Origin of the sequence: Catenulispora sp. GP43 (assembly GCF_041260665.1) — a bacterium.
Classification (GTDB): Bacteria; Actinomycetota; Actinomycetes; order Streptomycetales; family Catenulisporaceae; genus Catenulispora.
Window position 1 is genome coordinate 56,727 of record NZ_JBGCCT010000011.1, and the last position, 57,671, is coordinate 114,397.

The window sequence follows — 57,671 nt, forward strand, 5'->3', positions numbered from 1 at the left end:
CTCGAACAGGCCTTCCGGCAGCCGTCCCGTGAACCATCCTCGTGTCTTCTCGATCAGCTCTTCGCGTGTAGCCATGTATCTACGATTACACGATTACAACGACTAGGACAGGTCGTCGGGCGCACGAAAGAGGGCCGGACGTTCGCCATCAGCGAACGCCCGGCCCTGTCCCCCTGGTCCCCCCAGGGAGGTCTGCGAGACCTGTGTCGATCAGTGCGCACTCACCGCGCGCGGTTCACCGCAATCCCCAGTCCTTTCACGAGCCAGCGCGGGTACCGGTTCACGTCCACACAACGTGATGCCGTTGACCCTCGCGCGAAGACTTCTCCCAGCGACCGTCCCTCTTGTGAAGTTCTCTCTATGACCGTCGAAGTGCCGATTTATCGAAGTGCCGATTTGTCGACGCGGCGGACGTCGCACCGTCCACATCGTCCCCACTCGTCGCGCCGTCGCGCTGTGCCGAACCGGGCCACACCCCGGTACCGCACGGCATGAGTGGTCTTGCGGCATCGTTCTGAACGCGTTCATCGGCTCCGGCCTGCCTGTCCGGCGCCGGGCTCCAATGTAGGCGCGGAGCGGCAGAAGCCTGATCCGTCAGGCGACGTAGAAATGCGCACCGAAGTGGCTACGGCTTTCGCCCTACGACGTACGCTCACCCCTGGATCCACTCACCGCGGCCGCCGGCGGGCACCGCACCTGTAACACGGGCACCGGGCCCGGCGTCGGTACGGGTGGAATGTTCGACGAGGGAAGCGCGGTGGCCATGCCGAAGCACGATGAAGAGTTCTTGGAGTTCGCTTCAGCGCGGACCCCGCACCTGTTCCGTACCGCGTATCTGATGAGCGGCGACTGGCATCAGGCCGAGGACCTCGTCCAGGAGACGCTGGGCAAGGTGTACGCGGTCTGGGGGCGCAAGCGGCGCATCGAGAACCCGGACGCCTATGCGCAGACGGTACTGACGCGGACGTTCATCTCGGCGCGCAGGAAGAAGAGCTCGCGGGAGCTTCCGTCCTCCACGCTGCCCGAGGCCGAATTCCACGAGGCGGACACGTCCCTGCGCGTGACCCTGCTGGAGGGCCTGGCGGCCCTGCCGGCGAAGGATCGCGCCGTGCTGGTCTTGCGGTTCTGGGAGGACCGCAGTGTCGAGGAGGTGGCGCACATCATGGGCGCCAGCTCGGGCGCGGTACGCACCCGCACCAACCGGGCCCTGGCCCGGCTGCGCGGGGCACTCGGGGATCTGCTTCCGGAACTCGCCCTCACCTGAACACCTCCACCCTGTGGATCCGACGAAGAAGGAAGCTGACATGCCCGAAAACCTCAACAGCGCGATGCGCGGCGCGACGGAGAACCTGCACCCGAACATCGGCAAGCTCACCGCCGGCGGCATCGAGCGGGGCGTGCGCAAGCGCCGCACCCGCCGCATCTCGCAGATCGCCGGCGCGGCGGCCAGCGTGACGGCGGTCTTCGGCGTGGTGGCGATGGTCGGCGCCCCCGGCCACGGCGGCTCGGCGAACGTCTCGGCGGCCTCCGGCAAGGGCCAGGGCCAAGCGGCCGCGGCCGCGGCCGTGCAGTCCTCGCAGCCTTCCAACGCCAGCACCGAGGCCGCCCCCGGCCCGGGCAAGACGACCGCGGCAACGGTGAGCGGCGGCGACATGGTGAACTGGCTGGAGCAGACGCTGCAGCCGTACCACTTCACCGACGAGAAGGTCCTGTACAAGGCGGGGACGGACGAGACGGCCGGCCCCTACGCCACGCTCCAGCTCACCTACCCCGCCGGCACCGGCAGCATCTCGCTGGACGTCGCGCGCTCGCCCTGGAGCGCCCAGCACATCAATGGCACCGTGCCCTACATCACCGTGTCGACGCTGAAGGACGGCTCGCACCTGATGGTGTTCGACGGCCCGGAGTGGCCGGCCGGCAACGGCGACCCCTCGGCGAAGCGGGTCGAGGTCTCCTGGTACCGCAACGACGGCACCATGGTCGACATCCAGGTCCTCAACGAGGCCACGGAGAAGGGCTCCACCACCGCCACCGCGCCCGGACTGACCGTGGACCAGGCGACGAAGGTGGTGCAGTCGCCGCTGTGGGACAAGGCGATCGCCTCGGTGCTGGCCCAGCCGGCGCCGGGCCCCAAGGGCGCGCCGAACACCGACAAGGCGCAGGACCTGCAGCAGAAGGCCGTCGGCGGTTCGGGGGCCGGCGCCCCATCTAGCCCAGCTCAGTCGCCAGTGAAGTGACCTCTGTCGTAGGGGCCTGACATACGAAGCCCCGGCAGACGTAGGCGGCCGGTTCACCGTTGATGGTGGGCCGGTCGCTGAGCAGTTCGGGGAGGGTTGTGTGGTCGTGGTCGGAGGACGCCGGCGCGTCCTTCGCCGCGGCGGACGGCGGAGTCACCGCGATGACCAGGCCGGGGGCGGTGCTGCGCAGGGCCGTCAGGTGGAGCTCGCGGAACGCCTGGGAGCTCCCCTCGCCGCCGTCCCGCTCCACACCGTCCAGCTCCACACCGTCCCACTCCCCGACGATCGCCACCTCGCGCGGCCCGTCCGCCAGCGCCTCGGCGACCGCCAGCCCCCACCCCGCGAACCTCGGCGCCTTCTCCGCCAGCGCACCGGTGAACTGCAACGCCTGCTCCGCGGCCTCGCGATGACGCCCCGAACCGGTGAGCGCGGCATAGGTGAGCAGCGCGCCGGCCGCCGCGGACGTACCGCCGGGCGTCGCGTTGTCGGTGGGATCGGCCGGCCGGAAGATGAGCGCCTCGGCGTCGCCGGCGGTGTCGTAGAAGAGGCCTGACTCGTCGCGGAACTCGTCGAGGACGACGTCCAGCAGCCGGCCCGCGAACCCGAACCAGCGCGGCTCGCCGGTCACCGCGTAGAGCGCCAGCAGGCCCTCGGCGACGTCAGCGTAGTCCTCCAGGACGCCCGGATTCTGCGCCCCGGCGACGCCATCGCGCGAGGTGCGCGTCAGGCGCGCGGTCTTGTCGTCCCAGTGGACGCGCTCGAGCATCGCAGCAGTCTGACGCGCTGCGGCCACGAGCTCCGAACGCCCGGTCAAAGCCCCGGCCTCGGCCAACGCCGCGACCGCGAGACCGTTCCACGCCGCCACGGCCTTGTCGTCGCGTCCGGGAGCGGTGCGCTGCTCGCGCCGGGCTTCGAACAGGCGGCTGCGGACACTCTGGAAGCGCTCGGCGTCGGCCTCATCAGGGTCCTGCAGGAGTTGGAGGACGGACAGGCCGTGCTCGAAGGTGCCTTCGGGCGTCACGGCGAACAGCGCGGCGGCCCAGGCGGCGTCCTGCGCACCGAGGACGGCTTCGAGCTGTTCGGCATCCCAGGCGTAGAACTTGCCCTCGACCCCGTCGGTGTCGGCGTCCAGCGACGAGGCGAACCCGCCGTCGCCGTCCAGCCACAGCTCACGCAGCATCCAGTCGGCGGTCTCATTGACGACGCGCAGCGCGAGCGCGTCCCCGGTGGCGCGCCACAGATGAAGGTAGACACGGAGCAGCAAAGCGTTGTCGTACAACATCTTCTCGAAGTGCGGAACAACCCACGCGGCATCCACGGAGTACCGCGCGAACCCCCCACCGAGCTGGTCGTACATCCCGCCGCGAGCCATCGCCTCGCACGTCTGCCGCACCATGTCCAACGCCCCGGCCCCGGCAGCCCCCATGCGCGCATGATGCCGCAGCAACTGCTCCAACGTCATGGACGGCGGAAACTTCGGCGCACCCCCGAACCCACCCCGCTCACCATCGAACTCCCGCCCCAACACCCCGACGGCAGCAACCAAAGCCCCCGCATCCGGCACCCCCTCCGCACCGGCAACGACCCGCGCATTGTGCGCCAACTCGGCAACCAGCCCATCCCCGGCCCGCAGCACATCCTCCCGGATGTCCCCCCAAGCCCGGCCCACGGCGATCAGCAACTGCTGGAACGAGGGCAACCCATGCCGAGGCGCCGGCGGGTAGTAGGTCCCAGCCTGGAACGGCTTCCCGTCAGGCGTGGCGAACACCGTCATCGGCCACCCACCACCACCGGTCATGGCCTGCGTCGCCGCCATGTAGACGGCATCGACGTCCGGCCGCTCCTCGCGGTCGACCTTCACACAGACGTACTTCTCGTTCATGAGGGCGGCGATCGCTTCGTCCTCGAAGCTTTCGTGCGCCATGACGTGGCACCAGTGGCAGGCGGCGTAGCCGATCGACAGCAAGATCGGCACGTCTCTACGTCGCGCCTCCTCGAACACTTCTTCTCCCCACGGCCACCAGTCGACCGGATTGTCGGCGTGCTGGAGCAGGTAAGGGGAGGTCGCGTTGGCCAGTCGGTTCACGGTCCCAGCCTCCCACACACAGGCGGGACGGGACGCGATTCGGGGTCGCGCCCCCTCTCGGACGCCGACGTGCCGACTCATGGGCCATGACGTGCCGAGTGGCAGCCGACCACTGACGCGATCGCGGCCGTTGGGGAGATCGGAGGTCCGACGATTCTGGGAAAACATTCCGGCGGTTCTGGGATTTTTAGGCCGCGAAAGTGCTAGCTTGAGTCGCGCAGACCACCGATCCGAGGAGTACCGTGGCCGAGCAGCGACTTATCGCCCGTCACCTTCAGCCAGTCCTTGCGGAATTGCTCGCCGACGAACCGGTGGTGGTTCTGACCGGGGCGCGCACCGTCGGCAAAAGCACGCTCCTGGCCGCCTGTGCCGAAGCCGAAGGGGTTCAGATCCTGGATCTCGACGATCTCCCAACCCGACGCGCTGTCGCGGCGGACCTCGACCTGTTCGTCGGGGCCGACCATCCGGCACCTGTCTGCATCGACGAGTTCCAGCATGTCCCACAGCTTCTCGACGCCATCAAGGCCGAGCTGAACAAGGACCTGCGTGCGGGGCGGTTCATTCTGACTGGATCCACGCGGTACGACTCCCTCCCGACCGCCGGCCAGTCGTTGACCGGTCGAGCCCACGTCGTCACCATGTGGCCGCTGTCCCAAGGCGAGATCAACGGCGTAAGGGAGACCGCCCTCGACGGGCTGATCAGCGATCCTGCGTCACTCGTGGTCAGCGATCCGGCCACGACCACGCGGAACGACTACGAGCGCGTCATTCTCGCCGGCGGATTCCCGCTGGCACTGGCGCGCGTTCCTGGACGTTCTCGCGACCGCTGGTTCCGTGATTTCGTGACCCTGGTCGTCGAACGTGACGTACTCGAGATCCGCAAGGTCCGGCAACGCCAAGTACTTCCCCAGGTACTGCGTCGGCTGGCCGACCAAACCGGCCAAGTGATCAACGTCGCGAACATCGCCGATGCCGTCGGCCTGGATGCCACGACCGTCAAAGATTACCTGGGGCTGTTGGAAGCGGTCTTCCTCATCCATCGTCTCGAACCATTCACGCGCTCGGCTGCAAACCGTGCGATCCGCAGCGCGAAAGCTCACATCGTCGACACTGGGCTCGCCGCCCACGTCATCGGTCTCACCTCGCAGAAACTGTCAGGTCGGATGCCCGCAGCCCTGACACAGTTCGGCCACCTCGTCGAGACATTCGCCGTGAACGAGTTGATGAAGCAGGCAGGATGGGCGGACCAGGAGGTCGCGTTCTCCCACTTCCGTACGCGCGACCACCAAGAAGTCGACCTAGTCATCGAGACCGCCGCGGGCTCCGTCGCCGCAATCGAGGTCAAAGCATCCGGCACCGTGACGGGAAACGACTTCGCCGGACTGCGGCTGCTACGGGACAAGCTCGGCAGCGCGTTCGTCGGCGGAGCGGTCGTGAACCTCGGTCTACGGTCGTATACGTACGAGGACCGCCTACACGTTCTTCCACTCGAACGCATCTGGACGCCGGTCACGTGATGACACGGCGTGGGTTGACTAGTGTCCTTAGCGCATCAGGTGACACCAGTGGCAGGCGGCGTAGCCGATGGAAATCAGAACGGGAACATCGCGGCGCCGTGCCTCTTCGAAGGCCTCCTCGCTCCACGGCCACCAGTCGACCGGGTTGTCGGCGTGCTGGAGCAGGTAGGGGGAGGTCGCGCTGGCGAGGCGGTTCATAGCTTCATCCTTGCACGGCCTTCGGCAGATCTCCTGACGAAGACGCCCGCCTCGTTGCATGCTGTATAGGGAGGTGGGCTATGCGCTATGACACTGCTGTTCGACGGCTGCGCAGCATCGCCGAGGACTGTGACAAGTTCACCACGCTGCTCGACGGCGCGGCAGGGCTGCTGGGTGCATACGCCTACGGTGCGGTGCTCGACCATCCGGATCGCGACTTGGACTTGGTGAACCTCGCGCTGGTGATGGATCTGGCTGCAGAGGAGCTTCCTTGGGGCGTGGAACCCCCGGAGTGCACCTCGCTCGCCAACCTGCTCAGGCTGGACAAGGCCCCGATTCTACGGCGGTGGCGCCCAGGGGACCGGCCGGTCGCGAATCACGAGATCCGTAGGCCGATGCCGATCTGGAACAGGGACGGGGTGCAGTCTGCTGCGTTGGACGCTCTGACCGAGAAGCGGGCGGAACCGTTCCGGCTCACGGACCCCGATGACGACACCAGGGCCGAGCAGATGGCGCGGGAACTCGCCACATCCTCCGCACACCTGCGTGTAGTACGTGATCGTTACTGGGAGGACTCGAACTGGCGGCGTTCTCACCGTCGCGATGGCCGCCACCCCGAGGATCATCTCTGGCAGGCGGTCGACGGTTATCTCGAACTGATCGATGCATCGGCATCGACTCACTCCCAGATGCGACTGTTCCGACCGGCACGACACGGTGGCGTCAACGGCGTCGGCACCAGGAGCAAGCGAGAACTCGACGCACTGGTCGAGGAAGCGATCGTCGACGCACACGACGAGCACGAGCAGACGACCGGCTTCGCCGTAATGATCGGCGACAATGTGGACTTGCCGTTCGAGACGGTCGTCCTCGGCGTCGAAGTGACTGTGGTCGGGGTCGAGGAGGCGGACGGACCGGGCATTTCAGCGATTTGCCGTCGCGGCAAACAGCAGCAACGCATCGGGATTCTGGATCTACCGATGCCGTCGCCACCGCCGGCCGGGGCGGAGTGGATCGACGCCTATCGTCACTGGCTCACAGGGGCGTAGCCGGTGAGCGAGTACCAGTATTACGAGTTCCTGGCCCTGGACCAACCACTGACGGACGAACAGTACGAGCAGGTGCGGGCGTTGTCGACGCGGGCCGAGATAACCCGGACTAGGTTCGTCAACGAGTACCAGTGGGGCGACTTCCGGGGAAATCCATCTGCACTGATGGATCTGTGCTATGACGCGCACCTGTACTTCGCGAACTGGGGCACACGGATCCTGATGCTCCGCTTGCCGCTGTCGCTACTCGACATCGAGACGACCGCCGAGTACTGCAATGACGAAACCTTCAGCTCTCGCCGCAGCGACGAGAACATCGTGCTGGAGTTCCACAGCGAAGACGAGGGCGGCGAAGGCTGGGAGGAAGGGTGGCCCTCGCTGGCCTCCCTCATCGGCATTCGAGCCGAATTGGCTGCAGGAGACCTGCGCGCGCTCTACCTGGCCTGGCTGGCCGGCGTCTGGTTCGACGGTGCCGAGGCCGACGCCGACGACGCCTTGGAGCCTCCCGTTCCAGCTGGTCTGGGACAGCTCACTGCGTCTCAGCGCGCACTAGCGGACTTGCTCCGGGTGGACCGAGACATGCTGGATGCTGCGTCTTCGGCTTCAGACCGGATCGCCGAGGCGAGCCACGTCGGCCTGGACGCGGCCGTGGATTCCTGGATCAGAGGTCTCACGACAAAACAGAAAGACGAGGCCCTTCGCCGCCTGCTGTCCGACGACCACCCAAAGACCCGAGCCGAGATGCTGCGAGCGGCCAGGCCACGAAATTTCGGAGTCTCAGCGGCTCCGCGCACCCTGGCATCGCTCGTAGCGGCGGCTTCCGAGCGGGCAGCCTTGCGCGAGTCGGCACGCCAGCAGGAGCTGGATCGGCAGCGGGCTCTGCGTGAGGAAGAGGCTCGGCACCAATGGGAAAGCCGGCTTGCCTTGCTCTCCGACCGTGGCGAACGTCCGTGGGCCGACGTGGCGGACCTGATCGCCGCCAAGAAGCCGACCTCGTACGACTCCGCTGTCCGCCTGCTTACTGATCTCGCGGAGCTCAGTCGCCGCCGCGGCACCTCGGCACGGTTCGCGGAGCGTCTCGCCGAGTTGCGGTCCACACATCAGCGCAAGCCGAGTCTGATCGAGCGGCTGGACGCGGCCGACCTGCCGTGACCGCCGACGAAGCCGTTACTCAGCGCGATGGGCGTAGGCCCTGACGTGCGGGGCCGAGCCCGATAGTTTGACGCAATGATTGCGTCAAACTATCATTGATGCATGCTCTACCCGACACCCAAGCTCGACGCCGACGACCAGCGCGTACTCGGTGAGATCGACCGCGCCAGGGAGAGCTTGAAACACCAAGTAGCCGCCTCGCCGTCGAAATGGACCGCTGGATTGCGGAAGTTCCTCACAGCCGACGCCGTGGCGGCATCGAATTCCATCGAAGGCTTCAAAGTTTCGACGATTGACGTCGAAGATCTGCTCGACGGCGAACGCGACGTTGACGTCACCGACGTGAACCGCCAGGAGACACTCGCCTACCAGCAGATGATGACGTACGTCCAAACGCTGCATGATTCGAGTGACTTCAGCTATAGCAAGGGCCTGCTCAACGGGCTGCACTGGATGCTGCAGGGCCACCGGCACGGCAATCGGAAGCCGGCCGGACAGTGGCGTCGCGGACCCGTCTATGTCACTGATGCTCGCGACCCCAGCATTGCTGCGTACACAGCTCCGGACGCGGCCGATGTCCCCGGCCTCATGGATGAACTCATCGACTGGCTGAACGGTGACGACCGAAGCCACCCCCTCGTACGTGCGGCAATGGCACACCTGGATCTGGTGTCCATCCATCCCTGGGCCGACGGCAACGGGCGTATGTCACGGTCACTGCAGACGCTCATGATCGCGCGCGAAGGCGTTCTTGCCCCCGAGTTCTCGTCCATCGAGGCATGGTTGGGACGGCCTGGCAATACCTGGGAGTACTACCGTGAGCTTGCACGCCGCGGTGCCGAGTACCTTCCGGATCAGGACGTTTCTAGTTGGGTCCGCTTCAGTCTCACGGCATACCACCAGCAAGCTCAAACGGTGCAAGGCCGGCTCGACCGTTCGGGGCGAGTGTGGACCGAGTTGTCAGACTTCGCAGCGAGCACGAGCCGCGACGATCGGATCGTGTCCGCCCTCCATGACGTCGCGATGGCTGGCCGAGTTCGTCGTTCTCGCTATGAGCACGCCGAAAATCTCAGCATGCAGCAGGCCCAGCGTGATCTGCGCGATCTCGTCACAGCTGAAGTACTCGAACCCGTCGGCCGCACACGCGCCCGCTACTACACAGCGGGCGCGCGGTTCCCCGAGCAAGCGCTTCACATCGCACGCACGCCCATGACCCTGTCATATCCGTATTCCCAGTGACCGCCGTACACCCGAGGCAGCCGGCGAGAACCCGCCAAACCGACTAGTGCACTTAACGCACCAGGTGACACCAATGGCAGGCGGCGTAACCGATGGAGATGAGGAGGGGACGTCCCGGCGGCGGGCCTCGGCGAAGGCTTCCTCGCCCCAGGGGTACCAGTCGACGGGGTTGTCGGCGTGCTGGAGGAGGTAGGGGGAGGTGGCGTCCGCGAGCCGGTTCATGGCTCCATCCTTTCACGTTCAGTAACCGCTGCCTGCGCAAGCTCGGCACTACTCAGTCCGCCGGCAATCCCCATTCGTCCAGCCCGGAGTAGATGACCGCCTTCAAAGCTGCTGGGCGTCCCCACACCTCGGCTTCGCCCCGATAGACCGCAACGAGCGAGTCGGCGCCGCGCCACCACGTGTCACTAAGGCCCCGGACTTCGGCGATCTCCTCGAAACCGTCGAGATCCAGGTCATCAACCGCGATTCCCCGGACGACCTTGACCGTGTCCGCACGAATCGACGCGTGGTGAGCCAAGGCGATCGACTCGATCCACCCTTCGATCGAGGCGTGCAACGGTACCCACGATCCGCCGTAGAGACCGAACTCGTCACCAGGTCCGATCACGAACGAACGGAACGGCCGTTCGCTGCACTCCCGCCTCAAAGCACCAGCCGACGCCGGGCTCCGAAGTCGGTACGTCGGCGCTGAGATAGCGGGGCCCTCCGTCATACGCGGGCGACGGCGGTAACGTCAGCCCGCCCCAATGCGCCTCGAACCGGACAACGCGATCGATATGCTCTCCGGGGATCCCGGCAGTCAGCCAGCGATCACGGTGATCATCCAGTGGCAAGGGATCCAAACGGACTCCATGGCTTCGCACGAACGATGCAGCTCGATGCGTAAGCCCTTCCGGCACTTGGCGGATGACGCGCTCTATCAGCCCACTCCTACGCGATGGAAATCGGAACCGTGGCGAGGCGGTTCATAGCTTCATCCTCGGACGGCCGCCTGTCGAGTTCCCGATATCGCGGCGGCCGCTCCGCCCGGTGCCGTCCGAAGCGGTCAGCGCGTCAAGTGCCGCTCCAGGGCGTCGAGGATGAGTTCCAGGCCGAAGTCGAACTCGTCGCCGTAGTCGTAGCCGGGTTTGAGGACGTGTTCCGTGGCCATCTCGACCAGGTTCGGGTACTCGCCCGGCGGGAACTGGGCCAGGAAAGCCTCGACGGCGCCGGCCACGTCTGGGGGGCCGACCGGGAGTGCGGCTTCCTCCAGAGCGAAGCCGTAGATGTAGCTGTCCATCATCGAGTAGGCGTGTGCGGCCAGCACGATCGAGAAGCCGCCGCGGCGTAGGGTGCCGACCACCGCGTCGTGATGACGCAGGGTGGCGGCGCCTGGGTTGCGCCTCGACTCCATCAGCGGGGTCGCCCATGGGTGGCGGCGTAGTACGGCGCGGGCGGAGTGGGCCCGTTCGCGGAGTGCCGAGCGCCAGTCGGTGTCCTCCGGGGGTAGGCCGATCTCGTTGAAGACGATGTCGATGACTCCGTCGATGATCGCCTCCTTGTTCGCCACGTGGTGGTACAGCGACATCGGCTTCACGCCCAGCTCGGTGGCGACGGACCGGATCGTCAGCGCCGAGATGCCGCCGGCGTCCGCGACGGCGATCGCCGCCTCGAACAGTTTCTCCCTGCTCAGGCGGGATCGTCTGGCCTGCGCGGCGTCGGCCATCTCAGCTCCCGCTCGGACGATGGCGGTTGACAAGGACGCCGGCCAGCGTACCGTACTAAGTACGTCGTACTAAGTAAGGTTGGAGTTGCCGAGATGCGCGCGATCGTCCAGAACGGGTACGGCTCAGCCCTCGACGTCCTCAGGCCGGCCGAGATCGATCGGCCCCCGATCAAGCCCGACGAGGTGCTCATCCGGGTACGGGCCGCCGGCCTCGACCGCGGGACGTGGCTCTTCACGGCCGGGCAGCCTTACGCCGTCCGCCTGGGCCTGGGACTGCGCGGCCCGCGCGGCCGGGTCGCCGGCATGGACGTGGCCGGCACGGTCGTCGCCGTAGGCGCCGCGGTGACCAGGTTCGCCGTCGACGACGAAGTGTTCGGCGTCGGCCGGGGCTCCTTCGCCGAATACACGGCCGCCAAGCAGACCAGACTCGCTCACAAACCGGCGGGACTGGGATTCGAGCAGGCGGCGGTCATCGCGGTCTCCGGGGTCACAGCGCTCCAAAGCCTGCGCGACGTCGGACGCCTCCGCGCCGGTCAGCACGTGCTCGTCATCGGCGCGTCCGGTGGAGTGGGCAGCTACGCGGTGCAACTCGCCAGAGCCTTCGGCGCAGAGGTCACGGGGGTGTGCAGTACCGAGAAGACGGATTTCGTCCGATCACTCGGCGCGGACCATGTCATCGACTATCAGCGGACTGACTTCGTCGACAGCGGCCGCCGGTACGACCTCATCGTGGACATCGGCGGCGACAGCAGCTTGTCGCGGCTGCGCAGAGCGCTCACTCCGCGCGGCACGCTGGTGATCGTCGGCGGCGCAGTCGCCGGAAAGTGGCTGGGCCTCGGCCGCCAGACAAGAGCACTGACACTGTCTCCGTTCGTACGCCAGCGCCTCACCACGTTCATCGCCAAGCAGCGACACAGCGACATGGAGACGCTCGCCGAACTCATCGAGGCAGGCCGGGTGACGCCCGCCGTCGAAGCCACGTACGCGCTGGCCGATACGCCCAAGGCCGTGGCACGCCTGGCGGCGGGAGAGGTCAGAGGAAAGATCGCCATATCTGTCGGACCGAGCCAGACCGACGATCGCGAGTGAACAGCGACTCGAACACGTCTTCGAAAAACCCCTAGCCATATCAGACCTCTGCGAATAGCGTGGATCCGCAACGACAGGTCGAAGCGTCACGCCGCCGCCGCTCGGGTCGGATCCGCCCCGCAGGCCGGCGCGGCGAACGCACCACTCGCACGGAAGGTATCGAGTCTGTCTTGGGTATCCGATTCAAGTCCGCAGGAGCCCTCAGCGCCGCCACCGCGGCCGTCCTCTTCACCGCATTGGCCGGCCCCGCCGTGGCCGCCACCGGTCCGACGAGCGCCGCCGCGCTCCCGTTGACCGGGTTCTCCTCCATCGTCGCCGACTCCGCCCATCACCAGGTCTTCGTCTCCGGGGCCGGGTCCGATCCGGTCGCGGTCGCCGACTTCGCCGGCCGGCCGGTCAGTACGCTCTCCTCGCTCGACGGCGCGACCGCGCTGGCGCTGTCGCGAGGTGACGGCATCCTCTACGCCGCGATCGGCGGGACCGACGAGATCGCCGCGGTCAACACCTCCACGTTGCAGGAGGTGGCCCTCTACTTCACCGGAACCGGCCACGATGCGCGGCATCTGGCCGTCGTCGGCCACGACGTCTGGTTCAGCTACGGCGCTTCGGGCCAGTCCGGGATCGGGGTGCTCGATCCCACGGCCCTCACCGTCGCCACGACCGCCGAGTCGACGTTCTACAACGCACCCGTCCTCGCCGCGTCGCCCAGCGCGCCCAACGTTCTGGTGGCCGGCGACGGCGGCATGAGCCCGTCCGTCATCGAGTCCTTCGACGTCTCGACCGGTGCGCCCGTGCCCGTCGCGAAGTCCGACCCCTGGTCGCAGTCGGACGGCTGCGAGAACCTCTCGCAGTTGGCCGTCACCGCCGACGGCGCCGACGTGGTCTCGGCGTGCGGCGCGCCGTACCACGGCAGCGAGCTCACCCTCAGCGGCATGAGCGAGAACGCCACCTACCAGACCGGCGCGTACCCGGGCTCCGTAGCCGTCGCACCCGCGAACGGCACCATCGCCTTCGGTACTTATGCCACGAGCCCGTCGGTCTACCTGTTCCGGCCCGGAACCTCGAATCCGACCGGCACCTACCAACTCAGCGGCTTCGGGGTCTACGGCCTGGCCTGGAACCAGTCCGGATCCGAGTTGTTCGCCGTCTCGACCCCGTCGACGCCTTCGTCGTCCACACCGACCTTGAACGTCATCAGCATCTCCTAAGACGCCGGCTGGAGCCAAGGGCCGCATGCGTGACGGCGAAAAGCCGTCGCGCGTGCGGCCTCCTTCTTATCAGAGTTCGTCGTAGATGGCGGCCAGCGTCCGCAGCACTTCGGTCGCGACGTCCAAGGCGGCCGGGTCATGGTGTGCGAGCGCGGTGTCCAGGGCCTGGTTGAGGACCGCTTGCCGCTCGTCGTGGCGTTGCCGGCCGGTAGCGGTGAGGACGACCAGGACCGACCTCTTGTCGCCGACGGGGCGTTCGCGGGTGACGTATCCGGCCGCGGCCAGGCCGTTGACCAGTTGGGTGGTCGCGGCTCCGGTGGTCTCGGTGGCCGCGGCCAGTTGGCTGATCGACTGCGGGCCGGCCTCGGCGAGGACGCGGAGGGCTCGTGCGTGGGTGAGGGAGAGGGCCCCGGGGGTGCGAGTGGCGCGGCCGCGCAGGCGGGAGTCGGCGGCGCTGAGGCTGTAGGCGGCGCGGGCGAGACGGTCGAGGGCCTGGTCACGAGCTTGGCTGCGAGCGTGGCCGCGAGCCTGGCCGCGGGCTTGGCCGGGCGCCTGGCCGCGATCCTGGCCGCGATCCTGATCGCGAGCGTCATCACTGGGTTGCTGCTCCGGCATGAGGCGGCCTTCCGGGTACGAGGTGCGGCGAGTTGACACCGAGCTTAACCTAAGTACTTAATGATTAAGTACTTAGGCTCTTCGCCGAGTGCCGACACCGAGAGGACAACCGTCATGACCATTCGCTCGACCGGACAGACCTGGGCTCTGGACATCGCCCTCGCCCAGGGCGGCTTCGACGCCCTGCACCCGCAGGCCAAGGGCACCCTGGAGCAGCTCGGCCACGACCACACCGACTTCGACAAGGTCTTCGACCTGGTGCGCAGCGGAGCCATGCTGCCCAAGGCCTGGGCCACCGTGGCCGGGCAGGCCGAGGCGCGCGCCGCCCACCACGAGCGGGGCGGTTTCGCCCAGACCGCCGCCGACCTGTACGTGCGCGCCGCGGTGATGTGGGGCCGGGCCCAGTACTCGATCTTCGATGCCGCCGACCCGCGCAAGCTCGCCTTCCGCGTGCACGCCAACCACTGCGTGGCCCGCCTGGGGGCGCTGCGCGACGGCCGCGTGCGCCGGGTGGCGCTGGACTTCGAGGGCGGCCAGATCTTCGGCCTGCTGCACCTGCCGGCCGGCGAGGTCCAGGGTGCCCCGGCGGTGATCCTCGGGCCGGGGATGGACATGATCAAGGAGGACTACATCTACGCCGCCGAGCGGTACTACACCTCACGCGGGATCGTGGCGCTGTCCATCGAGGGCCCGGGGCAGGGCGAGACCAGGGCCAACGGGCTCACCGTCGACCTGTCCAACTACGAGCGGGCGATCAGCCGCTACATCGACCATCTGGTCTCGCTGCCGGAGGTCGACCCGGGCAGGATCGGCATGTTCGGCATCTCGATGAGCGGCTACTGGGGCTCCCGGGCCGCCGCCGCCGACCGCCGGCTCGCCGCGCTGGCCGCCTTCGAGGCCGTCACCGGCGACTTCACCACCATCTTCGAGCGCGCCCAGCCCACGTTCAAGAACAACTACATGTACATGGCGGGCTACTCCGACGAGGACGCCTTCGACCGCGACCTGGCCGCCCGCATGCCGCTCGGCGACCTCGTCGAGCGGATCGCCTGCCCGGTCCTGTACGGCATCGGCGAGTTCGACGAACTCACCCAGCTGGAGCAGGCCCTGGCCTCCTACGAGCGGATCCGCGCGCCGAAGGAGATGCGGGTCTACGAGAACGAATTCCATCCGCTGGGAGGCGCCGCCGCCGAGGTCTTCCGCTACGGCGCGGAATGGCTCGAGCGGGCCCTGAACGGCGAGTTCCGCGAGCCGGGGCGCGACGTGCGGCACTACGTCCACAGCGACGGCGGGGTCACCGACGGCACGGCCTATCCCACATGGTGGCTCGGGGGCGTGCCCACCGAACTCGTGGGCAGCCGGCAGGGCTGACCTCACGAAGGCCGCTGTTGAGGCCGCTGCTGAGGCCACTGTTACGGAATCCGGCCGGGCTCCTCATACGGAACCCGGCCGAACTCATACACAGCCAGCGCGCACAGGCCAAGTCGGTGACGCTGTCGCGCTCGGACCTGTTCGCGGACGCCCTCGGCGGCTCCGCCCTCAGCGCCCACGAGAACGGGCCGCTGCTGATCACGGACACGAACTCGCTGCCGGCCACGACGCTCGCCGAGATCAAGCGGATCCTGCCCGCCGGGGGAACCGTCTACCTGCTGGGCGGAGGCAAGGCGATCTCGCCCGCCGTCGCCTCCAAGCTGTCCGGACTCGGCTACCACCTCCAGCGCATCGCCGGGGACAACCGCTACGCCACGTCGATCGCCATCGCCGACACGATCGACCCGAATCCGCAGACGGTTCTGGTGGCCACCGGCGGCAACATCCCCGACGCGCTGTCGGCCGGCGCGGTCGCCGGTGGCCACGACCACACGGTCGTGGTGCTGACCGACGACCAGGTGATGCCCCCGGCGACCGCCAGCTATCAGGTTGTGCACGAGGGCTGAGCAGGTATCGGGGCTGGGCCTTTCATCGGGGCCGAACCTTCATCGGCGCTGATGCTGTTATCAGCACTCAGCGTCGTTCGCAGCAGCACCGCTCGATCGCGTCGGCAGGCATCATCCTGGCGGCGGTCGGCGGTGCCGACTGCTTTCCCAACGCGGGACCACCCTCAGCTCTGCTGCCCTTGTGCGCTCGCCTCGAGCGTCGCGCGCAGCGCGGCCAGCGTCGCGCCCATCCTCGCCAGGTCCGCCTCCGGCACCGTCGCCGTCAGCGCGGCGAGTTCGTGCTCGACGACGGGTCGGCAAGCGGCCAGCGTCTTCTCGCCCTCGGGTGTGAGGCGCAGCACCGACGAGCGGCGGTCCTGGGGGTGCGGGACGCGTACGCACCAGCCCGCGGCCACCACGCGGTCCACGGCCTTGCTGACGGCGCCTACGGTGATCGCCACGTCGGCGACGATGTCGAGGACGCGGCAGCCGGGGATGCGGTCGATGATCTCCAGGAACTCGTACTGGCCGAGGCTGACGCCCCGCTCGTCGCGCAGGCGCGCGCTCAGCGCGTTGTAGAGGCGGGTCTCGACGCGGACGAGGTCGGTGAAGATCGGTGTGACGCGGCTCACAGGTCCTCCGATAGATTCCAAGGAATCCTCTTCCCTGGAATGTGGTTAGCTGGAGACAGATGGATTCCAAGGAATCCATTCTCGCATCCGACCCCAGGTCCGAACCACGGAGGCCCGACCATGTCCCGTCAGCAGCGTGAAGTCATCGATGCCCTCCTCCGCTCCGCCCCGCGCAGCGAGACCCCGCCCACCGTCGAGGAGCAGCGCAGCGGGTTCGCGGGGGCCATCGGCGGGCCCGCACCGCAGGGTGTCGCCACCCGGCGGACCGTGCTCGGCGGCCGGCCGGCCCTGGAGCTGACGCCGGAGGGCGCGTCCGAGCGCGGCCACCTGCTCTACCTGCACGGTGGCGGCTACGTCATCGGCTCCCCGGACACCCATGCCAGGCTCGTCGGCGAACTGGCGCGCCGTGCCGGGCTCCGGACGACGTCGGTCGACTACCGGCTGGCGCCCGAGCACCCGTTCCCCGCGGCCGTCGAGGACGGGCTCGCCGCCTACCGCGAGTTGCTGGAGGCGGACATCGACCCTCGCGACATCGTCATAGGCGGGGACTCGGCCGGTGGCGGCCTGGCGCTCGCCACGCTGCTCGCCGCCCGCGACGCCGGGCTGCCGCAGCCGGCCGGCGCGGTCGTCTTCTCGCCCTGGACCGACCTCACCCTGAGCGGCGCGAGCATCCACGGCAAGCAGGATGCCGATCCCATCTTCATCGAGGCCGACCTCCGCGCTTACGCAGACCTCTACATCGGCGCGGGAGACCGTTCGCAGCCGCTGGTCAGTCCGTTGTTCGCCGACCTCGCCGGGCTCCCGCCGCTGCTGATCCAGGTCGGCGCGAACGAGCTCCTGCTCGACGACGCGATCCGGCTGGCCGGCCGGGCGGGCGCCGACGACGTCGAGGTCACGCTGGAGGTCGGGCGCGAGCTGCCGCACGTCTTCCAGCACCACTTCGGTCACCTCGACGAGGCGGACGAAGCCCTCGACCGCGCCGCGCGCTTCCTGAGTGCGCAGCTGCACGCCGCGCGAACTGCCGTCGCCGTCGCCTAACTAGCTTTCTAGACTGGTGTCCATCTATTCTGGACACACGTCTAGAAAGGTGGACCCGTGCAGACGACAGCGAACGTGCTCATCGCCCTGGTCGCAGCCCTCCACGCCTACTTCCTGGTCCTGGAGATGTTCCTGTGGCAGAAGAAGCCAGGCCGCGACCTCTCCGGCTTCGACGCCGACATGGCCCGCGCCACCGCACCGCTGGCCGCGAACCAGGGCCTGTACAACGGTTTCCTCGCGGCCGGCCTCGTGTGGGGCCTGGTCGCGGACGACCCCACCGCCTTCGCCGCGAAGGTGTTCTTCTCAAGCTGCGTCGTCATCGCGGGCCTCTACGGCGCGGCGACGGCGAACCGCCGCATCCTGCTGGCACAGGCCCTGCCCGGGGCACTGGCGCTGGCGGCGGTACTGTTGGCGCGATGAGCGGTGTCCAGGACCCCCGCGCCGCGCGCACCCGGAGCCGCCTGCGGACGGCGCTGCTCGAGGCGTGTGCCGAGCAGCCGCTGAGCGAGGTCAGCGTCGCCGAGGTGGCGCAGCGCGCGGGAGTGGGACGCGCGACGTTCTACCTCCACTACACCGGGCTGGAGGAACTCGCCGTCGATGCCTGCGCGGACGTGGTGCGCGAAGCGGTCGAGGCACTGCACGCCTGGCGTGGAATCCCGGATCCGGCCGCACCGCCGCCACCGCTCGAGACCTTCTTCGAGGGGCTGGAGCAGCATCGCACGGTCTACACGGCACTGCTGACGCCAGGCGGAGGCGGCCCGCTGGGGCTGGTGCTGCACCGGGACCTCAGGGAACGAAGTCGCACGGAGCGGGAGTTGGCCGGAGCGCCCGACGCGGAGCTGGTCGCGGCGGCGGTGGCCGGCACGTTCACGGGGGTGCTCGCCGACTGGCTGCACGGTCTGGTGCCCGGTACGGCGACGGAGGTCGCGGGGCGGGTGTGGCGGTTGCTGATCGCGCTGCACAGTGTGCGGTTGGGCTGAGGCTGGTCGCTGCGCTCACTTCGGCATCAGGCCACACCTGGGCCCGCATGGCCAGCAACGCTGAACCGACGATGCCCGTGAGCCTGCGCCGAGACATGGCACCGGCCGGAGGGCCGCGCATCGATCGAGCACGGCCTGCCGGCTTTGGTCTCTTCTGAGCATTTGGTCATGGAATCAGGGTATTCAGCACCTCTGACATCCGAAGCGCCGCCCGCACAACCATCGTGCGGACGGCGCCTGCCATTCCATCGAACCGATCAACGGCCTACCCGTCCGCCGCAGCACTGGCCGGCGAGCAGGCCGCGCGCCTCAGTGCTTTCCGGCGCGGCGGTGCCGACTGCTCCAGGCGATCGCGCCGCCGGTGCTGAGCAGCAGCATGCTGATCAGCACCAGTTCCGGCAGCGAGTCCGCCACACCGGTGTGCGCCAGGCCGCCCGAGCTCGACGACGAGGCCGTCGAGAGCGGGGTGGTCGGCGTGGTCGGGGTGGTGGGCGGAGTCGTCGGCGGCTTGCTCGTCGGGGGTGTCGTCGTGGGCGGGGTGGAGCTCGGCGGCGGGGTCGGCGCCGGGATGTAGACGCCCGCGTCGATCGTGTGGTCGACGCCGCCGGGTTTGGCCGGGGCGGTGACCGGGGCCGAACCGTCGCAGAGCTCGCCGGTGGTCGGGGGGACCACGTTGGAGTCGTGGACGCGGTCGGTGCCGACCAGCGGGAGCGTGAAGCGCAGCGCGCTCGCCGGTGGCTGGCCGGGGACGTTGTCCGTCTTGGCCGTGCACACGTCGAACTGCACCGTGTACTTCGCGCCCGGGGTGAGCTGGTACTTCGCGCCGACGCCGCCGAAGTAGTACTCGCCGGCCGCGTCCGTCGTGGTGGTGGCGACCTGCTTGCCGCCGGCGTCCAGCAAGTTCACCGTGGCGCCGGCGAGCGGGACCTCGTTGGTGCTGTGCGCGTCCTGGACGCCGTTGTGGTCGCCGTCGAACCAGACGTAGTTGCCGATCTGGATCGGGGCGTTGGCGGCGGTGTAGGCGATGTCGCCGAGGCCGCCGGCCTTGCCGAAGGCGTTGTCGTTCGGGCCGACGAACTGGTAGCCGTTCGCCGGGTCGTTCTGGCCGGGGCCGATGCCGGTGGTCACGTCGTAGTAGCCGAAACCGTCCGAGCTGACCTGCAGGGCCGGGTCGAGCTCGGTGCTGACCACCCACTGCTGCTGCGGGACGTAGGCCACCGAACCCTGGGAGGCATCCTCGTGTTCTCCCTGACCCGTGTGGTTCGGGTCGAAGAAGTCGCCGGGGAAGTACTGGACTACGCCGGCGGGCTTGTGCCCGTCGTTGGCGTAGGTGGCGTGGTTGGGGCAGTCGCCGGTGCCCTCCCAGTCGTAGGCGCCGTTCGGCGCGGAGCAGGCCATGTCGATGGCGCCGCCGGACATGCCCTGTTCCGGAGTGTTGTTCCCCGGCCGCGGGTCCAGACCGCCGGCGCCGATGACGTCCATGAACCGGTCGCGGAACCCGACGATCATCGAGCCGTCGCGGGTGAAGGCCAGGCTGGCCAACTCCGGCTGCGGATCGATGTACACGTTGTTGTAGCCCATGCGCTGGTCCCACGTCGCCAGGCTGGTGTTCCACGGATTCCAGTGGTCGGACAACGCGGTGTGGACCCCGTTGATGACCTCACCGCGCTGGTAGTCCAGCCCCTGGGTCAGCACCTTGGTGAAGGTGGAACCGTCGTACGCGTACACGACGGCCTTGAGGTCACCGCGCTGCTGGGTGCTCTCCGCGTCGCAGACTCCGCCCACGTACAGCTTGGCGTCGTGTGCGGCGACCGCGAACGGGCGCCAGTCGGTCGGCGCCGCGCATCCCGGATCCGGGATCGGCACCGTCGCCTCCGGGTCCGAGGCTGTGGCCCCGGTCGCGTCGAAGCTCACCAGGGAACGCGTCAGCAGGTTCACCGCGTACAGCGTTTTGCCGTCCTCGGACAGCGCGATACCGCCGACGCTCTCCTCGCCCGGCGCGTTCGTGAACAGCGGGTCCTTGCGCATGTCGACGGCGCCGTGATCGGTCACCGCGGCAGCGGGGACGGTCGCGAACAGCTTCGGCGCGGACGAGCCGTCGGTCGGCGTGGTGTAGATCGCGCCGCCGCCATCAGGACCGTAGACGGTGTAGCGCTTTGCAAAAGCGCTTTGGAAGATGCGGTTCTGATACCTGTCGTACGCCAGGCCCCACGTCGTGCCGACCTCGCCTTGCGTGTTGAGCACCGTGGGGCAGTTCGTCGGCGGGGTACAGGTCCCCCGCGCGGCGGGATCGACCGCCACCAGCGCGCGGCCGTTGGGGTCGCCCGGGGTGCCGCTCGTCGACACGGCGGGCGTCTGCACCGGGGCGTAGTACTTGTGATCCGGCGTCGTGTAGTCCGCCGGGTTCCACACTCCGGTGATCACCGAGGCCTTCTTGCCCCCGGTGAGGTCCACGTACGTGGTGAAACTGTCGAAGTGGTCGGCCTGCGTCGATGCCGGCGCGGCCTGTAAGTAGCCGTTGTACGGCGCCGGGATGGTGACATCGACGCGGTACCGGCCGCCGGTGAGGACCGTCGAGGCCGTCATGACGAACTTGCCGGTCGCGTCGGTCACCCCCTGGACCTCGTGGCCCGCCGCGTCCGTGACGCCGACGTCCATGCCTTGCTGGGGGGTGTCCATGGTGGCGTTGATGATGCCCGTGCCGAAGAAGTCCCGCAGCACCTGGACGGTCAGCGCGCCGTCGGCGCCGGCGGCCGAAGCCGCAGGCGCCACGCTCGCAATCGCTCCGGTCGCGCCACCCACCGTCAACAGAGTCGCCAGGCCCACCCGGCCCAGCCGTCCGGCTCTCCCGCCGGGTGGCCGTGCCCGTTTTCTACCGGCTTCGCTCATGCCCGATATCCTTTTTTCTCCAGACCAGACACGCCGGTCCGTGGGTTCCCCAAGCCTTGGCCGAGGTGCTGCGCGCCGGGGGCGAGGGTGCCACTGAACCGCCGCAGTGAATCAGAGCATTGTATCGCTCGGCCCCTGAAAAGACCTTACGAACAGGTGTTTCAGACGAACCGGACACCGGCTCGGCGCGGCGCCCCGTAAGGTACGAGCCATGCCGAAAGCACGCTGGTTCATCGCAGGGTCCTGTGTCGTCGCGATCGCGGCGGCCGGCGTCGTGGTGGCGGCCGCCACGAGCGGATCCGGAGGCGGCGGCGGAGCAAGGGCCCTGACCTCGGACGAGGCGAACCGCCTGGCGATCACCCGGTTCCGCAACTACGAGACCGGCGGCCGCGCGGTGACCATCACGGTGCCCGGCACAGCCGGCGACCTGGTCGTCACCGGCTCGATCGACTACCGCGCCAAGCTCGGCTACGGCGTGGTGCACGGTACGGGGCGGGACACCTCCAGCGACGGGCTGATCGAGTGGAGCGCTACATCAGTGCTCGTCGATCCGATGCCCAACACACCGGCAACCGCGCCCGCGACACCGCCGGGCACCGGTTGGTACAGCCGGCGGCTGCAACAGACCGGCAGTTCGCTGGACAGTTCCCTGGCCATCGCGCTCAACCTGGGCAGCGATCGGCCGGACAACGCGCAGCTGCTGCCGCAGAACGGCGCGATGTGGGCCGGGCACGATCAGGTGGGCGGCCGGCAGGTCGACATCATGACCGGCCCGGCAGCGCAGGGTACGGCCGGGACGGCGACGACGGCCGGAACCGTGCGCTACTGGATCGATGCGGACGGGACCATGTATCGGGTGCAGGCCGGGCTGGCCTCGGAGGATCAGCCTGCTGTCATCGAGTTCGACACGCAGAAGTACATGGCGGTGCCGCCGACACCGACAGCTGCGCAGGGCTGACCGCCGCGACCAATCCTCACGACGTCTGCACCAGCGCCGTACCCGCCAGCAAATCCGCCGTCGGCACCTGAACCCCACCGGTGTCCGGCACCGCCGGAGTCGCCGGCACGACCGTGGCCGGCGCCCCCGCGGCGTTCGGGAACTGCGGCTGCACCGGCGGGGCGGCCACGTCGGTGAACGGGATCCCGCCCGGCGGCTTCGGCGCGTTCCACGTGCCCGACGGGGACGGGGTCTGGTGGGCGGCGGGGCAGGCGGTGGCGGCCGTGCCGAGGTCGGCGGGGGCCGTGTGCAGGGCCTGGCCGCGCAGGCAGTTTCCCTGTCCCGTGGTCGCGGTCGGGAAGGTCCAGCCGACGTCCACTCCGTTGGCCGCGAAGGTGTCGTCCAGGATCTGGTTGTCGTTCGGTGGGATGTCCTGGGTCGCGGTGATCACCAGGCCGGCGTCGGTGTTGCCGGTGACGCGGTTGTGCAGGAACTGGTTCGCGCTGCCGCCGTCGATGCCGATGCCGATGCCCCAGCCGCCGTCGGCCTGTTCGGGTGTCGCAGGCTGCTGATTGGCCGCGACCAGGTTGCCGGCGACCGTCGCGCCCTGCTGGGGCAGCAGCTTCTCCTGGTGGTCGGAGTCCGTGGTCAGGCCCACGCGGTTGCCGACCAGCCGGTTGCCGACGACGTACATGTCGCCGCTGGCGTTCGTGCCCTCGTAGCCGACGGCGTTCAGCTCGGCGATGTTGTCCCGGACCACGATGTGGCACGGCTTGCACTGCCCCACGTAGATGCCCGAGTCCGCGCCGCCCGAGGTGTATGAGTGCTCGATGGCCCCGTTCTGCGCCGAGAACGCGTAGATGCCGTAGAGGCCGTTGCGGGTCGCCGTGACGTAGGACACCAGGAAGGAATTCAGGAACGTGACCGGCTCGTTGCCCGTGTCGTAGTCGCCGCCGGACTCCGAGCGGCCGGCCGCGGCCTGCGCCGAGCCGGTCACCAGGACGCCGTTCTGGGTGTTGTCCTCCACCGTCAGGTTCTCCACCGCCACGCCGGGCGCGGTGACCACGACGCCGTCGGCCTGTTGCAGCTGCCCGTCGATGACGACCTTGTCCCGCGATTCGCCGCGCAGCGTGATCTGCGGCGTCTTGATCCGCACCATCTCGTGGTAGGTGCCCGGGGCGACCAACACGAGATCGCCGGGCTTGGCCAGAGCGACCGCGTCGGAGATGGTGGGGGCGTCGGCCGGTACGTGGATCGTGACGTGGGTCCCGGACGGACGCTTGCCCGCCGTCGACGAGTGGCCGGAACCGCCGCTGGCACAGCCGGCCAGCGCTACCGTCAGGACGCCGAGCACGGCGCACACGCGAGAACTCAAATGTGGCACGGCCCAGTTTGGCACGATAAGGCGATTCAGGACTCGGATTCACCCAACCGCCGGACGGTGTGGCAGTCTCTACGATGTGCGCCGAGCCGACCCGCAACCGTCCCGCCGCGCGTTCCTCGGAACCGCTGGAACCGCCGGAGCCGTGATGGCCGTCGGCGGGGTCGCGGGGTGCGATGCGCATTCCACGCAGGCCTCGGCAGCCCAGTCGCCGCACGACGCGGCCGCCGCAGCCGCTGGCACAGCGACGACCACCGTCGCCGCCGCCAACACACCGGTACCGCCGACGGGGCGCTACCAAGCCGGCATCACCACTCCCCAACCAGCGCAGCCCAATCTCCTGGCCCTGGTCGCAGACCTCGATGACAAGGCAGCGCCCGGACCGCTCCTCGCCGAACTCGGCCAGACCGTCCTCGCGCTCACCGCGGGGACCGAACCGCGAATGCTGGGCCTGGCCCCGGGCGATCTGACCATCACGATCGGGGTGGGGCCCCGGCTCGTGCAGAAGGCACCCGGCGCCCAAGCGGCCGGCGCCGCGCTGCCGGGGACGACCGACCTCCCGCAGTTCTCCCGCGAACAGATCGCCCCGCAGGCGCGCGGCGGAGACCTGCTGATCCAGCTGTGCGCCAGCGACGCGCTGGTCCTGCCGGTCGCCGCCGCCGCGCTGCTGGACCAGGCCGGGACGCGCCTCGCCGAACGCTGGCGCCAGTCCGCGCGGCGCGGCCCGAACACCCCGGTCGGGCCGGGACGGACCGCGCCGCGGAACCTGCTCGGCTTCCTCGACGGCATCGTGGGGCCGGCCACGACCGCCGAGCAGCAGGGCGACCTGTGGCTGGCCGGTCCGGCTCCGGTCGCCGGGGGCACCATCGCCGTGGTCCGGCGGATGGAGCTCGATCTGCGGAGCTTCGCCGCGCTGTCCGTTCCGCAGCAGGAGGCGGTCTTCGGCCGGCGCCGGGACAGCGGCGTCCCGTTGTCCGGCGGCAGCATCGCCACGAACCCGGACCTCGGCGCCAAGACCCCGGACGGCCGCTACCTCATCCCCGCCGACGCCCACGCCCGCCGCGCGCACGCGAACGTGGTCGGGGTCGGCCTGATGCAGCGGCGCTCGTACAGCATCGACGATCCGCGTCCCGGGCTGCTGTTCATCAGCTTCCAGAACGACCTGCACACCTTCACCGCCACGCTCACGCACATGGACGACTCCGACGCGCTCCTGGCGTTCACCACGACCACGGCGAGCGCGACGTTCCTGATCCTGCCCGGCTTCGATCAGCAGCATCCGTTGGGATCGACGTTGTTCGGCTGAGGCTCTCGGCTGAGCCTCACATCCCCGGCACCAGCACCGCCCGGCCGGCCACGCGACCGGCGGCAACGGCCGCCATCGCCTCGGCGGCCGCCTCCAGCGGGAAGGTCTCCGTACCGAGCGTCACACGGCCGGCGGCCGCCAGCGCCATCAGCTCACTGAGTTCGGCATGCGTCCCGATCTGGTTGCCGAGGATTGTCAGCTCCCTGTTGATCATGTCGAGGTGCTCGATGCGGACCCCGCCGCCGTAGCCGACGATCGAGTACACCGCGCCCTTGGCGAGCATGCGCAGCGCCTGCTCCGGGACCGCGCCCTCGCCGACCAGGTCGAGCACCGCCTGCGCGCCGCGTCCGCCAGTCAGGTCCAAGACGGCGTCCGCCGCCGACTCGGCAGGCAACGCGATGACGTCGTCCGCGCCGAGGTCGCGGGCAGTCCGGGCGCGCGCCTCGTCCGGCTCGACCACCACCACGCGGGCGGGCGTCAGGATCTTCAGCAGCTGCACCGCGATCTGCCCGACGCCGCCCGACCCGAGACAGACCACTGTCGCACCCAGGTCCGCGAACGGCGCCAGCCGCCGCACCGCGTGCATCGCCGTGAGCCCGGCGTCGGCGAACGGCGCCAGCCGGGCCGGCGAGGCATCGGGCGCCAGCTTCACCAACGCCCGCGCCGAAGTGCGCATCAGCTCCGCGTAGCCGCCAGGCCGACCGTCGACGCCTGGGAAGCGCCACGTCGCGCAGTGCATGTCCGCACCGCGTCGGCAGGCATCGCAGAACCCGCATGTGACCGCCGGGTGCACGATCACCGGGTCGCCGACCGCCAGGTGCGACACCCCCGCGCCGACGGCCGCGACCCAGCCCGCGTTCTCGTGGCCCAGCGTCAACGGGAGTCGCTGCGCGAACGCCGCCTCCAGGGCGCCCTCGACGATGTGCAAGTCGGTGCGGCAGATGCCGGCGCCCGCGATGCGGACGACCACGTCCTGCGGATCCTCGATGACCGGTTCCGGCACGTCCACGACCGAGACCGGCTGCCCGAACCCGACTACCTGTACCGCGCGCATCGCCTCATCCTTCCCGCACCAGGTGCACCATCGTGCTCATCGGGTCTCCGCCGCCGAGGGCCATCGGCAGTCCTCGGCTCAGCAGCACCGCGCCGTGGTGCACGATCCCGCTCCCCACGTCGCGGTATCGGCCGGCGGCATCGACACCGCGCAGCACGATCGGCCGTTCCATATGTGCGAACCGTCGCTCGCGCCGATAAACGAAGACCACGGCTTCGGAGCGGTCCGCGGTCACGTACTCGACTCCGCTCAGGTCCCCGGAAGCGTTGCCATGCGCGTACCGCACTCCGTGCTGCACGACAGGACGGATCCGCTTGTAGGCGCTGACCATCTCGCGCGCCGTCGCCAGCTCCGCCTCACTCCACTCCGCGAGGTCGCCGCCGATCCCCAATACGCCGGCCATCGCCACGTGGAACCGGAACTCCAGCGGGATGCGGCGGCCGGTGTGCGGGTTCGGCGAGTCGGTCACCCACGCCGACATCACGCGCGCCGGATACACCTGCGCGAACCCCTCCTGGATCGCGAGCCGGTCCAGCGCGTCGGTGTTGTCCGAGGTCCACACCTGGTCGACCCGGGCCAGCATCCCGGCGTCGAGCCGGCCCCCGCCGCCGCTGCACGACTCGATCCGCAGCGCCGGGTGGTCGGCGCGCAGCTTGTCCAGCAAGGCGTACAGGTTCTCCACATACCGCCGCCAGACGAGATCGCCTCCGCCCTCGCCGGCCTCCGGCCACCCGACCTCCGTGAACGGCCGGTTCATGTCCCACTTCAGGAAGCCGATGTCGTTCTCGGCGACCAGCTGGTCCAGCCGGCCGTGCACCCAGGAGGCCACATCGGGCCGCGCCAGGTTCAGCACCAGCTGGTTCCGGTGTTCGCTGCGCTGCCGGAAGGGCTGGTGCAGGACCCAGTCGGGATGCTCGCGGTACAGATCGGAGTCCGGATTCACCATCTCCGGCTCGACCCACAGCCCGAAGTCCATGCCCAGTTCTCGGACGCCCTTGACCAGCGGGGTGAGGCCGTCGGGGAAGCGGTCCGGATTGGGCCACCAGTCCCCCAGGCCCGCGCGGTCGGAGGTCCGGGCGCCGAACCAGCCGTCGTCCATGACGAACAGTTCGACGCCGAGGTCCGCCGCCTGCCTGGCCAGTGCCAGCTGTCCATCGAGGGAGACGTCGAACCCCGTCGCCTCCCACGAGTTGTAGACCACCGGACGCAGCTCCTCCGGATGCGGCAGGACGTGGTCCAGCACGTACGCGTGCCAGGCCTGCGAAGCCGCGTCGAAGCCGCCGTCGGTCCAGATACCGGCGCTGACCGGCGTGGTCAGGACCTCGCCGGGGGCCAGCGACCACACGGCGCCGTCCGGCCCGGAGCCCGCGGCCACCACGGCACGGTCGGCCGAGGTCCGTTCGACGGTGATCTGCCAGCTGCCGCTCCAGGCGAGGGCGCAGCCGAAGACCTGGCCGTGGGTCGCGCCCGCGGTGCCGTCGTCGATCATCACCCACGGGTTGGCGTGGTGGCCGGTGATGCCGCGGCGGCTGGTGAGGAGCGTCTCGCCGAACGGCGGCGACGACCGGTGCAGCCGGGTTTCGGCGGCCCAGCGGCCCCGGACCTGGCTCAGGCGATAGTCGGGCAACGGCGGCAGGGTCCACGAAGCGGCGTCGGCTCGCAGGATACTGATGGCCTGCGCGCCGGCCGATCCGGTGTGCCGCACCGCGAGCCGCCGCTCGATCACCGGACTACCCCTGCGAACCCGGTGACGGCTTTCCACAGCCAGTGGATAGTGGCGGTCGGCGAAGCCCAGGACGAGCTCCGCGGTGTCCTCGCCGGGGTTCTCAATCAGAGCGCTGACGAAGTCCAACTCCAGGTCGCGGGTTCCGTCGGCGAAGCGCACGGCCAGTTGGGCGTGGCCGAACTGGAAGGCCGCACCGGCCGCGAGTTCCAGCGGTCCCTCGACGTCCTCCTCGAAGGGCCAGGCGCCGCCATGACCCACCGCGCCGAACCCGGGTGCGGACACCCCGGCCGGGACCGGCGCCGCGACCCCGACCAGCGCCGCGGCCTGCTCCAGCTCGAGCCCTCGTCCCCAGTGCGCCGACAGCAGCCGGTCGCGGCCGTCCAGCCGCAGCACCGCGCACGAGCCGCCGGCGGTGACCAGCCAGGCCCGGGCCCCGGGAATCGACCGAATGAGCGTCATCATTCCCTTTCAGCCCTTGACCGCGCCGCCGGTCAGGCCCTTGACGAAGTGTTTCTGCAACAGGAAGTAGAAGACGACCACCGGCAGCGCCGCCAGGAACATCAGCCCGAACAGCTGCCCGTAGTTCGACTGGTGCTCGCCGAGCGCCCGGTAGACGCCGACGGTGACGGTCGTCCCGCCGACCGGCCCGAGGATGATCAGCGGATCCAGGAAATCGTTCCAGATCCACACGCCGAGGAAGATCAGCACGCTGGCGGTGGCCGGACGCAGCAGCGGGAAGACCACCGTCCAGAACGTCCGCCAGCGCCCGGCCCCGTCCAGCGCGGCGGCCTCCTCCAGCTCGATCGGGATCGAGCGGATGAACCCGGCGAACACGAACACGCCGAAGGGGATGTAGTAGCCGACGTTGAACGCGACCATGCCGGTCAGCGTCGTCATCAGATGCGTCAGCCGCAGGATCCGCACCACCGGCACCAGGATCACCTGCGGCGGGATCATCAGCCCGGCCAGCAGGACCAGCAGGGTCACGCGGGCGGACCGGCTGGGCGTCCGGGCCAGGTAGTGGCCGAGCATCGCCGACAGCACCGCGAGCACCACGATCGACACGGTCGTGATCTCGACGCTGTTGAGCAGGCCGTCCCAGTAGAGGTTGTCGGGGCGGTCCAACGCGGCCTTGAGGTTGTCCAGGGTCGGCGGCCACGGGACGGAGGCCGGCGAGCCGGTGATGTGGTCGCCGGGCTTGAAGACGTTCACCACGACCAGGTAGAGCGGCACCGCGAAGACCGCGGTGACGATCAACGCGACCAGGGGACGGACCCACGGCGCGCGCGACTCGTCACGCCGGCCGGACTGGACTCGCGCCGCCCGCTCTGTCTTCTCGACCACCGCCGTCACAGCTCCACCTCCCGTCGTTGCAGCAGCCGCAGCGCCACGCTCGACACCACCGCGACGATGATCAGCATCAGCACCGCCATCGCCGAGGCCATCCCGGTCTTGTTCTCGGTGAACCCGGTCTGGATGACGCCGTACGCGACCGTCGCCGTGGTCCCGGTCCCCGGGCCGCCGTGCGTGATCACCTGCACGTAGTCGTAGGTCTTGAAGCCGGTGATCAGCAGCATCACGGTGTTGATGGTCAGGGCCGGCGCCAGCATCGGCCAGGTGACCCGGCGGAACCGGGTCCACCGGCCGGCGCCGTCGATCGCGGCAGCCTCCAGAAGCTCGTCCGGTACCCCTTGCAGCCCCGCGAGGTAGACGACGGTGCAGAACCCGAGCAGCTGCCAGCTCGCGATCGATCCCACCGAATACAGCGCGATCGACGGATCGGACAGCCACCCCGGCGGATGCTTCACCCCCATCGAGCCGAGCACGGTGTCCAGCAGTCCGCCGTCGGTCAGCATGGCCTGCCAGACCACTGACACGACCACGGAACTGAGCACCACCGGCACGAAGAACACGGTCCGCAGCGCGCGGTAGAGCCGGCCGTTCCGGTTCAGCAGCACCGCGATCGCCAGGCCCGCGACGTTCGGCACGATCACGACGATCAGCGTGAGGACCGTGGTGACCCGCAGCTGCGTGCGGAAGTCCGGGTCGCCGAGCAGCTTCACGTAGTTGTGCAGCCCGGTGAACTTCGTGTTGGGCAGGAACGCGTCCGCGTTCGTGAAGCTGTAGCCGACGCTCAGCACCAACGGCGCGAACACGAAGCACGCGTAGAACAGGAGCCCCGGCGCGCCGAACCCGAGGAAGTACCCCAGGTTCGAGCGCCGGATTCGTGCGGATTTCCGAACGGGTCGCCGGGTACCCGGCAGCGAGCCTTGCAGCGATGTCATGGGGTGGCCTTGTACGTGGTGCCCGCCGTGGTGGCGAAGGTGGCCCGACCACCGGAGACGGTGACGGGGACGGAGGACCCGTTCGCGGTGACGGTCGCCGTTCCGGTGCTCCACGGCAGGACCAGCGTCGCGGTGCCGCCGGCCTGGCTCGTGAGCCCCACAGAGGCCACCGTGCCGCCGCTGATGGCGCTACTGACCAGGAAAGCGCCCTTGGCCAACAGGGTGAACGACGCGTTCCGCGCCGCCGGCCAGCACGGGAAGACCCGGATCGCCCCGGCCTCGCTCTGCATCAGCATGGAGTTCAGCGTCTCGATCGATCCGGAGGTCTCGATGCCGCCGCCGCCCTGGAAGTCGGTGTCGTTGCTGGAGCGCCACAGGTGCGCGATCGAGGCCTTGAACTTCTGGAAGAGATCCTCTGCGGGCCAGCCGACGCGGGCCGCGATGGTGAACTCCTTGGGGAAGCCGTTGTTGGAGTTGCCTCCCGACGTCACGCCCCAGGAGTTCATCTGAGTCAGGGAGTTGATCGCGTACTGGAGCAGGTTGGCGTCCCCGCCGATCGAGCACTGCTCGCCCGGGAAGATCACGCCTTCCATGTTGATCGGCTGGTTCCCCGGCTCGAACTTGTCCGGCAGGCTCGGGTTGTTGATGACCTCGGCGGTGTAGAAGACCGTGACGCCGTTGTAGGTCCCGGTCGGGTAGGCGCTGAGCTTGGTCAGGAAGTCCTGCCAGGTACTGTGCAGGTTCGCGTCCACGCCGAGGACCGCCGAGGTCTCCAACAGAGTGTTGACGACCTTGCGCGCGAACCCGAGGTCCAGGTTCGGGTTCGTGTCGTCGCCGCCCTCGTGGGCCGACGAGTGCTCGAACACCCAGCGCTTGCCGTCCCACACCGCGAAGTCCCGCCAGAAGGCATCCAGCTCCTTCAGCAGCGGATACAGCTGGTTCTGGAGGTAGGCGGCATCCCGGGTGTACTCCCAGTGCCAGATCAGCGGCAACACCGCGAAGGTGGCGTTCGACTTCTGGTCGGCGGGAAGCTTGGTGTAGTTCTTGCTGGACGCGACCGGGACGGTGGCAGGAGCGGTCTCGTACATGTGGAACGGTGCCAGGCTGCGCTGGAACGCCGTGCCCTGATACCCGGCGCTGTGCATCGCGTTCCGCTGCCACGGAACCTCGTTGTAGATCATGCGGCGGTAGGGCTCGGAGGCGTCGGCGTGGTTCGAGGAGAAGGCGCCGTAGTACAGGGCTTCCTCGTTGTAGTTCAGGAAGTACCGGCCGCCCCAGCTGGGGGTGTCGTTGGTGAGCCACTGGCCCCACAGCGACGGCGGGTTGGGCGCGCCGGTCCGGGTCGCGCTGCCGAGCACGTACTGCGCGTTGAAGTAGTAGGACTCCAGCTGCGAGTCGCCGACCACCACGTTGGAGCGGGTCCAGAAGTCCTGCCAGAACGCGGCATGCGTGCTCGCGGCGCTGCTGATCCATGCGGCGTTGATGGCGTTGGACGCGCTGACCGCCTGGTCGCGCAGCTGGGTCGGGGTCGGCGCGGTGGTCGGGTCGGAGACGTCCTGGGCATGCGAGCGGACGGCCGTCACCAGCGTCGCCGTCGCCCCTCCGGCCAGCGTGAAGGTGCCGGTGGCAGAGGTCTGCGACGAGGTCTTCGAGCTGCTGACCTTGGTGAACTTCGCGCCGACGAGCTGTGTCGCGGAGGCGGCGGTGGCCTGCATGCTGACGTTGCCGTTGCCGGAGGTGTTGTTCTGACGGGTCAGCCACAGCTGGGTACCGTTGAGTGCGCCCGCGCCGGCCGGGAACGCCGTGTCCACCGGGAGGACCGCCGTCGCCGTCAGGGTGACGGAGGAGCTGCCGGTCTTCGACGACAGCTGGGTGATCAGGACACTGTCGTTGTCGGCGGTCCAGGACTTCAGCGTGATGGTGGCGTTCGAGAGCGCGAGCACCGTGGTGACGGCGGCCCCGGCCAGGTCGGTGGTCATCGAGTAGCCGCTGGAGGCCGCGCTCGCGCCGGACGCCGCGACCGTCAGCGTCCCGATCGGCAGGATCGAGGGCTGCCACGTCACCGGGCTCGCGGTCTTGCGGTCGCTGCCCCAGAAGTCGCTCTTGCCGAGGGCGAAGGTCTGCTGGGTGGCGGAGGAATCGCCGACCACCACGCCGAGGTCGCCGTTGCCCAGCAGCATGCCCGGCGTGTACTTGTTCGTGACGACGCCGGAGATCGGCTTGGCGACGTGCGGGTTCACGGCGGCGAGCTGGGCCTGGACGGCCGGCCAGCTGATGCCGGCGACGGCCCCGACTCCGGTGGCGTCCGCAGCGCCCGCAGCGCCCGCAGCGCCCGCCGTTCCGGCGCCGGCCCCCACGAGAACCGCGCCGGCCCCGGCCGCCGCCGCGCCCAGCAAGGTGCGCCGGCCGACGAGCGGGTTTCCGATGCTGCTCATCTTCCCTCCTCGATGCGATAGGTGCGGTTTGCGATGGTGCGGAAGGTGACCCGGCCACCCGAGACGGAGGCCGGAACCCGGCCGCCGCGGGACTCGTCGACGACCCGGGCCGATCCGGAGCTCCAGGGCAGCTGGAGCGTGGCGTCGCCGCCGACCCGGCTGTGCAGCCGCACCTGGGCGACCGCCCCGGCCCGCTGCGCCGCGCTGACCAGGAACGCGCCCTTGGCCTGCAGGGTGAAGGACGCGTCGCGCGCCGCCGGCCAGCACGGGAACACCCGGATCACGCCGCCCTCGCTCTGCATCAGCATCGAGTTCAGCGCCTCGGTGGTGCCGGTGGTCTCGACTCCGCCGCCGCCTTGGAAGACGGTGTTGTTGGTGGGCCGCCACAGGTACGCGATGGAGGCTTTGAGCTTCTGCAGCAGGTCCTCGGCCGGCCAGCCGACGCGGGCCGCGATGACGAACTCCTTGCAGAAACCGTTGTTGGAGTTGCCGCCGGGGGTCACGCCCCAGGAGTTCATCTGTGTCAGAGAATTGATCGCGTACTGGAGCAGCATCGCGTCGCCGCCGATCGAACACTGCTCGCCCGGGAAGATGACGCCTTCCATGTTGATCGGCTGGTTGCCGGGCTCGAAGGTGGTGGGCAGCCCCGGGTTGTCGATGATCTCGCCGGTGTAGAAGACCGTGACGCCGTTGTAGGTCCCGGTCGGGTACGCGCTCAGCTTGGCCAGGAAGTCCTGCCAGACCGGACGCAGATCGGCGTCCACGCCGAGCACCGCCGAGGTGTCGAGCAGGGTGTTGATCACCTTGCGCGCGAAGCCGAGGTCCAGGTTCGGGTTGGTGTCGTCGCCGCCCTCGTGCGCGGAGGTGTGCTGGAAGATCCAGCGCATGCCGTCCCACACGGCGAAGTCCCGCCAGAACGCGTCCAGCTCCTTCAGCAGCGGGTACAGCTCGTCGCGGAGGTAGTCCAGGTCCCGGGTGTACTCCCAGTGCCAGATCAGCGGCAGCGCGCCGAACGTGCCGTTCGACTTCTGGTCAGCGGGCAGTTTGGTGTAGTTCTTGGCCGCCGCGACCGGGACCGGCGCCGGGGGCGTCTGGTACAGGTGGAACGGCGGCAGGCTGCGCTGGAACGCTGTGCCCTGATACCCGGCGCCGTGCGTGATGTTGCGCTGCCAGGCGACCTCGTTGAGGATCATCCGCCGGTACGGCTCGGAGAGGTCGGCGTGGTTCGAGGAGAAGGCGCCGTAGTACAGGGCTTCCTCGTTGTAGTTCAGGAAGTAGCGGCCGCCCCAGTTCGGGGTGTCGTTGGTGGTCCAGGCGGCCCACAGCGACGGCGGGTTGTGCACGCCCGAGCGCGTCCCGCTGCCCAGGACGTACTGCGCGTTGAAGTAGAAGGACTCCAGCTGCGAGTCGCCGAGCACCACGCTGGACCGGGTCCAGAAGTCGGTCCAGAACGCGCGGTGTGTGGCGCGGGCTTCGGACAGCCACCGGCCGCGGATCGACGTCGCCGCCGCGATCGCCTGGTCACGGAGGTCGTCGGGGGTCGGTGCCGGGGTCGGGTCGGAGAGGTCCTGGCCGTGTGAGCGGAACACGGTCAGCAGGACCGCTTCGCCGCCGCCGGGGAGGACGAAGGCGCCGTCGGCGGTGAGGGAGCCGTCCATGAGGACGGTCGCCGAGGCGACGGATGCCTTGTAGCTGACGTCGCCGTAGCCGACGGCGTTGTTCTGCCGGGTCAGCCACAACGCGCCGCCGGTCGCGCCGGACGCCGACGGATACGCCGGGTCGACGGGGAGCACCACGCTGGCGTTCAGCGTGAGATCGGCGTCGCCGTCGGCCGAGGAGATCTCGGTGATCAGGACGTTGTCGTGGTCGGCGGTCCAGGAGGTCAGGGTGAGGGTGCCGTTCGCCAGCGGCAGCACGGTCGTGACCTGCGCGGCGCCGATGTCGGTGACCATCGAGTAGCCCGTGGGCGCCGCGGTGGCACCGGGCGCGGCGACCGTGAGCGCGCCGACCGGCAGGATCGAGTTCTGCCAGACGAGCGGGTTCGTGGTCTTGCGGTTGTTGCCCCAGAAGTCGCTCTTGCCGAAGTGGAAGGTCTGCTGGGTGGCCGAGGAGTCCCCGACCACCACGCCGATGTCGCCGTTGCCCAGCAACATGCCGGGTGTGTACTTGTTGGTGACGACCTTCTGGATCGGGGCGGTCACGTGCGGGTTCACGGCGGCCAGTTGGCGCTTCACGTCCGGCCAGCGGACCCCGGACCCGCAGCCCTCGTCAGGTGCTTGGTCGGCGGAAGCAGGAGCCGCGAGGGCGATACCGGCGACCGATGCCGCGCCGGCGGCCCCGGCTGTCGCGGCGATCACCGCGCGGCGGCTGATGGCGTTCATGGGCTGTACTCCCTTCTCATCAGTTCTCGACGACGACCGGTTGGGCGTACTGCGACGAGGCGACGGCGGCCTCGACCATGGCCAGGCTGCGGAGGTTGTCGTGGCACTCGCCGTCCGGCGCCTCGCCGGTGCGCAGGGCGCGGACGAATCCGGCGAGCACCTCGGCCAGACCTGGGAACTCAGGGGACTGCGGTTCGACCGGCAGCGTCTCGGAGGGCGGCTCGGGCTGCCCCTCTTGGCGCGCCGGGGTGAGCACCGGCGCGCCGACGCCGTCCCAGACCGCCGAGCCGCCGGCGCCCTCCAGGTACCAGCGGCCGGTCCAGGACGTGAAGCCCGAGCGCGCGGTCCAGCAGCCGGTGAAGGCGAAGTGCAGGCCCCCGTCCATCTGGAACAGGGCCTCGGCGGAGTCGTTGCCGGGGTACCAGGACCACGGGGTGCGGTAGGCGGTGCAGAACACCGACCGAGCGTCGGCGCCGGTGACCGCGCGCGCCGCGTCGAACAGATGGATCGCCATCTCGCGCAGCAGCGGCTCGTCCCAGAGGTGGACGTAAGGTCCGGCACGGTGCGGCAGGCGGAAGTCGATCTCCAAGCGGGTGAGCGGGGCCAGGCGGCGGGCCGCCTCCTTCAGGGCGCGGGTGCCGGACAGTTGGCGGCGGTCCTGGGTGACGGCGAGCAGGCGGCCGGTCCGTTCGGAGACCGCGCACAGGTCGCGGGCCTCGGCCAAGCTCATGGCCATCGGCTTCTCAGACAGGACCGCACAGCCGTCTTCGAGGGCTGCGGTGGTCACGGTGCGGTGCGCGGCCGGCGGAGAGCTGTTGAAGACGATGTCCGGGGCCAGGTCTGCGAGAAGCGCGGCCAGGTCGGTGCCGATCGCGAGGTTCTCCGGGACATCGGAGCCGGCCTCCTTCACCGCCTCCCGCAGCGCCGCCTCGTCCAGGTCCACCCAGCCGACCAGCTCCGTGTCGGGCTGCCGGGCGATCTCCCGGGCCCAGTTGCGGCCCATGAACCCGGCGCCGACGATGACCGCGCGCAGCGGTCCGGGCGTCGTGATCGTCGCGAATCCGCTCATCGGTCCCACCACCCGACCGGCGACGGCTCGTCCACGAAATGCTTGGCGATCGGCCCGGTCGGCGCGGCCCAGCGCACGGCGTTGGCGATCACGTCCTGCACCTCCTTCTGGTGGTACACCGGGCACTCCTGGTCGCCGGCGCCGAAGTAGAAGATCCGGCCGGCGCCGCGGGTGTAGCACAGGCCGCTGCGGAACACCTCGCCGCCGGTGAACGAGGACACGAACACCAGCTCGTCCGGGTCCGGGACGTCGAAGGGCTCGCCATACATCTCGTCGTGCGGGATCACCAGCGGCTGCGGGATGCCGGCGGCGATCGGGTGGCCGGGCTTGACGGTCCACACCAGGTGCCGGTCGTCGCCGTGCCGCCAGCGGCGGTCCGCGCTGGTGCCCAGCAGGGAGGTGAACAGCTTGGAGCCGGCGCCGGAGTGCAGGACCACCAGCCCCATGCCGTCCAGGACGCGGCGGCGGATCCGGGCGACGGTCGCGTCGTCCATCTCGGCGTGCAGCAGATGGCTCCACCAGACGAGGACGTCGGTGTCCTCCACGGCCGCCGCGGTCAGGCCGTAGCCGGGCTGGTCCTGGGTCGCGGTTCTGATGGCTGTACCCGAGGCGGGGCCCAGCCTTTCGGCCAGGGCCGCCGCGACGGTGCCGTGGATGCCGAGCGGATAGCGTTCGGCGATCTCGGGGCGGGTGAGTTCGTGGTGGTTCTCGTTGAAGACCAGGACGCGCATCAGCTCGACGCCTGCTTCGCCCACTCGGAGTCCAGATACGACGCGGCGTCCTTGGCGGACTTCTTGCCGAGCATCACGTCCTCGACCGCGCCGTAGACCACGTCGACCATCCCCGGCAGCAGCGCGTCGTCGCCGGCCTCCCAGCTGAAGGCCTTCACGACCGTGCCCTGCGTCTGCGCCTGCTGGTACAGCTGGTAGGACTCCTTGAACACCGGGCCGGTCGTGGCCGGCGGCGTGTAGCCCTTGATCGCCGGGAAGAGCGCGTCGCTGAGGACGTTGTTGTCCAGGTTCGATTTGTCCAGTTGGAAGGCCAGAGCGAACTTCTTGGCCAGGTCCAGGTTCTTGGCGTGCGCGCTGACCTCCAGGCCGCCGCCGGTGTAGGCGGGCATGACGAGCTTGCCGTCGTCGGTGGGCCAGGCGAACACGCCGATGTCGTCCTTGATCGGGCTGGCGTCGGCGGCCGAGGCGAACCACACGCCCATCGGGTACATCGCGCCGCTGCCGTCCAGGAACGCCTTCTGGCTGTCGGCGTAGTTCCGGGACAGGCCGGAGCGGTCGATGTAGCCCTTGGCGGCCAGGTCGCCGACCCGCTGCAGGGCGTCGACGAAGTCCGGGTCGGAGAACTTCACCTTGTCGGTGTGCCGCTCGACCAGCCAGTTCGGGTCCTGGCGGTACACCTGGGTGGCGACGGTGGCCGACAGCGGCAGCACCGCGGCGAAGGCGTCGGAGCCGCCGCCGACCTGGAACGGCAGCAGGCCCGCGGCCTTGAGCCTGGCCGAGTCGTCGAGCAGCTGCTGGTAGGTGGTCGGCGTGCCGGTGATGCCGGCCTTGGCGAACATCGACTTGCGGTAGTAGACCATCGGGATGGTCTGGGTGTTCGCAGGAAGCTGATAGACCTTGCCGCCGATGGCGCCGCCGTCGGGGACCTCGAAGTTCGTCAGCTCACCGGGCTGCCAGGCGTACAGGTCGCCGGCCTGGGCGAAGCCGGTCGGCGTGACCGCGATCATCACGTCGGGGAACTGGCCGGAGGCCTTGAGCTGCTTGGCGTAACTGGTGCGGTCGGCGGTCGGGGACACCAGGCGCTTGACCTTCATGCCCGGGTACTGGTCGGTGACGCGCTTGATGGCCGCGTCCCAGTAGGCCGGGGTGAGGTTCGGGGTCTCGAAGGTCAGGAACGTGATCGTGTTGTCGCCGCCGCCACCGCTGCCGGAACTGGATCCCGAGTTCCCGCCGGCCGCGGAGCAGGCGGACAGGGCCAGAGCGGCGCCGGCTATGAGCGCGACCAGAGCCTTGGCCGAAGTCGGTGCCAGGTATCGACGTATGAACATCCACTGCCTCCCGGGGCTTGGGGGATGTGCTCCCGTGAGCGCTCACGGGAGCGCTCACGGGAAGTAGAGTGGTGCAGGTCACACACTCTCGTCAAGACCTGTTACGGGATTGCCGCGCCGACCACGGCTCAGGCCGAGCCGCGCACCCGCAGCTCGGGGCGGACCACGACCGGCTCCGGCGTGCGCCCGGCCAGCAGTTCGGCCGCCGCGGCGACGGCGAGTTCGCCCATCCGCCGGATGTCCACGTACACGGAGGTGATCGGCGGCTCGACCAGCTCCCCCAGCGGCAGGCCGTCGAAGCCGACGACCGCGAAGTCCTCGGGCACCCGGAGCCCCGCGGCTTTCAGGCCGCGCACCGCGCCGACGGCGAGGACGTCGTTGTAGGCGAACGCGGCGGTGAGCTCCGGACGGCGGGCGTGGAGCGACCGGGCCGCCGCGGCGCCGCCCTCGACGGTGCGCGGCGCGCTCTCGACGTCGTCCTCGGTGGCGTCCAGGCCCAGTTCCCGCGCGACCGCCAGGAAGCTGGTCCGCCGCTTGTCGCGCGGATCGGCCGCGCCGTCGATCATCCCGATCCGCCGATGCCCGGCCGTGGCGAGGTGCTCCACCGCCAGCCGCACGCCGGCCGCGATGTCGATGCCGACGCCCGGGGCGTGCCCGGCGTCCCAACCGGGGTCCAGGACGGCGAACGGCACGCCGAGCCGCACCGCGTGCGCGAAGACCTTCGGCGTGGTGAGGAACCCGGCGCCGACGTCGGCCTGGTCGGCCAGCGTCGACAGCGCCAGCACCTCCCGCTCCGGGTCCTCGCCGGTGTCGTAGAGCACGACCTGCCAGTCCCGTTCCTGCGCGGCCCGCAGCACGCCGGAGGCCAGCTCGGGGAAGAACGGGTTGCCGATGTCGGAGATGATCAGCCCGAGCGTGGTGGTGTCCTGCCGGATCAGGCCCCGCGCGAACCGGCTCGGCCGGTAGTTCAGGCTGCGCGCGGCGTCCAGCACCCGCCGCTTGGTCTCGGCGTCGATCTCCGCCTTGTCGTTGACCGCCCGCGACACGGTCTGCCGCGACACCCCGGCCAGCCTGGCCACGTCCTCGATGGTCGCGCGTTTGACCCGGGACTCCGGGGAAACGTTCAAGGTCGCCTCCTGCCGCCAGCGGAACGCCACGAAGGAACGGCGCCCCCGCTACGGGGACGCCGAACGCACGTGATCGGGGCGCCGCCGCCCCGGGTTTCACGGTACTCGATGAGGCGGGGGGCTTGGGGCAGGCGGGAAGCCTCAGTTGTGGATGACGCACCCGCTGGACTTGTTGCTCCACAGCGGCTGCATCGCGAACGTCCCGGTGGACAGCGTCACCTTCTGGAAGCCGCTCTCACACTGGTCGCCGATCTCCTCGCCGTTCGGCGCCACCCAGCCGTTGCCGGCCTGGGGGTCGCTGATCGACTCGGCGTACTCGTGGCCCTCGACGATGCTGAAGGCGTCCAGGTGGCCGCCGAGCGCGCTGTTCGGGCAGCGGCTGCCGGCCGGGGCGTCGAGCTGGTAGGGCATGTTGGTGTAGGAGACCGAGCCGGAGTAGTCGTGGTAGGCGCAGAAGCCGGAGCTCGGCCAGCCGTCGGGGTGGGTGCCGTGCGCGCTGAGCACGACGATCTGGGCGTTGGCGTTGCCGGAGACGCCGAAGTGCGACGCACCCCGGTTGCCCTCGTTGGCCACCGCGTTGGCGCTGGGGTTGGTCGGCTCGGCCTTGGAGTTGTCCATCCACAAGCCGCCGAACACCGCGCCGTTGAAGGTCGGCCCCTGACCGCTGGAGTCGGTGTACTGCGAGGTGATGGTCGACCAGTTGTCCCCGGTCGCCCCGAGGCCCTTGAACATGCTGGTCAGGTACGCCGGTATCCCATTGGTGTCCTTGTTCCACTGTGACCCCCAGAATACGAGGTACACCACCGGGTGCAGCTGGACGGGCCCGCCTCCGTAGTCCATGTTCTCCCCGGCCTGCGCGGCCTTCGCGGTCACGGTGTACCCGGCCACGTGCTGCGGGCCGTCCGAGGCCTGTCCGGTGCCGGCGGTGGCGCCGACGAGGCCGGCGGCCATGATGGCGGCGGCCGCGGCGATTCGCCCATTCCTGTTCACGCGCATGCTGAATTGCTCCCAACTCAGTGCTTTGGCATGGATGTGCGGTCACCGTGAGGGTAATCGCGGGAAAGGGGTTCGCATACCCTTGATAAGACCCTTGGCCGACCCGTGCCCTCGCTCGTGAAGGCCTGGCGGACCTGGCAAAACCCCCAACCTCCCGCCCCCGCCCCCGCCCACCTCCGTAGACTCGTCCCATGGCTCCCCACGAAACGACGCAAACGGTGACCGACGCGGACGACGTCCTGCGGCGGGTCTTCGGCTACGACTCGTTCCGTGGTGCGCAACAGAAGATCGTGGAGCACGTCATCGGCGGCGGCGACGCGCTGGTGCTGATGGCCACCGGCGGCGGCAAGTCGCTGTGCTACCAGATCCCGGCGCTGGTGCGGCCGGGGGTCGGGGTGGTGGTCTCGCCGCTGATCGCCTTGATGCAGGACCAGGTCGACGCGCTGACCGCGGTCGGGGTGCGGGCCGGGTTCCTGAACTCCACGCAGGACCCCGACCAGCGCCGGTTCGTGGAGCAGATGTTCCTCGCCGGCGAGCTGGACCTGCTCTACCTCGCGCCGGAGCGGCTGCGCTCGGAGTCGACCCTGCAGCTGCTGGACCGCGGCAAGATCTCACTGTTCGCGATCGACGAGGCACACTGCGTCTCGCAGTGGGGCCACGACTTCCGGCCCGACTACCTGGGCCTGTCGATGCTGCACGAGCGGTGGCCGGACGTGCCGCGCATCGCGCTCACCGCGACCGCCACCCAGGCCACGCACCGGGAGATCGCCGAGCGCCTGAACCTGGGCGGCGCCAAGCACTTCGTCGCCGGCTTCGACCGGCCGAACATCCAGTACCGCATCGTGCCGAAGTCCGAGCCGAACAAGCAGCTGCTGGACCTGCTGCGGACCGAGCACGCCGGGGACGCGGGCATCGTCTACTGCCTGTCGCGCGCCTCGACCGAGAAGACCGCGCAGTTCCTGGCGAACAACGGCATCGCGGCGCTCCCGTACCATGCCGGCCTGGACGCCGGGACGCGTGCGAACGCGCAGTCCCGCTTCCTGCGCGAGGACGGCCTGGTCATCGTCGCGACCATCGCCTTCGGCATGGGCATCGACAAGCCGGACGTCCGCTTCGTGGCGCACCTGGACCTGCCGAAGTCGGTCGAGGGCTACTACCAGGAGACCGGCCGCGCCGGCCGCGACGGCCTGCCCTCGACCGCGTGGCTGGCCTACGGCCTGCAGGACGTCGTCCAGCAGCGCAAGATGATCGCCTCCTCGGACGGCGACGACGCCTACCGCCGCCAGCTCACCGCGCACCTGGACGCCATGCTCGCGCTGTGCGAGACCATCGAGTGCCGCCGGGTCCAGCTGCTGAACTACTTCGGCCAGCCCGGCGAACCCTGCGGCAACTGCGACACCTGCCTGAACCCGCCGCAGTCCTGGGACGGCACGGTCGCCGCGCAGAAGCTGCTGTCCACGGTCTACCGCCTCAAGAGCGAGCGGCGGCAGCGCTTCGGCGCCGGCCAGTCCATCGACATCCTGCTGGGCAGGCAGACGCCGAAGGTCACGCAGTTCAGCCACGACCAGCTGAGCGTGTTCGGCATCGGCACCGACCTGTCCGAGCCCGAGTGGCGCGGCGTGGTGCGGCAGCTGCTGGCACAGGGCCTGCTGATGGTCGAGGGCGACTACAGCACGCTGGCGCTGACCCAGGACAGCGGCGCGGTGCTGCGCGGCGATCGCAAGGTACTGATGCGGCGGGAGCCGGAGAAGCCGGCGCGCGCGGCGAAGGCGAGCCGGTCGTCGTCGGCCGCGGTCGAGGAGCTGGGCGAGGAGGCCCGGCCGATCTTCGAGAAGCTGCGCGCGTGGCGCGGCGCGACGGCCAAGGAGCAGGGCGTCCCGGCGTACGTCATCTTCCACGACGCGACGCTGCGCCAGATCGCCACGCAGGCCCCGACCTCGCTGCGGCAGCTCGGCACCATCAACGGGGTCGGGGAGAACAAGCTCGCCAAGTACGGGCAGCCGATCCTGGACGCGCTCGCCGAGGCCCTCGACCGGCCGGGGAGCTCGGAAGGCGCGGAAACTGCGGGAACTGCGGGAACTGCGGGAAGCGCGGAGCGCCCGGAGCGCCCCGCGCCTGAAGAGCCGCCTGCCGAGCTCGACTTCGAGGAGCCTCCGGAGGAGGACTACCCCGATGAGTACTACGCCGAGTGAGCGTTACAGGTGAACCCTTGCGCTACAGGTAGACCCCGTCGATCTCGAACGACTGCACGGTGTCGGTCGTGAACCACGACCAGAACACCTTGCCGTGCAGGAACGTGTCCGCGTGGTACGTGTACGCGTCCCCGCCGGCGGTCTGCGTGGCCCACCGGCCGACCAGACCGTTCCCGCCGGAGCCGGTGACGGTGGTGAACTTCGAGAGGTCGAAGTTGATCCACTGCGCGGTCCCGTAGTTGGTGCAGACGATCACCAGCTTGTGGTTCACCGGGTCGTAGGCGGCCACCGAGTTGTGGTCACCGCTGTCGATGATCCGCATGCCGGGCCGGATGTGCCGGGTGAACTGGGCCAGGACGTAGTACTTGGGGTTGACCGCGCCGGTGGTGCCGGCGGCCTCGTCGCACTGGATGGCGCCCCAGCCGCCGCCGTCGAGCACCTGCCAGTAGACCCAGGCCGTCGGATGCAGCCAGGTGAGGTCCAGGTTCAGGTTGCTCGCCAGCGACATGCCGGAGGCGTCGCCCTCGCCGTACTCGGAGTTCCAGAGCACCTTGCCGGCCGACTTGGCGGCGTCGTAGAGCAGGTCGCGGCGGCCGCCGCCGTACTGGTAGCCGTGGGTGTTGATCTTCCCGACGTTGCCCTGCGCGGTGCCGCCGAGCCCCTGCCAGGTCGCGGTGGCCTCGTCGTAGGTGTTCTCGTCGGAGGCGGCGACCGGGGTGCCGTTCAGGCCGCGGCTGTTGAGTTCGGCGCGCAGATAGTTGATGACGGTGGCCTGGGTCGAGACGTCGAAGTGGCAGCCCTCCTGCGAGCTGCTGTCGGCCTTCCACCAGCCGGAGATCGGCTCGTTGAAGGCCTCGACGGAGGTGAACTGGAAGCCCCAGTTGTCGTGCGCGTACTTGGCGATGGTCGCGAGGTAGACGGCGTGCTGCTGGTAGTTCCAGGACTGGAGGTTGTCCGAGGTCCCGTCCGCCGACCCCGAGGGGTTGTGGTTGTAGCACATCCACCACATCGGCGAGTTGGAGAACAGCTCGAAGTGGTTGACGCCGCGGTCGCGGGCCTTCCAGAGCATGTTCCGCTGCGGGGCGTCGACGTACCAGTTCCAGCTGGAGGAGGCCGGGTCCTGGGAGTACCAGTCCAGCCAGTAGCCCTCCATCTGCCGGGTGGACTGCACGGCCGCGCCCTTGACCATCGTCGCGCCCCCGATGGAGTTCCAACTGCAGGCGCCGGCGTTGTAGCGCACGATGTTCAGGCCGAGGCCCGGCAGCGTGCCGCCGTTGTAGGGGGCGGAGTTGAGGGTGAAGAAGATGTCCGCGATGTCGTCGCGGTTCCCGAAGGCCTTGGCCCACCAGGCCAGGGAGGTGCCCCAGCCCTCCCACGTGCCCCAGGAGGTCCCCGGATCGACCGTGGTGGTGTAGTCGGCGTTGGCGTCGGACACCCCGAGGGTGGTGAACGCCGCGGCGGTGGCGGCGGTCGTCGCGGAGGCGGCGAGGAAGGTACGTCGGCGCATGCTGTTATCGGCCACGGATGTCAGGCTACAGATTCAACAGGTTTGCGAAAGCCCCTCGAGCTGCCCGATCGCCCGGCGTGTCGCCCTTCTGCCGCGGCACCCCCGCCGCTCCCGCCGCTGTGCCCGAGCCGGATAGCTGACCTGCGGCGCAGCGGCCGAACCGGTTACCGCAGTGACAGCCCGTTCGGCTACGGTAGCCGTGCCGGACCGAGAACCGCGCCGGACCGGTCCAACGGAGGGGATCACACTTTGACGTCGAGCATCCCGAGCATGGCGGTCGCCGCCGTGGCGGCCGCGTCCATAGTCCGCGGGCTGTCCAAGGGATACGGCTCGCGGCGGGGCCAGGGGGCCGCGGGGAAGGCCGGTCGGGCCGCGCAGCCCGACGCCGTGAAGCCGGTGCCGATCGACCGCTCGCACGGCGATCCGGAGCTGGCCGCGCTGCGGCAGGCCGCGCGGGTGGCCGACTGGCCGGGCATGGAGGCGATTCTGCGGCCGGTGCGCGAGCGCGGTGACTTCGAGCGGTTGACCTTCCTGGTCGCCAACGTCGAGGACCTCGGGGGCGACTTCCTGCTCAAGCTGCCCGAGCAGCTGCCCGGCGACCCGCTCGCGCTGAGCGTGGCCGGTGCACGGCACTCGGCGTGGGCCTGGGAGGCGCGCACCGGCTATCGCGCCTCGCAGGTGTCCGAGGAGCAGTTCCGGGTGTTCCACGAGCGGCTGCGGGTCGCCGAGGAGTACCTGTACACGGCCGCCGAGCTCGATCCGGCCAGTGCCGCGCCCTGGTACACGCTGTGCGTCACCAGCCGCGGGCTCGAGCACGGCGCCGACATCACCCGCCGGCGGTTCGAGGCCGGGGTCCGGCGCGCGCCGGACCACGTCGGCCTGCACCGGCAGATGCTGCAGCAGCTGTGCGCGAAGTGGGGCGGGTCGCACGAGGAGATGCACGCCTTCGCCGCCAAGGTGTTCCAGGACGCACCGCCGGGCAGCGGACTCGGCGAGATCGTCGCGCAGGCCCACCTGGAGCACTGGCTGGACCTGGAACAGGGCCCCGACGACCTCTACATCCGGCACGCGGAGGTGCTCGGGGAGCTGCGGCGGGCCGCCAACGCCTCAGTGTTCCACCCGGCCTTCGCCCCCACGTCCTCCCCGTACACCGCGCTGAACGCCTTCGCGATGGCCTTCTGGCTGGCCGACGACAAGGACTCCGCGGGTCGGTTGTTCGAGCGGATCGGGGACCACGCCACCAGGGCCCCGTGGCGGTATCGCGGCGACCCCGAGCGGGTGTTCGCGGTGGCACGGCAGGACTGCGTCAAGAAGCGAAGGAAGTAGGGGAGCCAACGTGAGCACCGAACCCGGCCACACTTTCCAGGTCGACCTGCGGGGACTGGTCGACCTGCTCTCGCACCACCTCTACTCCTCCCCGAAGGTGTATCTGCGGGAACTGATGCAGAACGCCGTGGACGCCATCACGGCGCGCCGCCTGCTGGACGCCTCGGCCCCGTCGCGGATCCGGATCCGGACCGGCGTGGACGGCGGGATCCAGGTCGAGGACTCCGGCGTCGGGCTGACCGAGGCCGACGTCCACACCTTCCTGGCCACCATCGGCCGGTCCTCCAAGCGTGCCGAGGACGGCGGCCTGGACCTGACCGCGGCGCGCCAGGACTTCATCGGCCAGTTCGGCATCGGCCTGCTGGCCTGCTTCGTGGTGGCCGACGAGATCACCGTGGTCTCGCGCAGCGCCCGCGAGGCGAACGCGCCGGCCGTGGAGTGGCGCGGCCGCAGCGACGGCACGTACCAGATCAGGACCCTGCCCGCCGGGACGGTCGCCGAGCCCGGCACCACGGTCACCCTGGTGCCGCGCGCCGACGGCAGCGAGTGGCTGGAGCCCAACCGCGTGCTGCGGCTGGCCCGGCACTTCGGCTCGCTGCTGCGCTACGACGTGGAGATCGTGGACCGGTTCGGCGACGTCAGCAAGGTCAACGACACCCCGCCGGTGTGGGACCGGCAGTACGGCTCGCCGCTGGCCCGGCGCGAGGCGCTGGCCGGGTACGCGAAGTCGACGTTCGACTTCGCCCCGCTGGACACCATCGATCTGGACCTGCCGCTGGTCGGGCTCAAGGGCGTGGCGTTCGTGCTGCCCACGCCGGTGCACCCGACGAAGCGCTCCGGGCACCGCGTCCACCTCAAGGGCATGCTGCTGTCGGACTCGGCGCAGGAGCTGGTGCCGGACTGGGCCTTCTTCGTGTCCTGCGTCGTGGACACCACCGGGCTGCGGCCGACGGCCTCGCGCGAGGCGCTGTACGAGGACGAGACGCTGGCCGCGGTGCGCGACGCGATCGGCGAGCGGATCCGCGAGTGGCTGGTGGGGCTGGCGGCCTCGGACCTGACCCTGCTGCGGCGCTTCATCGACGTGCACCACCTGGCGGTCAAGGCGCTGGCCCGCTACGACGACCGGCTGCTGGCACTGCTGCTGCCGTGGCTGCCGTTCGAGACCACCGACGGCAACGTCAGCCTGGACGAGTTCGCCCGCGCGCACCCGGTGGTGCTGGTGACGCAGAGCGTCGAGGAGTTCCGGCAGGTCGCGCCGATCGCCGCCTCGGCCGGGCTCGGCGTCGTCAACGGCGGCTACGTGTACGACAGGGAACTGGTCCACCGGCTGCCGGAGGTCCGGCCCGGGGTCACGGTCGCGGACCTGGACCCCGAGACGGTCAGCGCGCACCTGGACACCGTGGACCCGGCCGCCGAGCTGGCCGCGGCGGCGTTCCTGGCGCGGGCCCGGGCGGTCTGCGACAAGTTCGACACCGACGTGGCGCTGCGCTCGTTCCAGCCGGTCGGCGTGCCGGCCATGCTGGTCGACAACCGCGAGGCGCGGCACGAGCGGCGGCGCGCGGAGCTGTCGGCCGACGCCGACGAACTGTGGGCCGGGATCCTGGGCTCGCTCGGGTCCTCGGCGCCGCGGGCCCAGCTGATCGTCAACCATCTCAATCCCCTGATCCGCAAGATCGCGGACATCGCGGACGCCGGCCTGTCCGAGACCGCGATCGAGGCGCTGTACGGGCAGGCGCTGTTGTTGTCGCGGCGTCCGTTGCGGCCGGCCGACCACGCGTTGCTGAACCGGTCGTTCATCGGGCTGTTGGAGTTCGCGGCCGCCGCGGCCACGACCTCCGACACACGGGGTGAGGCGTGAGCGGGTTCTCCACCAAGGAGGAGTTCTTCGGCGCGCTGCGCGAGAACCGCGAGCGCGCCGACGGCCGGGCCAAGGCGGCGATCGCCGAGGAGATCGCCGACGAGGCCGAGGTCTTCGGCGACGACGAGGTCACCGCCACCGCGCTGGTGGAGCTGATGAGTGCGTACCACGGCAGCGGCGAGCGGGTGAAGTACCCGGTGGTGTTCGCGCGGCTGCTGCGGCTGTGGGACCGCAATCCGAAGGCGTTCGACGAGTGGGAGGCGCACCGCGTCTTCTGGTACTTCAAGTGGGTCGGCTCGGGGCTGCTCACCACGCCGGACGTGCCGCTGACCGCGATCCGCGGCTGGATCGCCGAGATGCGCAAGCGCTACGAGGCCGCCGACCACGGGCTGCAGCCGGTGTACGGCCAGCTGCACGCGCTCGCGCAGCACGTCGGCGAGGGCGAGGAGCTGGCCTACGAGCTGTGGGCCACGCGCGGGCGGACGCGGATGAGCGACTGCGAGGCCTGCGAAGCCCGGGCGCGTGCCGAGTACCACTTCGGGCGCGGCGAGGACGGGCTCGGGATGGCCGAGCTGGAGCCGACGCTGGACGGCCGCAGCACGTGCGACGAGGAGCCGCACGTCAGCCAGTCGGTGGCGCTGCTGCCGCTGGTACGGCTGGGCCGGACGGACGAGGCGCGCGGGGCGCACCTGGCCTCGTACCGGACGGTGCGGGGGCGCGAGGCGTACCTGGCCTCGGTCGGACGGCACCTGGAGTTCTGCGCGCTGACCGGGAACGAGGCGCGCGGGCTGGAGCTGCTGGCGCAGAACCGGGCGCTGTTCGGGTTCACGGCGGCGCCGCTGGGCCGGCTGGAGTTCCTGACCCGGGTCGAGCTGCTGCTGCGCCGGCTGGCGGCGGTCGGGCACGCGGACATGCCGTGCGGCGGACCGCTGGGGCGGGAGTGGACGGTCGCCGAGCTGCTGGAGTCGGTCGCGGCGGACGCGGACTCGCTGACGGCGCGGTTCGACGCTCGGAACGGGAACACGGCGTTCTCGGGGCGGCGCGCCGCGCAGCTGGCGGCGGTGCCTTTGGTCGCCGAGCTGAACCTGGGGGTGCGGGCGGCGAGGCTGTCGGCGTCGGAGGGTGCTGATACGCCGCTCGCAACGCCTGCCGCCGGGCTCGCGGTCGCGGTCGCGGTGTCGCAGGAGCCGGCGACGGCCGTCCCGGACGACTTCGCGACGCTGGTGACCGAGGCGCTGACGTTGGACAAGCAGTTCCATCCGGACGCGCGGCGGCTGTGGGACGCGCTGCTGGAGCGCGCGGACGGTGCGGACGCCGACAAGGTGGACGACATCCTGCGCGGGGAGATCGCGACGGAGCGCGCGAGCCGTGCGCACCAGGACCGGGACTGGGACGCGGTGAAGGCGCACTTCCTGGAGGCGGCCGCGTGCTACGAGCGCGCGGGGCGTCCGGACCGGGCGATCGCGTCGCGGGCCCGGGTGCAGTGGAGCAAGGCGACGCGCGGGGATCAGGACGCTGACGCGGCGGCGGTCACCGAGAAGGCGTGGCCGGAACTGAACGCGCTGCTGCAGGAGATCGACACCCTGCTGGCCGGCGGCGGCCTCGGGCAGCATCTCGCCGACGCGCAGGTGCAGAAGCTGGTGGTGCACCAGAGCCGGGTGTTCGCGGCCCGCAACGCGGCGATCCGCGCGTCCGACGCCGCGGACCGCGAACGGTGGCTGGGCGTCTTCCGCGCCGAGACCGACCGCATGGTCCGCGAGGGCAACGGCTTCGACGCACCGCAGCGCCTGGCCCTGGTGATGGAGGCGATCGCCGAGTACGACGCCACCCACGACGACCCCAAGGCGGCCGAACCGCCGGCCCGCCACGCCCTGCAGATCTTCACGGACCTGAAGTGGCCCTGGCGCCTGCACCGCTCCCGCATGATCCTCGGCCTCGCCCTGGCCGGCCAGGACCGCCACGCCGAGGCGATGCAGGTCCTGCAGACGGGCATCGCCGAAGCACACCCCGCAGTCGACGCGGACGAGCTGACGCCCCTGCACCGACTGCTCGCCGAGACCGCCCTGCAAGGCGGCGAACCCGCCACCGCGGTCCGCGCCTTCGCCGAGGCCGCGGTCCGCCTCGACCGCGAGGGCGACGCCTTCGGCGCGGTGGAGACCCGCTGGCGGATGAGCAGCGCGCTGGCGGCGCAGGGGCAGACCGCGGACGCGGTCGCGGTGTTGGAGACGCTGGTGGAGGTGCCGCTGCGGGGCGATGGGGGGTATGCGGAGGGCGGACGCGACGGCGGTGGCGATTTTGGCGGCGCGAGCGAGGCCGAAACAGACCTGGCAGCCTCGGCCGGACAGCTAGTCGATGCGGGCGCTGGGCCCAGTGGCCCGGCTGCGGTTGGGCACGAATCTGGCGATGCGAGCGAGGCCGAAGCGGGCCTGGCAGGCGCGAGCGCAGAGCTCGGCGGGCCGGCAGCAGCTGGACATGAATCCGCTGGCGCGAGCACAGGACTCGGCGAACCGACTGCTGCCAAGCCCGTCAAGCACCCCACCCGCGCCGACATGCTCATGGTCCAGGTCCGTGCCGATCTGGCGCGGGGCTTGCTCGCGTTGGACGAGCCGCGGGCGGCGGCTGTGGAGTTCCTGCATGTCGCCGATGCCGTTGACGGGTGGGCTGATGCGAGTCGGTTGACCGCTGCCGCGGCTGAGGCCGCCGGGGCGCTCGCGTTGGCGCGGAACTGGGAGGGGGCTCGGGCTGCGTGGGCTCGGGCTGTCGCGTCGAATGCGGTGGCGCCGCGGATTCCGGACATGACCGAGGCGTTGCGGGATATGGCCGGGGAGACGATCAATGCCTTCGGGGCTGAGGGGGCCGATGAGGCGCTCGGGTATCTGGATGAGGCTGATCGGATGCGGGTCGGTTTCTCGGAGGCGGCGCTGAATCAGTTCCTGAGTGTCGAGGTCGATGAGGCTCAGACCTGCTACACCCGCGGGTGGGTGCTCAACGCGGCGGGGCGGCCGGAGGAGGCCATCGAGCAGTTGGAGAAGGCTGCCTTGCTCTACGACCGGCCCGGATTCGCCGGGATTCCGCCGCGGTTCGATGCGATTCGGCAGGCCGCCGTGATCGAGTACCGGGCGCTGGATCGGGAGGACGCCGCGAAAGCCAGGCTCGACAAGGCCATCGCCGATGCCGAGGCCGCCGGGCACTCTGACGGTGTCGCCACGCTGCGCAAGCTGCGCGACGCCATCCGCTGAGAGAGAAGACAAGAGTGCTGCCTCCGGCCACATAGGCCGGAGGCAGTCCTCGGACTCGGCGCCGCGGCACCGGCCCGCACCCTCACCCCTCCCGCAGTCCCGCCGCCAAGGCCGCCCGCGCCGGCAGCCACGTCGCCAGCCCCGCCAGCGCCGCGCCGCCGCCGACCACCAGGCCCAGCATCCCCAGCGGCATCGCGGCGCCGGACGTGCCGCGCGTCATCCCGCTCGCGTACGTCGTCAGCACCGCGGTCGCCACCGCCAGCCCCAGCGCGGCGGCCACCACCACCGCGGTCGCCGTCTCCCAGCCCAGCATCCGCCGCACCTGACGCCGCGTCGCGCCGGTCAGCCGCAGCGCCGCGAACTCGCGGCCCCGGTCGCTGATGCTCATCGCCAGCGTGTTGACCACCGCGATCGCCGTGAAGGCCACGATCAGGCCGAGGGTCACGTAGCCGATCTTCGCGCCGGCGTCGTCGTTCGAGGCCTGGGCCTGCACCCGGTCCTGGATCCCGAGTCCCGGGTCCGCCTTCAAGGCCCCGGTCAGCGCCGTACGCGCGACACCCGGCGCCTTCACCAACAACTCGTCGTCGAGAGGCACGTCCACGTGCGGCGCGAGCAGGTCGTGCGCCACCACCAGGTCGCCGAAGCCGAGCTGCCGGGAGTAGAGCGCGACGATCGTCACGTGCGCGGGCGTCCCGTCCGGCAGCGTCATCGAGACCTGCGATCCGAAGTGGTACCCCTGCCCGTACGCCGCCGCCGCGGTGTCCGGCCCGGTCAGCTGCGCGATGCTCCCGTCCGTGACGCCCAGGTCCAGCGTGTCGGACAGGCCCGCCGGGGTCACGCCGAGCACGTTCCGGTTGTTCAGCCCGGTGCGCACCGTCGCGTGCAGCACCTGCGTCACCGTCCGCACCCCCGGCACCGCCTTCACCTCCGCCGCCGCGTTCGCCGGCACCTTGCTCCCCACCACGTAGTCGGCGATGTTCCCCGCCGCGCGCTGGGCCGTGGCCGCGTCGGCGACGCTGGTCTGCGAGAACAGGATCGTGCAGGCCATCGCCGTCATCAGCGTCAGCGGCGTGATCACCGAGGCCAGCCGGGGCGCGGCGGCGCGCAGGTTGTTCGCCGCCAGGTACCCGCCGACCCGCGACATCCGCAGCGGCACGCCGAGCACGGCCGCCGCCAGCCGCGCCACCCACGGCCCGAGCAAGGCCAGCGCGATGCACCACAGCAGCACGGCGTTGAAGCAGACCGGGGTCGAGGCGGCGTCAGTGTGCAGACCGGTCAGCACCGCCGTCAGCACCGTGGCGCCGCCGATCGCCAGCACCCCGAACAGGGCCCTGACGAACGACACCCGCGGCGGCTTCAGCTCGGCCTCGCCGAGCGCCTCGACCGGACGGATCCGCGTGGCCCGCCGCCCCGAGATCCGCGCGGCCGCCCAGCCGGCGAACACCGTGGCCAGCACCGAGGCGAACACCGGGAACACCGACAGCACCACCGGGACGTTTGCCGGGATGATGTCCAGCGCCACGAACTCGCCGTGCAGCCAGGCGCCCAGCGGCAGCCCCGCGAACGCCCCCGCCACCCCCGCGGCCAGGCCGACCGCCAGCGCCTCGCCGCCGATCATCTTGCGCACCTGCTTGCCGGTCGCGGCCACGGCGCGCAGCACCGCGATCTCCCGCTGCCGCTGCTGGATCGACAGCGCGAAGGTGCCGACCACGACCAGGACCGCGACGATCAGCGACGTGCCGCCGAGCACCGCGCCCATGCTGATCAGGCGCACCGAGGCGTTGGCGGAGTCGGGGAACTCGGCCGGACCGCGGGAGTCGCCGGTGTGGACGATCGGAGCCGGGATCTCCCCCGGCGCGACGGAGGCAATGAGGGTATTGACATCCTTCTCGGTGGAAGCGGGATCCCCCGCTGGGAACACCCCGATCGCGTCGACCTGGCCCACGTGCCCGGCCAACTGGCGGGCCTCAGCCGTGTCGAAGTAGATCGCGGCCTGGCTCGGGAAGCCCTGCGCCGTGATGCCGACGACGCGGACCGGCATCGTCCCGGTCGCGGTGCGCAACGGCGCCGTGGATCCGACGTGCAGCCTCGTCGCGGCCGCGGTGGACGCGTCGAGCACCACCTCGTCCGGGGCCGCCGGCGCGCGGCCGGAGGCCGGCGTCAAGGCGGACAGGGAGGCGGATTCCCAGCCGTGGCCGAAGGAATCGCTGGTCGGACCGCCGGGGAGGTAGGCCGCGAACTGCACCTCGGTGGCGACCGCCTTCACCGAGGGCAGGGCCCTGATCTGGTCGGCGAGCGCCGCGGAGACCCACACGTGGTCGCTGACCGGCTTGGCCTTGTTCTTGACCTTGCCCTTCCCCTTGCTCTCCACCGCGTGCACGTTCTGGTCGCCGGTGACGACGATCGGCGCGGCGGCGAAGCGTTCGGGCTTGACGGTCCCGAGGATGCCGGTGGCCAGGAGGGTTCCGCAGCCGGTGACCAGTGCAGCGGCGCAGAACAGGGCGACCAGGGCGCCGATGAAGCCGCCCTTGCGGTGGCGCAGTGTGGCGACAGCCAGAGACAGCATCATCGGGCCCACGCTCCCAGGCGGATCATGCGGTCGGCGACGCCGGCGGCGGTCGGGGCGTGCAGGGAGTCGGCGATGCGGCCGTCGGCCAGGAACAGGACGGTGTCGGCGTAGGCGGCCGCGACCGGGTCGTGGGTGACCATGACGATGGTCTGGCCCATGGTGTCCACGGTCTCGCGCAGCAGGACCAGCACCTCCCGGGCGGTCATGGTGTCCAGGGCGCCGGTGGGCTCGTCGGCGAAGATGACCTCGGGGTCGGCGATCAGCGCCCTGGCGATCGCCACGCGCTGCTGCTGGCCTCCGGAGAGCTGGCCGGGCCGGTGGTGGGTCCGCTCGGTGAGGCCCACGCGCTGGACCACCTCGGCCAGCCGCGCGCCGTCGGCCCGCTTGCCGGCCAGCCGCAGCGGCAGGGTGATGTTCTGGCTCACGGTCAGCGAGGACACCAGGTTGAACGTCTGGAAGACGAAGCCGGCGCGCTCCCGGCGCAGCTCGGTGAGCTTGGTGTCGCTGAGCCCCGACAGATCGGTCCCGCCGAGCTTGACGGTGCCCGCGGTGGGCCGGTCCAGGCCGGCGGCGCAGTGCAGGAACGTGCTCTTGCCGGACCCGGACGGGCCCATGATCGCGGTGAAGCCGCCCTTGGGCAGGCCGACCGAAACCTCGCGCAGCGCCGCGACCGCGCCGCGGCCCTTGCCGTAGACCTTGCTGACGGCCTGAAGCGTGATCGCTTCCGTCGCCGTCCCGGTGATCGCCTTGTTCATGCTTATAAGCGTGCCGAGCTGCGGCTCCGTTCCCCAGAGACGCCGTCATCGATCACCCGTGACCTCGTCACGGGTATCGTCGTGACGTGATCCGACTGCTGTTGGCCGAGGACCAGCTCGTGGTGCGCGGCGCCCTGGCCGCTCTGCTCGATCTGGAGCCGGACCTGGAGGTCGTGGCCCAGACCGCGACCGGCGACGAGGTGGTGCCGCAGGCGCTGGTGTTCGCCCCGGACGTGGCCCTGCTGGACATCGACATGCCCGGCGGCATCGACGGGCTGGAGGCCGCGGCGCGGCTGAAGCAGAAGGTGCCGACGTGCCGGACGCTGATGCTCACCTCCAACGGCCGCCCCGGCATGCTGCGCCGGGCGCTGGAGGCGAAGGTGGACGGCTTCCTGCTGAAGACCGCGCCCCCGGAGGAGCTGACCGCCGCGATCCGCACGGTCGCCGCAGGCGGCCGGGTCCTGGACCCGTCCCTGGCCGTCGCGGCCTGGGACCTCGCGGAGAACCCGCTGACGCCGCGCGAACAGGACGTCCTGCGCGAACTGGCCGGCGGTGCCGAGCCGCCGGAGATCGCCGCCGCGCTGCACCTGTCGACGGGGACGGTGCGCAACGTGCTGACGGCGATCGTCGGGAAGCTGAACGCGCGGAACCGGACGGACGCGGTGCGGATCGCCCGCGAGGCGGGGTGGGTCTAGGGCTGGTTCAACCGCCGTCGCCACCGCGGTTGTGCTCGTCGCGCCACGCCAGCCAGTCCCGCAGTTCGCCGAAGTCGAAGCTCGGCCCCGGGTCTCGGACCACGAACAGGCTGACGCCGAGCTCCACCTCGCGCTCGCACTCCGCGGGATCGCCGCCGACCAGGACGGAGCGCTTGATCTCCGCCGGATCCCGGCCGATCGCGGCGCAGTGCTCCGCCAGCACCTTCATCTTGTGCTCCAGAACGTCGCCGCCGGCGAAGCTGTGCCAGATGTCGGCATGCCGCGCCACGACCCGCAGCATCTTCTTCTCCCCGCCGCCCCCGATCAGCACCGGGATCTTGCGCGTCGGCGGCGGGTCGAGCCGGCTGAAGCGGTGCTCGATGCGGGGCAGGGACCGCGCCAGGTCGTCGATGCGGCTGCCCGGCGTGCCGAACTCGTAGCCGTACTCGACGTACTCCTGTTCCTTGAAGCCCGCGCCGATGCCGAGGATGAGCCGGCCGCCGCTGATGTGGTCGACGGTTCGGGCCATGTCGGCGAGCAGGTCCGGGTTGCGGTAGCTGTTGCAGGTGACCAGCGGGCCGATCTCGACCCGCGAGGTGGCCTCGGCCCAGGCTCCGAGCATGGTCCAGCACTCGAAGTGCTTGCCCTGGCTCACCTTGCCGAGCGGGAAGAAGTGATCCCAGTTGAACAGGACGTCCACTCCCAGTTCCTCGGCCTGCGCGGCCGCCCGGCGGATGGCCGGGTAGTCGACGTGCTGCGGCGCCAGCTGGATACCGACACGGGTCTTCGACGAAGTCTGAGTGATCACGAGTGAGAGCCTACTGACGGCGATCGCGTTCGGATTGCGGCAACTCCGCGCACAGCAGGTACCAGCCGTCGTCCGGCCCGGCGGTCAGCGTCCCGCCGTGCTCGGCCAGGCGCAGGGTCAGGCCGCCGACGCCCGATCCCGGTGCCCCGACGTCGGCTCCGACTCCGTCGTTCTCGACCTCCAACCGCACCACCGCCCCGGTCACGGCGACCGCGATCCTCGCGTGCCGCGCCGTGCTGTGCCGCAGCACGTTGGTCACCGCCTCGCGCAGCACCACGCCGAGCACCGCGCCCGCATCCGGCGGCACCGGAAGCTCGTCGCCCTCGACCTCCACCGCCACGTCGGCCGCGGCCAGGACCGCCGCCGCGGAGGCCAGTTCGTCGCCGAACGACAGCTCGCGCGATCCGCCTGTCAGGGCCCGTAGTTCGCTCTCCCCTTGCGCCGCCAGCCGTTCCACATCGCGGATCTCGGTCAGGCAGCGCTCGGGATCGGTCGCGCGCAGCCGCCGCGCCAGCTCCGCCTTCAGCAGGATCGCGGCGAGTCCGTGCCCCAGCAGGTCGTGCAGATCCCGCGCCGCGCGCAGTCGCTCCCCCACCACCGCCGCGCGCGCCAGGCCCTCGTTGGCCTGCTGGAGTTCGCGCACCAGGCGGGCCAGCCGCAGCATGCCGTAGACGACCAGACACGTCACCAGCGCGTTCAGCACCGCCGACAGCGCGCTCGTGCCGTCGGCCCAGGCCAGCAGGCCACCGATGCCGAGGGCCGCCGCGACCACCGGCGCCGCCAACGGCAGGGGCAGCGCGACCAGCAGCGAGCCGGTCAGCAGGCCCAGGGAGGCGATCCAGTTCTGGCCGAAGGCGTGCATCGGGGCGAAGGTCAGCGCCGCGAAGAGCACGAGCGCCGCCTCGCTGTGCCGCTTCTCGTCCCGGACCGAGTAGACGACCTGCAGCGTGCACAACACCGCCAGCACCAGCAGGGCCGGGGCGATGAGCGCCGCCGGGACGTAAAGCAGGGTCCGTACACAGAAGGCGCCCAGCAGCAGGTAGTAGAGCACCCCTGCGCGCCGCAGCTCCGGGCTGTCCACCGGCTCGGCCGCCGACTGCGTGGCCGGCACCGACGCCTCGACCGCGAAGCGGCCGTCCGCCTCCAGGCCCGCCGCCAGCCGCCCGCCGCTGGCGCGGACCCGCTCGGCGAGCCCGTCCAGCACGTCCGTGCCGAGCGCCGCGGTCCGCACGCCGTCGCTGACGACGCGCAGTGTGACCTGTCCGGCGGCCTCCCCGGTGACGATCTGGCAGTGCCGCGCGTCGCCGACCCGCACCACCGCCGTCACGGCTTCGCGCAGCACCGTCGCCAGGACGGTCCCGGCCGGGCCCAGCGGCTCGGTGTGCCCGCTGACCACCTCCGCCTCGATGCCGGCGGACTGCAACAGGGCCCTGGCGCTGGCCGACTCGGGCGCCAGCGAGAGGCTGCGCAGATCGGCGGCGGTCGCGCGGGTCGCGGCCAGGGTGGCGCGGGCGTCGGCGAGCAGGCCGTCCAGGACGTCCGGATCCTGCTTCGCGGCCAGCTCCCGGATGCGGGTCAGCCCCGACGAAAGGTCAGTGTCCAGCCCCTCGGCGATGCGCAGGCGTTCGGTGGTCACGGCGGCGGCGGCGAGCGTCAGGCGGGTCTCGTGGACCCGCGCGGCGAGGGCGGCGAGCGTCGTCACGGCATACAGGACCATCCCGCCGAGCAGGACCGTGACGCACATGTCGACGGTGTCGCGCGCGCTGTCCGTACGCACCGCCTGCACCCATGCTGTCGCCCCGAGCACAGGCAGAACCAGAGGCCACAGCCCCTGCAGGAACACGGCCCCGACCGGCACCGCCAGCAGCCCCACCGACGCGCCGGCCGGCACGACCGCCACGAACCCGCACACCAGCTGCGCCGCCATCCGCGGCCACGTCGCCGGCCGGAACTCCAGCAGCAGGATCGCCAGACACGCCGCGACGATGGCGAGCCCCGCCGCCGGATCGTCGGGAACGCGCCCCGCGGCCTTGATGAAGTGCACCGACACCAGTGCCGCGGCCACGGCGAACACCAGTCCGCGCGCCAACCGCGGCGGGCTGTCGCTCCCCGTGATCCCCACCGCTTCATGGTAGAACTGGCGGCCATGCGCGAGACGATCACGGTCACCGCGGTCGGCGGATTCCCGGTGGGCGGACAGGAAAGCGACGGCCGCTTCGAGGGCCAGGCTCACGTCCAGTACATCCGGCTGGCCCGGCCGCGCGGCGCCTTCCCGCTGCTGATGCTGCACGGCGGCGGCCTCACCGGCGCCTGCTTCGGCGACACGCCGGACGGCCGCCCGGGCTGGCAGTGGGACTTCCTGGCCGCCGGGCTCGACGTGCTGGTCGCGGACGGCGTCGGCTACGGACGCGCC

The 57,671-nt window shown here is 70.3% G+C and carries 45 protein-coding genes and 2 pseudogenes (2 of these 47 cut by a window edge); 21 read left to right on the forward strand and 26 right to left on the reverse strand.

All coding sequences use genetic code 11. The features are described from left to right. On the reverse strand, positions 1-75 hold the 5' portion of the coding sequence (locus ABH926_RS23050) for a hypothetical protein (RefSeq protein ID WP_370367792.1). 471 nt of this gene lie to the left of the window's left edge; only the first 75 of its 546 coding nucleotides appear in the window; it begins with the start codon at positions 73-75; its stop codon lies beyond the left edge, outside the window. 688 nt (positions 76-763) lie between these two features. Here ABH926_RS23050 and ABH926_RS23055 point away from each other — a divergent pair. Together ABH926_RS23055 and ABH926_RS23060 are read left to right on the forward strand one after the other, a co-directional pair. Next, a complete protein-coding gene (locus ABH926_RS23055) occupies positions 764-1,264 on the forward strand; it encodes a SigE family RNA polymerase sigma factor (protein WP_370367793.1) in 501 nt (166 codons plus the stop codon). Positions 1,265-1,304: 40 nt separating this feature from the next. Next, the gene (locus tag ABH926_RS23060; protein ID WP_370367794.1) at positions 1,305-2,237 is read left to right on the forward strand and encodes a hypothetical protein; all 933 of its coding nucleotides are present in this window, start codon (positions 1,305-1,307) and stop codon (positions 2,235-2,237) included. Here the strand turns inward: ABH926_RS23060 and ABH926_RS23065 are convergent. Further along, a complete protein-coding gene (locus tag ABH926_RS23065; RefSeq protein WP_370367795.1) occupies positions 2,209-4,323 on the reverse strand; it encodes a thioredoxin domain-containing protein in 2,115 nt (704 codons plus the stop codon). The two genes, ABH926_RS23060 and ABH926_RS23065, sit on opposite strands and share 29 nt — an antisense overlap. Positions 4,324-4,565: 242 nt before the next feature. Here ABH926_RS23065 and ABH926_RS23070 point away from each other — a divergent pair, with 242 nt between their 5' ends. Further along, positions 4,566-5,840 carry an ATP-binding protein gene (locus ABH926_RS23070; protein ID WP_370367796.1) on the forward strand — a complete coding sequence of 425 codons (1,275 nt, stop codon included), beginning with the start codon at positions 4,566-4,568 and terminating at the stop codon, positions 5,838-5,840. A gap of 33 nt (positions 5,841-5,873) precedes the next feature. On the opposite strand, the pseudogene ABH926_RS23075 reads toward ABH926_RS23070, so the two are convergent. Beyond that, positions 5,874-6,038, reverse strand: a pseudogene (locus tag ABH926_RS23075) (DUF255 domain-containing protein); the annotation flags it as partial. A gap of 80 nt (positions 6,039-6,118) precedes the next feature. On the opposite strand from ABH926_RS23075, the gene ABH926_RS23080 reads away from it, so the two are divergent. The 3 genes from ABH926_RS23080 to ABH926_RS23090 all read left to right on the forward strand — a co-directional run bounded on the left by ABH926_RS23080 (position 6,119) and on the right by ABH926_RS23090 (position 9,478). Continuing rightward, positions 6,119-7,087, forward strand: a complete 969-nt coding sequence (locus ABH926_RS23080; protein ID WP_370367797.1) for a hypothetical protein — start codon at positions 6,119-6,121, stop codon at positions 7,085-7,087. Positions 7,088-7,090: 3 nt separating this feature from the next. Continuing rightward, entirely contained in the window at positions 7,091-8,239 is a 1,149-nt protein-coding gene (locus ABH926_RS23085) for a hypothetical protein (RefSeq protein WP_370367798.1), read from the forward strand. Positions 8,240-8,341: 102 nt separating this feature from the next. Beyond that, complete coding sequence (locus ABH926_RS23090) at positions 8,342-9,478, forward strand: Fic family protein (RefSeq protein ID WP_370367799.1); 1,137 nt, start codon at positions 8,342-8,344, stop codon at positions 9,476-9,478. Between the two features lie 58 nt (positions 9,479-9,536). Here ABH926_RS23090 and ABH926_RS23095 read toward each other — a convergent pair. The 3 genes and pseudogenes from ABH926_RS23095 to ABH926_RS23105 form a co-directional block, all read right to left on the reverse strand. Further along, positions 9,537-9,700: pseudogene (locus ABH926_RS23095) on the reverse strand (DUF255 domain-containing protein); the annotation flags it as partial. Positions 9,701-9,752: 52 nt separating this feature from the next. Beyond that, the gene (locus tag ABH926_RS23100) at positions 9,753-10,088 is read right to left on the reverse strand and encodes a hypothetical protein (protein ID WP_370367800.1); all 336 of its coding nucleotides are present in this window, start codon (positions 10,086-10,088) and stop codon (positions 9,753-9,755) included. 438 nt (positions 10,089-10,526) lie between these two features. Further along, the gene (locus ABH926_RS23105) at positions 10,527-11,186 is read right to left on the reverse strand and encodes a TetR/AcrR family transcriptional regulator C-terminal domain-containing protein (protein WP_370367801.1); all 660 of its coding nucleotides are present in this window, start codon (positions 11,184-11,186) and stop codon (positions 10,527-10,529) included. 93 nt (positions 11,187-11,279) lie between these two features. Between ABH926_RS23105 and ABH926_RS23110 the strand changes: the two genes are divergently transcribed. Next, positions 11,280-12,275, forward strand: coding sequence for an NAD(P)-dependent alcohol dehydrogenase (locus tag ABH926_RS23110; protein ID WP_370367802.1), 996 nt, complete (start codon positions 11,280-11,282; stop codon positions 12,273-12,275). Between the two features lie 170 nt (positions 12,276-12,445). Further along, positions 12,446-13,483 carry a YncE family protein gene (locus ABH926_RS23115; protein WP_370367803.1) on the forward strand — a complete coding sequence of 346 codons (1,038 nt, stop codon included), beginning with the start codon at positions 12,446-12,448 and terminating at the stop codon, positions 13,481-13,483. Positions 13,484-13,552: 69 nt separating this feature from the next. Here ABH926_RS23115 and ABH926_RS23120 read toward each other — a convergent pair whose 3' ends face one another. Then, complete coding sequence (locus ABH926_RS23120; protein ID WP_370367804.1) at positions 13,553-14,098, reverse strand: MarR family winged helix-turn-helix transcriptional regulator; 546 nt, start codon at positions 14,096-14,098, stop codon at positions 13,553-13,555. Positions 14,099-14,212: 114 nt separating this feature from the next. Here ABH926_RS23120 and ABH926_RS23125 point away from each other — a divergent pair, with 114 nt between their 5' ends. Both ABH926_RS23125 and ABH926_RS23130 read left to right on the forward strand, forming a co-directional pair. Further along, positions 14,213-15,469 carry an alpha/beta hydrolase gene (locus tag ABH926_RS23125; protein ID WP_370367805.1) on the forward strand — a complete coding sequence of 419 codons (1,257 nt, stop codon included), beginning with the start codon at positions 14,213-14,215 and terminating at the stop codon, positions 15,467-15,469. Positions 15,470-15,585: 116 nt separating this feature from the next. Next, positions 15,586-16,035 (forward strand): cell wall-binding repeat-containing protein, encoded by a 450-nt coding sequence (locus tag ABH926_RS23130; RefSeq protein ID WP_370367806.1) that lies wholly within the window; start codon positions 15,586-15,588, stop codon positions 16,033-16,035. Between the two features lie 164 nt (positions 16,036-16,199). Here the strand turns inward: ABH926_RS23130 and ABH926_RS23135 are convergent, their stop codons facing one another. Then, a complete protein-coding gene (locus tag ABH926_RS23135) occupies positions 16,200-16,646 on the reverse strand; it encodes a MarR family winged helix-turn-helix transcriptional regulator (RefSeq protein WP_370367807.1) in 447 nt (148 codons plus the stop codon). Positions 16,647-16,766: 120 nt separating this feature from the next. Between ABH926_RS23135 and ABH926_RS23140 the strand changes: the two genes are divergently transcribed. Genes ABH926_RS23140 through ABH926_RS23150 form a run of 3 tightly spaced genes read left to right on the forward strand, consistent with a single transcriptional unit; the run spans position 16,767 to position 18,664 of the window. Next, entirely contained in the window at positions 16,767-17,684 is a 918-nt protein-coding gene (locus ABH926_RS23140) for an alpha/beta hydrolase (RefSeq protein WP_370367808.1), read from the forward strand. A gap of 57 nt (positions 17,685-17,741) precedes the next feature. Beyond that, the gene (locus tag ABH926_RS23145; RefSeq protein ID WP_370367809.1) at positions 17,742-18,104 is read left to right on the forward strand and encodes a DUF1304 domain-containing protein; all 363 of its coding nucleotides are present in this window, start codon (positions 17,742-17,744) and stop codon (positions 18,102-18,104) included. After that, positions 18,101-18,664: a TetR/AcrR family transcriptional regulator gene (locus ABH926_RS23150; protein ID WP_370367810.1), complete on the forward strand. Its 564-nt coding sequence runs from the start codon at positions 18,101-18,103 to the stop codon at positions 18,662-18,664. The genes ABH926_RS23145 and ABH926_RS23150 overlap by 4 nt, the downstream gene beginning before the upstream one ends. 309 nt (positions 18,665-18,973) lie before the next feature. Here ABH926_RS23150 and ABH926_RS23155 read toward each other — a convergent pair whose 3' ends face one another. Next, on the reverse strand, positions 18,974-21,553 hold the full coding sequence (locus ABH926_RS23155; protein WP_370367811.1) for an SdrD B-like domain-containing protein: 2,580 nt from the start codon (positions 21,551-21,553) through the stop codon (positions 18,974-18,976). 211 nt (positions 21,554-21,764) lie between these two features. On the opposite strand from ABH926_RS23155, the gene ABH926_RS23160 reads away from it, so the two are divergent. After that, complete coding sequence (locus ABH926_RS23160) at positions 21,765-22,511, forward strand: hypothetical protein (protein WP_370367812.1); 747 nt, start codon at positions 21,765-21,767, stop codon at positions 22,509-22,511. 16 nt (positions 22,512-22,527) lie between these two features. Here the strand turns inward: ABH926_RS23160 and ABH926_RS23165 are convergent, their stop codons facing one another. Beyond that, complete coding sequence (locus ABH926_RS23165) at positions 22,528-23,853, reverse strand: right-handed parallel beta-helix repeat-containing protein (RefSeq protein WP_370367813.1); 1,326 nt, start codon at positions 23,851-23,853, stop codon at positions 22,528-22,530. A 97-nt stretch (positions 23,854-23,950) separates the two neighbouring features. On the opposite strand from ABH926_RS23165, the gene ABH926_RS23170 reads away from it, so the two are divergent. Beyond that, positions 23,951-25,177, forward strand: a complete 1,227-nt coding sequence (locus ABH926_RS23170; RefSeq protein WP_370367814.1) for a Dyp-type peroxidase — start codon at positions 23,951-23,953, stop codon at positions 25,175-25,177. Positions 25,178-25,193: 16 nt separating this feature from the next. Here ABH926_RS23170 and ABH926_RS23175 read toward each other — a convergent pair whose 3' ends face one another. The 11 genes from ABH926_RS23175 to ABH926_RS23225 form a co-directional block, all read right to left on the reverse strand. Continuing rightward, a complete protein-coding gene (locus ABH926_RS23175) occupies positions 25,194-26,231 on the reverse strand; it encodes an NAD(P)-dependent alcohol dehydrogenase (protein ID WP_370367815.1) in 1,038 nt (345 codons plus the stop codon). A gap of 4 nt (positions 26,232-26,235) precedes the next feature. Further along, on the reverse strand, positions 26,236-28,416 hold the full coding sequence (locus ABH926_RS23180; RefSeq protein ID WP_370368012.1) for an alpha-galactosidase: 2,181 nt from the start codon (positions 28,414-28,416) through the stop codon (positions 26,236-26,238). Positions 28,417-28,425: 9 nt separating this feature from the next. After that, entirely contained in the window at positions 28,426-29,223 is a 798-nt protein-coding gene (locus tag ABH926_RS23185; RefSeq protein ID WP_370368013.1) for a carbohydrate ABC transporter permease, read from the reverse strand. 83 nt (positions 29,224-29,306) lie between these two features. Beyond that, the gene (locus ABH926_RS23190) at positions 29,307-30,242 is read right to left on the reverse strand and encodes a carbohydrate ABC transporter permease (protein ID WP_370367816.1); all 936 of its coding nucleotides are present in this window, start codon (positions 30,240-30,242) and stop codon (positions 29,307-29,309) included. Continuing rightward, positions 30,239-32,677 (reverse strand): glycoside hydrolase family 95-like protein, encoded by a 2,439-nt coding sequence (locus ABH926_RS23195; RefSeq protein WP_370367817.1) that lies wholly within the window; start codon positions 32,675-32,677, stop codon positions 30,239-30,241. The genes ABH926_RS23190 and ABH926_RS23195 overlap by 4 nt, the downstream gene beginning before the upstream one ends. Beyond that, positions 32,674-35,058 (reverse strand): hypothetical protein, encoded by a 2,385-nt coding sequence (locus ABH926_RS23200; RefSeq protein ID WP_370367818.1) that lies wholly within the window; start codon positions 35,056-35,058, stop codon positions 32,674-32,676. The genes ABH926_RS23195 and ABH926_RS23200 overlap by 4 nt, the downstream gene beginning before the upstream one ends. Before the next feature lie 19 nt (positions 35,059-35,077). Then, the gene (locus tag ABH926_RS23205; protein WP_370367819.1) at positions 35,078-36,127 is read right to left on the reverse strand and encodes a Gfo/Idh/MocA family protein; all 1,050 of its coding nucleotides are present in this window, start codon (positions 36,125-36,127) and stop codon (positions 35,078-35,080) included. Continuing rightward, positions 36,124-36,882 (reverse strand): ThuA domain-containing protein, encoded by a 759-nt coding sequence (locus ABH926_RS23210; RefSeq protein WP_370367820.1) that lies wholly within the window; start codon positions 36,880-36,882, stop codon positions 36,124-36,126. Before ABH926_RS23210 ends, ABH926_RS23205 begins: the two co-directional genes overlap by 4 nt. Next, entirely contained in the window at positions 36,858-38,186 is a 1,329-nt protein-coding gene (locus tag ABH926_RS23215) for an ABC transporter substrate-binding protein (protein WP_370367821.1), read from the reverse strand. Before ABH926_RS23215 ends, ABH926_RS23210 begins: the two co-directional genes overlap by 25 nt. A 128-nt stretch (positions 38,187-38,314) precedes the next feature. Then, the gene (locus tag ABH926_RS23220; protein ID WP_370367822.1) at positions 38,315-39,313 is read right to left on the reverse strand and encodes a LacI family DNA-binding transcriptional regulator; all 999 of its coding nucleotides are present in this window, start codon (positions 39,311-39,313) and stop codon (positions 38,315-38,317) included. 141 nt (positions 39,314-39,454) lie between these two features. Next, positions 39,455-40,309, reverse strand: coding sequence for a hypothetical protein (locus tag ABH926_RS23225; protein ID WP_370367823.1), 855 nt, complete (start codon positions 40,307-40,309; stop codon positions 39,455-39,457). A 191-nt stretch (positions 40,310-40,500) separates the two neighbouring features. On the opposite strand from ABH926_RS23225, the gene recQ reads away from it, so the two are divergent. After that, a complete protein-coding gene (gene recQ / locus ABH926_RS23230; RefSeq protein ID WP_370367824.1) occupies positions 40,501-42,501 on the forward strand; it encodes a DNA helicase RecQ in 2,001 nt (666 codons plus the stop codon). 22 nt (positions 42,502-42,523) lie between these two features. On the opposite strand, the gene ABH926_RS23235 is transcribed toward recQ, so the two are convergent. After that, a complete protein-coding gene (locus ABH926_RS23235) occupies positions 42,524-44,008 on the reverse strand; it encodes a glycoside hydrolase (RefSeq protein ID WP_370368014.1) in 1,485 nt (494 codons plus the stop codon). A 270-nt stretch (positions 44,009-44,278) separates the two neighbouring features. Between ABH926_RS23235 and ABH926_RS23240 the strand changes: the two genes are divergently transcribed. Genes ABH926_RS23240 through ABH926_RS23250 form a run of 3 tightly spaced genes read left to right on the forward strand, consistent with a single transcriptional unit; the run spans position 44,279 to position 50,431 of the window. Further along, a complete protein-coding gene (locus ABH926_RS23240) occupies positions 44,279-45,334 on the forward strand; it encodes a hypothetical protein (protein WP_370367825.1) in 1,056 nt (351 codons plus the stop codon). A 10-nt stretch (positions 45,335-45,344) separates the two neighbouring features. Then, complete coding sequence (locus tag ABH926_RS23245) at positions 45,345-47,192, forward strand: HSP90 family protein (protein WP_370367826.1); 1,848 nt, start codon at positions 45,345-45,347, stop codon at positions 47,190-47,192. Further along, a complete protein-coding gene (locus tag ABH926_RS23250) occupies positions 47,189-50,431 on the forward strand; it encodes a hypothetical protein (RefSeq protein ID WP_370367827.1) in 3,243 nt (1,080 codons plus the stop codon). Before ABH926_RS23245 ends, ABH926_RS23250 begins: the two co-directional genes overlap by 4 nt. Before the next feature lie 82 nt (positions 50,432-50,513). On the opposite strand, the gene ABH926_RS23255 is transcribed toward ABH926_RS23250, so the two are convergent. Both ABH926_RS23255 and ABH926_RS23260 read right to left on the reverse strand, forming a co-directional pair. Further along, complete coding sequence (locus tag ABH926_RS23255; RefSeq protein ID WP_370367828.1) at positions 50,514-53,000, reverse strand: FtsX-like permease family protein; 2,487 nt, start codon at positions 52,998-53,000, stop codon at positions 50,514-50,516. Next, complete coding sequence (locus ABH926_RS23260; protein ID WP_370367829.1) at positions 52,997-53,755, reverse strand: ABC transporter ATP-binding protein; 759 nt, start codon at positions 53,753-53,755, stop codon at positions 52,997-52,999. The genes ABH926_RS23255 and ABH926_RS23260 overlap by 4 nt, the downstream gene beginning before the upstream one ends. A gap of 86 nt (positions 53,756-53,841) precedes the next feature. On the opposite strand from ABH926_RS23260, the gene ABH926_RS23265 reads away from it, so the two are divergent. Continuing rightward, complete coding sequence (locus tag ABH926_RS23265) at positions 53,842-54,450, forward strand: DNA-binding response regulator (protein ID WP_370367830.1); 609 nt, start codon at positions 53,842-53,844, stop codon at positions 54,448-54,450. Between the two features lie 7 nt (positions 54,451-54,457). On the opposite strand, the gene ABH926_RS23270 is transcribed toward ABH926_RS23265, so the two are convergent. Continuing rightward, on the reverse strand, positions 54,458-55,258 hold the full coding sequence (locus ABH926_RS23270; protein WP_370367831.1) for an LLM class F420-dependent oxidoreductase: 801 nt from the start codon (positions 55,256-55,258) through the stop codon (positions 54,458-54,460). Positions 55,259-55,268: 10 nt separating this feature from the next. Beyond that, positions 55,269-57,380, reverse strand: a complete 2,112-nt coding sequence (locus ABH926_RS23275; RefSeq protein WP_370367832.1) for a histidine kinase — start codon at positions 57,378-57,380, stop codon at positions 55,269-55,271. 24 nt (positions 57,381-57,404) lie between these two features. On the opposite strand from ABH926_RS23275, the gene ABH926_RS23280 reads away from it, so the two are divergent. After that, positions 57,405-57,671: the start of an esterase gene (locus tag ABH926_RS23280; protein WP_370367833.1), read on the forward strand. 612 nt of this gene lie beyond the right edge of the window; only the first 267 of its 879 coding nucleotides appear in the window; it begins with the start codon at positions 57,405-57,407; its stop codon lies beyond the right edge, outside the window.

What these genes read in the sequence shown, in the direction of transcription:
- ABH926_RS23215 (WP_370367821.1), bottom strand. Translation starts at nt 38,186, where the DNA reads ATGTTCATACGTCGATACCTGGCACCGACTTCGGCCAAGGCTCTGGTC.
- ABH926_RS23060 (WP_370367794.1), top strand. Translation starts at nt 1,305, where the DNA reads ATGCCCGAAAACCTCAACAGCGCGATGCGCGGCGCGACGGAGAACCTG.
- ABH926_RS23055 (WP_370367793.1), top strand. Translation starts at nt 764, where the DNA reads ATGCCGAAGCACGATGAAGAGTTCTTGGAGTTCGCTTCAGCGCGGACC.
- ABH926_RS23175 (WP_370367815.1), bottom strand. Translation starts at nt 26,231, where the DNA reads ATGCGCGCGGTACAGGTAGTCGGGTTCGGGCAGCCGGTCTCGGTCGTG.
- ABH926_RS23240 (WP_370367825.1), top strand. Translation starts at nt 44,279, where the DNA reads ATGGCGGTCGCCGCCGTGGCGGCCGCGTCCATAGTCCGCGGGCTGTCC.
- ABH926_RS23200 (WP_370367818.1), bottom strand. Translation starts at nt 35,058, where the DNA reads ATGAACGCCATCAGCCGCCGCGCGGTGATCGCCGCGACAGCCGGGGCC.
- ABH926_RS23195 (WP_370367817.1), bottom strand. Translation starts at nt 32,677, where the DNA reads ATGAGCAGCATCGGAAACCCGCTCGTCGGCCGGCGCACCTTGCTGGGC.
- ABH926_RS23255 (WP_370367828.1), bottom strand. Translation starts at nt 53,000, where the DNA reads ATGATGCTGTCTCTGGCTGTCGCCACACTGCGCCACCGCAAGGGCGGC.
- ABH926_RS23090 (WP_370367799.1), top strand. Translation starts at nt 8,342, where the DNA reads ATGCTCTACCCGACACCCAAGCTCGACGCCGACGACCAGCGCGTACTC.
- ABH926_RS23125 (WP_370367805.1), top strand. Translation starts at nt 14,213, where the DNA reads ATGACCATTCGCTCGACCGGACAGACCTGGGCTCTGGACATCGCCCTC.
- ABH926_RS23160 (WP_370367812.1), top strand. Translation starts at nt 21,765, where the DNA reads ATGCCGAAAGCACGCTGGTTCATCGCAGGGTCCTGTGTCGTCGCGATC.
- ABH926_RS23140 (WP_370367808.1), top strand. Translation starts at nt 16,767, where the DNA reads ATGTCCCGTCAGCAGCGTGAAGTCATCGATGCCCTCCTCCGCTCCGCC.
- ABH926_RS23120 (WP_370367804.1), bottom strand. Translation starts at nt 14,098, where the DNA reads ATGCCGGAGCAGCAACCCAGTGATGACGCTCGCGATCAGGATCGCGGC.
- ABH926_RS23080 (WP_370367797.1), top strand. Translation starts at nt 6,119, where the DNA reads ATGCGCTATGACACTGCTGTTCGACGGCTGCGCAGCATCGCCGAGGAC.
- ABH926_RS23105 (WP_370367801.1), bottom strand. Translation starts at nt 11,186, where the DNA reads ATGGCCGACGCCGCGCAGGCCAGACGATCCCGCCTGAGCAGGGAGAAA.
- ABH926_RS23150 (WP_370367810.1), top strand. Translation starts at nt 18,101, where the DNA reads ATGAGCGGTGTCCAGGACCCCCGCGCCGCGCGCACCCGGAGCCGCCTG.
- recQ (WP_370367824.1), top strand. Translation starts at nt 40,501, where the DNA reads ATGGCTCCCCACGAAACGACGCAAACGGTGACCGACGCGGACGACGTC.
- ABH926_RS23190 (WP_370367816.1), bottom strand. Translation starts at nt 30,242, where the DNA reads ATGACATCGCTGCAAGGCTCGCTGCCGGGTACCCGGCGACCCGTTCGG.
- ABH926_RS23225 (WP_370367823.1), bottom strand. Translation starts at nt 40,309, where the DNA reads ATGCGCGTGAACAGGAATGGGCGAATCGCCGCGGCCGCCGCCATCATG.
- ABH926_RS23110 (WP_370367802.1), top strand. Translation starts at nt 11,280, where the DNA reads ATGCGCGCGATCGTCCAGAACGGGTACGGCTCAGCCCTCGACGTCCTC.
- ABH926_RS23180 (WP_370368012.1), bottom strand. Translation starts at nt 28,416, where the DNA reads ATGACGCTCATTCGGTCGATTCCCGGGGCCCGGGCCTGGCTGGTCACC.
- ABH926_RS23155 (WP_370367811.1), bottom strand. Translation starts at nt 21,553, where the DNA reads ATGAGCGAAGCCGGTAGAAAACGGGCACGGCCACCCGGCGGGAGAGCC.
- ABH926_RS23235 (WP_370368014.1), bottom strand. Translation starts at nt 44,008, where the DNA reads ATGCGCCGACGTACCTTCCTCGCCGCCTCCGCGACGACCGCCGCCACC.
- ABH926_RS23205 (WP_370367819.1), bottom strand. Translation starts at nt 36,127, where the DNA reads ATGAGCGGATTCGCGACGATCACGACGCCCGGACCGCTGCGCGCGGTC.
- ABH926_RS23260 (WP_370367829.1), bottom strand. Translation starts at nt 53,755, where the DNA reads ATGAACAAGGCGATCACCGGGACGGCGACGGAAGCGATCACGCTTCAG.